This is a genomic window from Streptomyces sp. NPDC020731 (assembly GCF_044334705.1).
Classification (GTDB): domain Bacteria; phylum Actinomycetota; class Actinomycetes; order Streptomycetales; family Streptomycetaceae; genus Streptomyces.
This window is the reverse complement of the sequence record NZ_JBIRTN010000006.1, coordinates 319,213-362,117: the sequence shown is the minus strand read 5'-3', so window position 1 is coordinate 362,117 and position 42,905 is coordinate 319,213. Positions and strand designations below refer to the sequence as shown.

Genomic DNA, 42,905 nt, shown 5'->3' with positions numbered 1-42,905 from the left:
CACTACGCCCGCAAACTGGCCGATGCCGGCGTGCCGGTCCAGCACCTCCCGGTCGAGGGAGCCGTTCACGGCTTCCTCTCGTTCACCGGCTCGGTACAACTCTCGCGGGACATACTGAACCAGCTCTCGGACGCCGTGGCCACGGCCTTCAACTGACCCGGCCTGTGCGGCACCGCCAGTCGCCAAACCTCTGCCCCGACGCAGCCGGGCGACGTCGATCCGGCCCTGGTTGAGTCCGCCGTACAGAGCCCCGTGACCACGACGATGCTCGGGCGCGAGCGCGAGATCGACCAGCGTCCGCACCGGCCCGTCAGTGCACAGCAGCGCGTCGCATAACTCGAACAACGCGTCGCCCCGCGCAGTCAGACATGCGTACAGCTCCGACCGGAAGTGTGGCACTTCCGCGAACGGGGCGACTTCCACCGGCCCCATCGAGGCGACTCCAACCGGACAGCGGGCCGGACGGGGAAGCACCGCGTTCCGGCGGGTTACTTCCGGGTGACGTCGGTGCAGTAGACGTCCTTGTCCGGCAGGTGGCCGGTGGTCAGGAAGCCGGCGGTGGCCTTGTCGGCGCAGGCGGAGCCTTCGCCGTAGACGTAGTGCCCGCCGTTGTCGACGCCGACGAAGGCAGAACCGTCGCCGAGGGACTTGTGCAGCCCGACGCCGCTTTCCCACGAGGTGGCATTGTCCCGGCGGTTCTGCAGGATCAGGGTGTTGCGCGGGCCGCCCTTCACGACCTTGACGGTCGCCTCAGCCGGCTTGTCCCAGTAGGCGCATGCCCAGATGTTGGCGGGCATGCCCGCGGTGAGCGGCCACTTTTTTCGGTCGGCGGCGGTGCGGGCGGCGTAGCCGTCGACGTCGTGCGGCCATTCGGCGTCGCCGCAGGTGAGAGCCATGAACATGGTGGCCTGGTTGTCCGCGGGGATGCCCGGGGACGTCGGTGTTCCGGCGAACACCTCCTTGAGAACCGCGGTGTCAGCGGCCGTGGTGCTGCCGTGGGTCAGGTTGTCGGCGGCCTTCCAGAACTTGGCGAGCACGGGAAGGGTGTCGTTGCGCAGAAGCAGGGCGTAGGTCATGTTCCGCAGCAGCGCCCCGTCCAGCGACACCGATGCGCCGGGAATCGCTGCGGGCGTGCGGTCGAGCCGGTCGGCGAGGGTGAGGTAGGTGCGGGTCACCTGCGCGACGTTCGTGCCCAGCTCGAGGGTGCCGGCCTGCGCCGCGGCGATGCGGGCGGCATCGGGGAACCGGTCGGCCATGCCCTTGCCCCAGGTGTCCGCCACCTGGTCGGCCCATACCTTGGTGGGGTCGACGTTGCCTTCCAGGATCATCCGGTCGGTGTGGCCCTGGAAGAGGGAGCGGTAGACGGCGCCGAGGTAGGTGCCGTAGGACTGGCCCCAGTAGGAGATCTTCTTCTCACCGAGCGCCCGGCGGATGCGGTCCATGTCGCGGGCGGTGTTGGCGGTGTTGTAGTACCGCAGGTTCTTGCCCACCGTGTCGGCGCACTGCTTGGCGTCGGCTTTGGCGAGGGCCACGTTCTTGGTGATCGAGCCGTCCGCGGCGGGATAGGGGAAGAGCCCGGACACGCTGGGGTCCCGCAGACCGCAACTCTGTGGGGTGCTGTGTTCGACGCCGCGCGGGTCGAAACCGATCAGGTCGTAGCGGTCCAGCACGGACTTCGGCAGTGTGGACGCCAGGGTTTCGGGCATGCCGAGACCGCCCAGGGCCGGCCCGCCGGGGTTCAGCAGCAGAACGCCATGTCGCTTCCCGGGCTGTGCGGTGGACAGCCGGGAGACCGCCACGTCGATCTTCATGCCGCCCGGGTTCCGGTAGTCGAGTGGCACCTTCAACGTTCCACAGGCCAGGTGGGGGTCACGGGTTCGTCCCTCGGCCAGGGCCGGGCACCTGCCCCAGGTGATCTTGGCGTCGCCCGCGGTCTCGCCGACGCTCTTGCCGGAGACCTCGGCCGGTTGCGAGCCCTTGGCGTCGGCACCACACGCGACCAGCGCGGTTCCTGCCAGCGTGGAAACCAGCAGAGCTGTGGTGATTCGGCGGCCTCTGGGGAAACCGTGCTGCGCGGAACTGCGTGTCGTGGCCATGGTGTTGTCCTTAGCTGCTGGGCTGGTCGGCCTTGTCCGGCCGTTGTGTTGACGATTCGAGTCAACAAGAGACCACCGGTGGCGCGCGTCACCCCGGAGAGAACACAACAGGTAGCTCGCTCGGGGGATCCTGGGCCGATCCTGGGCACTGTCACGTTGACTGACCGGGTGGGATGATCTTCTGGCTGGTCATGCCGGGAGGGATCGTCCGTGGACGGCGCGCCGTCGTCGTACAAGGGGCACTGGTACCCGGTGGAGGTCATCGCGCACTGCGTGTGGCTGTACTTCCGCTTCCCGCTCGGCTTTCGCGAGGTCGAGGAACTGATGCCGGGGCGCGGCGTGCTCGTCTCCCCTGAGACGGCACGCCGCCGGTGCGCCAGGTTCGGGCAGGCCTACGCCGGCGCGCCGCGCCGCCGGCAGCCCCGCCCCGGGGACGAATGGCACCTGGACGAGGTCTTCATGAAGATCGACGGAGAGCAGAAGTACCTGTGGCGGGCCGTCGACGCCGACGTGCTCGACATCCTCATACAGAACCGGCGGGACAAGACTGCTGCCCGCCGCTTCTTGGGTGAGCTGCTCAGGAAGACGCGCACGGCGCCCCGGGTGATCGTCACCGACAAGCTCCGCTCCTACCGAGCGGCCCACCGCGAGGTCATGCCCCCCGTCGAGCACCGGCAGTCGTCGCAGGCCGACTGTTCCGCCTGAGCGACGCCCCGCGCCGCCGTCCGGCTTCCGTGCGCGTCGACGGGGGCCGGGGCCGCGGTCACGGCAGGTCGTAGCGGACGAGTGCGTTGGCGAAGGGCTCGCCCGTGCGGCGGGCGTACGTCATGCGCTCGCGGATCTCCCTCAGGGTGCGCGGACGGTATCCGGGCCCGCCACAGCAGCTCTTGTGGAAGTGGACGCCCGCGTGCAGGAGCACGGACAGCGCTCGCCAGGCCGCGGTGTCCCGGCGCGGGGGCGCCGCGAAGGCCGATCCCACGTGGATCAGCGGTTCCGCACAACGGGGGCAGACCCGGTGCGGCCTGTCCCTGTCGTAGGGCTGCTTGTAGGAGGCCCGACAGGGCAGGCAGATGTAGGAGGTCTTCGCGTGGCCCATGCCGTCAGGGTAGGCGGCGGTCGTGCGGAACTCGACGGAATTACGGAAGTGCGGAGGGGGCACGACGTGCCGCACACTCTCCGGGTGATCGTGCTGCAGCCCGTCCTCGAAGTCTCCGATCCCGCCGGCTTCACGCTCTGGCCGGTCGCCGGCATCGAGCCGTACGGCTTCCTGCCGCTCAGTGGCGCGCTCGCTCCCGCCGAAGTCGGCACGGCGGTCATGAGCATCGCCGCCCACAACGACGTCGTACCGGCGGCCGACGACCGCCCGCCGCGGCCCGCGGACCCGCTCGGCTCCTTCCTGCACGGGCTGCTCACCATGGACGACCTCTTCGCGTCCGGTGGCCTGCGGGTCACGGACACCGCCTCCGGCGTCACCTTGCTGCCGGGCTGCTGCAACGGCCTCGAGGAACGCCGCGACTGGTTCGACGTCCTCGACAGGGACGGCCGGGCCTCCTTCGGCCACGACCCGTCCCCGCTCGCCGAACGCCACGGCGACGCCATCCGCCTGACCGTGGACGCCGACCGCGACGACAGCCCCGTGATCGGGCTCGCCGTCGGCGACCTGCGGCGTCTGCTCACCGGAGCGGAGCGCGACCTGGCCGGGTTCCTGGCCCTGGCGGCCGCGTGGGCCGCCCGACGACTGCCGGGCCATGCCGCCCCGGTGACGTCAGCCCTCGCCCGCGCTCTGGTCCTCCCCGCGCAGGGCCCGCCGTCCGCGTCGCCCCGGCGGCCGGAGGCCGTCGGCTGACGCGCACCCCCGCCTCACCGCCCGGTCCCGTCCTCCGGCACCGAGGCCCGCGGGACGAGGCGGGGAGGCAGTGGACGGGGCGGGCGGGCGTGAGCGGCGTGGGCGCGTTCCTGCTCCCGCCGCCAGATCGCCAGCAGGGCTTCCTCCGTCCGCGGCACGGCGAGTCCTGCGGCCCCGAGGACGTCCCGGAAGAAGACCACCGGGCCGCCGCAGGCGTCCACGACCAGCGCGGAGAGCAAAGGGGTGCCGTCGGCCCCCGCTCGCCGGTCCAGCGTCACCAGCCAGTGCCGGGGGCCCAGGCCGGACTCGCCGGTGTCCAGGTCGCCGATCGCGACGGTGCCGCCCTGCGCGGCGACTCCGGTGAGCCGGCTTCTGAGTCGGTCCACCGGGTCCTCGGCGGGCGTGGAGCGCCTGGAGGGTTCCCTTGACCGCGCGAGCCTGGCCTTGCTCTGGGCCGCCTCCATCCTCGCCAGCCGTTTCGCCTCCTTGTCGGTACGCCGATTCGCCGCTTTCAGACCGTCGTTCACGGCCTTCAGTTCGTCCTCGACGAGACGGACGTAGTAGCCGGAGCTCCTGTCGGCCACCTTGGCCCGTCGGGCTGCAGGCAGGAGTGCGCCGTCGTGGTGCGCGAGCCACGTCTGCGCCTCACTGATGACCTTTCGCGCCCGTTTCCGCGTCGTCTTGTCGGCAAAGCCCAGGAGGCCGGCGAGCTCTTGGACCAGGGAGCGCAGACGCTTCACCATGGAGGTGTCGGCGACCGTCCTGCCCATCGGTCTCGCCGTGTTCACCTGACGGTCGACGGGGCGCCGCACCTTGACCTCAGGGGTCAGGCCCCCGCTTTTCCTCACGAACCCCCGCACCAGCGGCTGTTCGGGCTTCAGGGAGAAGCGCGGCGGCATCGTGCGCGGGGGTGTCCCGTACGCCGCGAACGCCCGCTCGGTCTCCACCGCCACCCAGCGTTTGATCCTGGACGACGTGCCGGCGTAGGCCACGCCGAGCTGCGAGAGGATGTTGGACAGGTACGGGAGCGGTGCGTCCCCCTCCCGGATGAGCGCCGACAGGACCGGCGCGTGGTCGCGCAGCGGACTGTCCACCTCGACGAGCAGGTACCGCCGGTCGGTGTGGGAGTACCTCGCCAGTTCGGGGTTCACCGTGCGGGCGAGGGTCTCCCACGTGGTCGTGGTGTGCAGGCGGGCGTGATGTGACAAGGCGTCGCGCAGGGCCGTCACCAGCTCGGCGCGGGTCATCGGCGCGGTTGCCACTGGCGTGCCGCTCACCGGCGGTGGCTCGGTCACCGCGGTGCGTGTCGCCGTCACGGCCGGTGTCGTCGGTGGTGGGGACGCCTGCGCCGCCCGGCGTACGGGCTCAGGGACGAACAGGGGTTCCGAAGTGGCGGGCGGTACCCACAGACCGGTGCGCTGGGCTTCGTGCGCGTTGAGGCGTACATAGCGGTTCGCCTCGACCGCCCAGCCCGCGGTGCCCTCGGCGATCAGCAAGCGGGCGCCGTCGGCGACGCGGTAGACGTGCTCGGCCGGCGGCACCTCGGTGTCTCCCGGGAGGGACACCAGCGCTCGGACGATCGGGCTGTCCACGGGCTTCACGTCGGCCACGAGCAGGTGCCGGTCCTTCGCCGCGAACGGGGAGTCGGCCGGCACGTCGCCCTCGGGGGCGAGTGCGAAGACGAGGCCGCCCTGGAGCGGGAACGCGGTCGGCCGGGGCCTGGGGCGGGTGAGGCGGATCCGCTCGGTGTCCGGCGTGATGATGCCGGACGGCGTCACCGCGCACTCCTCCAGCGGGGTCCAGGACACCGTGCGGTCCCGCGCCTCGGCCCCGATGTGGACGCGGCGCTCGCCGCCCACCGTCTCGCAGCGGACCCGGAGGCAGTAGCCGTGGCGGCCGACGAACTGCTGGGTGACCGGTCCTTCCGACGAGAAGATCCAGTCGATGCCGGCGGCGTCCGCGGCGAGTTCGTCGTCGGCCCGGCGCCAGGACCGGTAGTCGACGGCGTTGAGCTGGAAGCGCAGTCGGCGGCGGCTGGCGGGCAGGTACACGTCCACCGCGTCGCCAGGACCGGTGCCGAGGTCTCGCGTCTCGACCCGACCCTCCACCTTCCGCTCGCCGAGCAGCCTCCGCACTCCCCGCTTGATGAAGAGGTGGTCGGCGCTGGACTCGCCGTTGTTCTTCCGGTGGCAGACCGGAGCCGTCGGGTGGTGGGCGAAGTGGCACACCTTGGTGGTGTAACGGCGGTCGCTCAGCTCCCCGCCACAGCCGCCGAGTTGCAGTCCGCACCAGTAGCTGTAGCCGGGGTGCGCCCCGCGCCAGCGGTCCAGTTCCCACGCGTCCATCGGCAGGATGACCGGATGGTCGGAGTCCTTGTGACCGATCACGGCTGTCTGCACGAGACGGTGGTCGAGCATGGGACCTCGCAGGGGGACCTCGGAGGAATGTCCACCCGGCCGGCGCGGGTGACACGATCCACTCCAGTATGCTTTTCATGCACTGAGTTCACAAGGAATCTGCGAGATTGCGCGTACACCCTTGTTCTCTTGACGCGGGTGCCGCACACTCACGACGCATCCACACCAGCGGCGAGGACGGGAACCCCGGCCGTGGACGGCCGTGCCGACGCGCGAACCGAGCGCGCCGGCCGACGTACGCGCCCTGCCGTTTGGTCCGAAACTGCCCCATACTGCACATCAGGAGGGGTCGGCTCCGTGTCACGTCCCGGGGCCCGAGGTCTGGGGGGACCATGGCTGACGCACACCTGCAGTGGTTACAGGACGCCGTTTCGGCGTTCGGCGCGGAGTGCAAACGCAGCTTGGCGGGGCCGGGTGATCGGGAGGCGGCGATCCGGGGCCCGTTGGAGCAGTTGTTCCGCACCCTGGGGAAGCACCACGCCCTGCGCGAGATCGGCTGGCATCCGGAGACCCGCATACCGCACCTCGGCGTCCGGCCCGACTACGCCGTACGCGTCGACGCGCAGATCACCGGCTACATCGAGGTGAAGCGGCCCGGCAAGAGCATCGACCCCGACACCTTCACCGGTCACGACAGACGGCAGTGGCAGCGCCTGCGCGACCTGCCGAACCTGCTCTACACCAACGGCACCCACTGGCGCGTCTTCCAGTACGGCACGCAGGTCGGCGAGGAGGTCGTGCTGTCCGGGGCGCTGAAGAGCGCCGGGGCGAAACTCGCCGCCTCCGATCCGGCCGCCTTCGACGCGCTCGCACGCACGGTGCTCTTCTGGGAGCCGCGAGAGGTCCGGCGGGTCTCGGTGCTCGTCCAGCACATCGCCCCGCTGTGCCGCCTCCTGCGCGAGGCCGTGCGGGAACAACTGCGCGCGGAGAGCGGGACGGACGCCGACGACCCCACCGTCGAGCGCCCCTTCACCGGTCTGCGGAGCGACTGGCGCCGCCTGCTCTTCCCCACCGCCGACGACGCGACCTTCGCCGACGGCTACGCCCAGACCGTCACCTTCGCCCTGCTCCTCGCCCGCACGGAGCGCATCCCGGTCACCGGCACGAGCTTCCACGAGATCGGCCGACGGCTCCACTCCGGTCACGCTCTGATGGGCAAGGCCCTCCAACTCCTCACCGACAACGTCAACGAGCGCTTCGAGGTGACCCTGGACCTCCTCGCCCGCACCGTCGAATCCGTCGGCTGGGAGACCATCCGGCAGGGCAACCGGGACGCCTACCTCCACCTCTACGAGTCGTTCCTCTCCGTCTACGACGACGACCTGCGCCGGCGCAGCGGCTCCTACTACACCCCGCACCAGGTGGTCGAGGAGATGGTGCGCCTCACCGAGGAGGTCCTGCGCACCCGCCTGGGCAAGGCCCACGGCTACGGCGACGACGGCGTCCACATCGTCGACCCCGCGATGGGCACCGGAACCTACCTGCACACGATCATCGAGCGGGTGGCGCGGCAGGCCGCCGCACGCTCCGGCGAGGCCATGGCGCGCGACGCGATCGGCCGTCTCGCCGGGCGCCTGTACGGGTTCGAACTGCAGATGGGTCCGTTCGCGGTCGCCGAACTCCGCACCGCCGACCTGCTCAAGAAGCACGGCGCCGAGCTCCCGCCGGGCGGACTCAACCTCCACGTCACGGACACGCTCGACGACCCGTACGTCCAGGAGGAGCAGCTCGCCTCCACCTACGCGGCCCTCTCGGTCTCCCGTGCCCGCGCCAACCACGTCAAAGCCAACGTCCCCGTCACCGTGGTCCTCTCCAACCCGCCCTACGACGACAAGGCCGAGAACCGCGGCGGCTGGATCGAGAAACGCGTCAAGGGCCAGGGCCGCCCGCCCCTGGACGACTTCCGCCACCCCGGGAACGGCCGCTACGAGCACGCGCTGAAGAACCTGTACGTCTACTTCTGGCGCTGGGCCACCTGGAAGGTCTTCGACGCCCACGCGGACGACCGGCACGGCGTCGTCTGCTTCATCACCCCGTCCGCGTTCGCCACCGGTCCTGCCGGGCGGGGTATGCGCGACTACCTGCGCAGGACGTGCGACGAGGGGTGGGTCATCAATCTGTCGCCCGAGGGGCAGCGTTCGGACGTGGCCACCCGCGTCTTCCCGCACGTCGCCCAGCCGCTGTCCGTCTGCTTCTTCGTCCGGCGCGCGGACCACGACGCCACCCGCCCCGCGCGCATCCACTACCGGGCCCTGCACGGCAAGCGCGCCGAGAAGTTCGCCCGGCTCCAGGCGGTGGGCCTGGACGACGACGGCTGGCGGGACGCACACACGCAAGGGGTACGGCCCTTCACTCCCGCCGCGTTGTCCGGCTGGGAGGAGTACCCGGCATTGGACGCGCTGTTCCCCTGGGGCAGTCCGGGCTGCAAGACCAACCGTTCCTGGGTCACGTCACCTCACCCGTCGGTCCTCCAGCGCCGCTGGGCTCGTCTCGGCGGCGAGGAGGACCCGGAGGCCAAGGCCCTCCTCTTCAAAGAGACAGGGGACCGTCGGCTCGACGCACGGGTCACGTGCCTGCCCGGTTTTCCGCATCCCGACCGGACCATCGGCGGAGAAGCCGGCACTCGCCCCCCGCTCCTGCGTGTCGCCCTGCGTAGTTTCGACCGCCAATGGCTCATTGCCGACAACCGAGTACTCGACCGCCCCAGGCCCGACCTGTGGGAGTCGCTCCAGCCCGGGCAGGTGTTCCTCAACCAGCAGAGCAGCCACGAGATCGACGGCGGTCCCGCGCTGGTGGCGACGGCGTTGCTCCCGGACACGCACCATTTCAACGGCCGTGGCGGAAGGGTGCACCCTGTCCTCCACCCGGACGGCAGTGCCAACGTGCCCACCGGCCTGCTCCGGCGCCTGTCCGGTGTCCTCGGCCTGGACGGGGTAACCGTGCACGACCTCGCCGCCTACGCCGTGGCCGTCGCCGGGCACAGCGCCTTCACCGAACACTTCGCCGAGGAACTGCTCACCCCCGGCGTCCGGTTACCCCTCACCCGCGACCCGGAGCTGTGGGGCGAGGCGGTCCGTGTCGGCCGGGCGTTCCTGTGGGCGGCCACCTACGGCGAGCGGGGCGATCCGCTCAACGCACCGGCGTCCGGCCAGGAAGGGGTCGGCTTCCCTCCGGGAGACCCGCGCCAGGTGCGGTACGTGACACCGATCGGCTCCACCGTGCCCGACACGATGGCGTACGACGAGGAGAGCGGCACCCTCCACGTGGGGCCGGGCACCTTCACGGGGGTCCCGCCCGAGGTCTGGAACTACGAGGTCGGCGGCATGCGCGTCGTGAAGAAGTGGTTCGGCTACCGGAAGGCATCCCCCACCAGCCGGAAGACCAGCCCACTGGACGACCTCCACGTCACGACGTGGCCGAGCGAGTGGTCCGCGGAGCTGATCGACCTGCTGTCTGCCCTGCGCCGCCTGGTCGACCTCGCTCCGGCACAACAAGCCCTCACCACGAGAATCGTGAACTCCCCGGTCGTCACCGTCACCGACCTCACGTCTGCGGGCGTCCTCCCGCCTCAGCCCAGAGCCGACCGCGCCCGTCGACGCGTCGTGCTGGACTTCGACCGACCGGCGGACGAACCGTGACCGCGGCTACGCACCCTCGCCGGCCGCGACGTGGGCCTCGGCCTGCTCCAGGGTCCACGTCCCCTCCGCGAGCAGTCTCAGGGCGTGTCCGGCGGAGCGGGGCGCCGTACCGCGCGCCACGGTGTCGGCGAAGGCCGACACCGCGCTCAACCGCGCCGCCAACTCGTCGCACTCCGCCGTGCGCAGAGCCGCCGCTCCGGTGGCGGTGAGGCGGAGCGTGCCCCGGCCCCCGTCCCGCTGCTCGACCAGCCCTGCCCACAGCAGCGTGGGCAGGGCGTCCCGGACCGCGTCCGTGTCGAGGTTCCGCACCACGTAGGACTCCGGCCCCGCTTCGGGTGCCGGGAGGTCGCAGAGGTCCAGTTCCCGCAACAGGTGGTGCTGGAGCGGCGACAGCTGTCCGATGGGATCGAGCATGGCCCCAGTATGGCCCGCACCGTGCGGGGTGCCGGCTCGCCTCACGCACCCACGCCACGGTGTCTACGGGGGCTCGGTCCGACTGCCTGCGCGGCAGGGAATCAGGTGGGTCGTCCGACCTCCGCCCAGACCGTTTTCGTGTACGCGTCCCGCGCCTCGCAGCCCCATCGTTCGGCGTACGCCGCCACGAGCAGCAGTCCACGTCCCGACGGGGCGTCGGGCACCGCCGATTCGGTCGCCGGGTCGCGAGGGCGGCGCCCCGGGCGGGTGTCGGTCACCTCGACGCGGACGACGCCGTGCTCGGGCAGGAGGAGCAGCGTCAGGCGGAAGTCCCGTCCGGGGGTACGGCCGTGCGTGACGGCGTTGGCCGCCAGCTCGGCCGTGACGAGGGCGACGGCCTGTGAGGTCTCGGAGTCGTACGGGATTCCCCAGGCCGCGAGCTGCTGTCCGGCGAGACGGCGGGCGAGACGGGCTCCGCGTGCGGTGCTGCTGAGGCGGACGGTGAGGTGGGGGGCACTGGTGGACGGTTCCACCCTGATGTTGGTCGACTTCACGGAGTCACCGTCCCGTCACGCGGGCGGCCTCGCGAGGTCGGGCCTCCGTACCCGGTCACGCGGTACGGCCGCCGTACGGGTCCGTACGGCAGGTGTACGAGTCCGTGCCCGTGGCCGGAACGCAGGGCCGGTCGTTACCGGTCACGACGGAACGCTGCGCGGGACGAGGGGGCGCGATGGGCAGGACCACCCAGCGGGAATGCGGGACCACCGGCCGGCGCGGACCGGACAAGGAACGCCCGGCGGCCTGGAGCGCCTACGGCAAGCTGGTCCGCCTCTTCCGTGAACGCGCCGGCCTCACCCAGCAGGCCCTCGCCGAGGCGATCGACTACTCGCTGGAGCAGGTCGCCTCCGTCGAACAGGGACGGAGACCGGCGAAGGCGGCCTTCACGGAGGCCGCGGAGCGGGTGCTGGAGGCGGGCGGGGCGCTGCGGGTGCTCCAGGAGGACGTGGATCGGGCGAAGTTGCCCTTGTTCTTCCAGGATTTCGCCTCGCTGGAGGCCGAGGCGGTCAGTCGCTTCTCGTACGACCCGATGCTGGTGCCGGGGCTGTTGCAGACGGAGGCGTACGCCCGTGCTCTTCTCGAAGCGCACTTCCCGCCCATCGAAGAGGAGGCCATCGAGCAGCACCTCACCGCCCGGCTCGCCCGGCAGTCCCTGTTGACGCGCAAGAACCCGTGTGTCGTGTTCTCGTTCATCCTCGAAGAGGGCGCTCTCCACCGGACGGTGGGCGGCCGAGCGGTCCTGGAGGAACAACTCGCGCACCTGCGGGACCGCACCCGCATGCGGAACGTGGAGATCCAGGTGATGCCGACCCAACGGGCCGCGCACAGCGGGGTCAACGGCCAGTTCGTCCTGCTGGAGACCGTCGAACGGCGGCAGTTCGTCTCCATCGAGGCTCAGGGGGTCGTGAACATCCGCTCGGACCGGAACGAGGTCAGTGAGTTCTGTCTCCAGTATGGAATGCTGCGCTCACAGGCCCTCAACACCGAGGAGTCTGCCAGGTTCATCGAGCGCTTGGCAGGAGAGCTATGAGCATCGACCAGCACATTGAGCAGCCCGGCGCCCTCGCGTGGTTCAAGAGCAGCTACAGCGGAACCAACGGCGGGGACTGCGTCGAGGTGGCCGCCGGCGCGGGTGCCGTGTACGTGCGGGACTCCAAGGCCGCGGCCGACGGTCCCGTGCTGCGGGTCGGCCGGGACGGGTGGGCCGCGTTCGTGGCACTCATGGGCCTGTAAACGCCCTCGGAACTCCTGAGCACGGCGACGGGCTCGACCGCCTCAGCCGAGGTGACGCGGACGAGCCCGCTGCCGATCGACAGGGCGCGATCTTGCGGTTCGGTCAGCGCGGCTCCGTCGGGCGGGCGCCTCGCAGGAACTGTGTCACCGCGGTGTCCACGAGTCCTTCGAGCCGTCCCGGCTCGATCATGCCGCTGTTGAGCATGGACGTGATCCCCAGGACGGTGGCGTAGATGACGAGTCCGATGTCCTCCGGGTCGCCCTCCTCCAACTCGCCGCGCGCCTGGCCTTCTTCGATCAGGTCGCTGATCTGCCCGAACGCGGCTGCGGCGGCCTCGGCGACCGCGGTCGCCCCTGGGCGGTGCTTGCTGGAGTTCATCAGCCCGGTCAGGGCGGCATTCTCGGTCGCGAACCGGACGTAGGCCGACGCGAACGCGTGCAGGCGAGCGGGCAGGTCGTCCTCGTCGTCGATCTCGTCCACCGCGGCCCGCAGCTTCGCGCCCAGGCGGACGAAGCCCGACTCGGCGAGGGCGTCCAGCAGCGCGCGGCGGTCCGCGAAGTGCCGGCGGGGCGCCGCGTGACTCACGCCGATGTCCCGGGCCAAGTCCCGCAGGGAGAGTTGCTCGACCCCGTGCGCCCTCAGGCTGCGCTCCGCCGCGTCGAGCAACTCCGTGCGGAGATTCCCGTGGTGGTAGGGCCGCTGCTCGGTGGTGTCAGGCATGGGGCCAGCCTACTCGGCGCAATGTTTGCATTGACAACAATGTTGCCAATGACTACTCTCGCGGCATGTCCAGATTCCCTCCCGCCGACCTGGAAGCCCTCCCTCGGTTTCCGCGTCGAGAGGTTCCTCATCAGGCTCGTCGCCCACAGCGCCGAGGAGGGCGTCCCGCCTGCGCTGTACGCCGCCACCGCGGACCTTCCCGGCGACAGCCGTGTCGGCCCCCACCGACTGTGGGGCATGCGCGGTGCGCCGACGCTGGTCGGACGGGCCGCCCGAGCGCGTGACGGCCCGGCGGCACGGCGGCTGTGAAAGGTGCCGGAGGAACCGACCGGCACGCGCTTCCCCCTTGGCGCACCCGCGCCCCCTGCCTCGTGAAAGGACCCGCAGCTGTGATTCGTCCACGGAAAGATCCGCGGAAGAACCCTCGTGAGTCGGACGAACTCGTCGTCGTCTCCGGCGCCTCGTCGGGCATCGGGGCCGCGACGGCGCAGGCCCTCGCCGCAATGGGCTACCACGTCCTCGCCGGGGTACGCACCGAAAGCGAGGCCGACGCCGTCCGGGCCGACGGCATCGAACCGGTCACCTTGGACATCACCGTCCCGGAACACATCGAGGCTCTGGCCCGGCGGATCGCCGACGACCCTGAGCGGCGCCTCCTGCGTGTCCTGGTCAACAACGCGGGGATCGAGATCAACGCCCCCGTCGAGGTGCTCCCTCTCACCTTGTGGCGCGAGCAGTTCGAGGTGAACCTCTTCGGGCACATCGCCGTCATCCAGGGACTCCTGCCCTTCCTGCGGCGGAGCCGGGGCAGAATCGTCAACATCAGCTCCGTGGGCGGAGTGGCCGCGCTGCCCGTCTTCGGGGCGTACGCGGGAACCAAGTTCGCCCTCGAAGCGGCCAGCGACTCCCTGCGCCGCGAGGTCTCGGCGCACGGCGTGCAGGTGGTCGTCGTCCAGCCCGGCGGCGTCCGGACCGAGATGGCCGCCCGCAGCGGTGACATCTCCCTCGAACTCGCCGCCGGGATGAGCGCCGAGCACCAGCGTCTCTACAGCGGCCTCATCAACGCGACGGTGTCGTCGAACACAGCCTTCCTCGAACGCGCCCTACCGGCGGAGAAGGCGGGGGCCAGGATCGCCAGGGTGGCGACCACACCCCGCCCGCGCGCCCGGTACACCCTCGGCACGGACGCCGCCTTCGTCATCCCCCTCGCCCGTTTCCTGCCGGCCCGGCTGATGGACACCATCCTCGCGATGAGCCACCGGTCCCGAAAGCCGAAAACCGCGCCCACGCCCGCACCCGAGTCCACAGGGAGTCCTTCATGACCACGCTTGCCGACCGCATCGAACTGATCGAGCTGATGGGCCGCTACGCCGACATCGCCGACCTCAAGGACTTCACCCGCCTCCCCTCCCTCGTCTACAGCGACTCGGTGACCCTCGACTTCTCCTCGGTCATCGGCCTGCCGCCCATGACCGTGCCGCTCGACGAGTACGTCCACGTGCTGGGCCAAGCCTTCGCCCCCTTCTCCGCCACCCACCACACCGTCACAGGTCACGTCGTCGAGATCGACGGCGACCGCGCGACCCTCCATGCGCACGTCCGCGCCGAACACTGGGTGCCGAAGGAGCGGGCAGGCGGCGGGCCGGACCGATGGCTGGTCGTCGGCTTCTACGACAACGAGGCCGTCCGGACACCGCACGGCTGGCGTCTCAGCAGCGTCAGGCTCACCGCCACGCACCAGGAGAACGCCCACCTGTCAGGGCCTGCCCCAGTCACATGAGCGCGCCGGCCGGCTCCTGGCAGCACTTACACGGCTATTGATCAGAAACTCAAACGAAACGCGATGCAGGTGAGGACAGGAGCGCCACCTTGCCCCACACGTTCTTGATGCGGGGCAACCGCTCGCGTGGTTCAAGAGCAGCCACAGCGGAACCAACGGCGGGGACTGCGTCGAGGTGGCCGCCGGCGCGGGTGCCGTGTACGTACGGGACTCCAAGGCCGCGGCCGACGGTCCCGTGCTGCGGGTCGGCCGGGACCAGTGGGCCGCGTTCGTGGCGCTCGCGGCCGTGCAGTCCCGCGCGGTGCTGTCCTTCGGCGGAAGGGCAGCACCCGTTGGTTTCACCCGCCGCGGGAGCCGGTCGGTCACTCCGCGGCCAGTTCTTCCGCCCTGGCCAGCGCTCCTTGCACCAGCGCGCGGAACTCCCGGGAGCTGCGGATCGCGGACAAAGCTGGGGTAACTGATCGTTTCAAGATGAGAGTTTCCCGACCGGGCAGTCTCGTTCTGGAACGATCAGTCATGCCCCAGGCCGCACCCGACTCGCCCCCGTGTCGTACCTATGGCCCGTCATACCTGGTGGGACGGGGCGGTGCGGCTCCCTCCGGGTCGGCGGTCCGGTCGTTCCGAGCAGCCTCATGCTGTGGCGAACATGGCTCGCGAGACGCACTCTGCGCTGAAGCGGCGTGGCGGATCCCCCTTCGCGCGCCGGCCGCCCAGGACAGGAGGAAGCCCATACCGAGATTTCGGATGCCGTTGAGCCACAGGGGTGCCGGCTCCGCGGTGTCGGACACCGCCTCCCACAGGAGCATCGGCACTATCGCGATGGAGATGCCCGAGGCCAGCGCGATCCGCCTGGCTGTCGCCAACCGCCTCCGTCCCTGGGGCGTGCTGGGCGAGGGGGAGCGGCCGCACAGCCAGCCCGCGGCCACCGCCGCGACGAAAAGCGGAACGACGATGGACAGGTACGGCCGCTCACCGGCCTCCGATATCAGCGAGGCGAGAATCATGACGGTGGACAGAAGGCCGAAGCATCCCCACCCGCCGCAGGCCGCACTTGCCTCCGTGGGCTTGGTCGATGCGGTCGTCGAAGCCTTCGGTGAGGGGGATCGCGTAGTGTTCGACGCCGATCGCGTCGGGATGTGTCGCGCCGATCCCGTGGAGCGTTCCGGCCTGCGCACGGCGAGTGGGGGCTTCCGCCCGGTCCAGTAGGTTCGGGTGTGCCGACGTACGTACGTCGTTCCCCCGTTGGGCAGGCGGCGCTTGTGGCCGCGTACCGACACGGGGGTCCTGCGTTTTCTCGCCACTCAGTTCTCCGCGGGCCGGACCATGGTCACGGCTCCCGGTGGAGCCGTTCTCCCAAGAGGTACTTTATATTGCAACGACTTTGGGGGGATTCGCAGGTCATGCCCTGTCCAGCACGGCCGTGAGGCCGTCCGAGCCGCGGGGAGGGCCAGAGGTCGAGGAGCGTTGTCCACCGAGGCCGACCCCGGGCTCGGGGTGTTACCCGTAGGTGACGCCGGTGGGCGAGCATGACCGCGAGTTCCCCGGCCGACACGGCGCTCCACCACAGGGATCGGCGCCCTCGGAGGGCATCGGTGGCGGGCAGGCTCTACGCCTCGTGCACCGCGATGCCGGAGTGATCACTCATCCGCTGACGTCCCATCAGGAAGCGTCATCTCTGGGACTCCGGGGGTCTACGCCGCCCGAAGATCCACACTCTACCGGCCCCGGATCCCGGCCTCTCTGTAGTCACGTCCGCTGGTGATTGGAGCGTTCGTCCAGTCCGAAGGGCGCTGAAGGCGCGGTGAGCGGGCTGACCGGTTGGAGACTCGCTCCCATCCTTCTGTCCGGCGTGGCGCGACCGGGCAACGAGCGGCGACCGGCCGAGGCCTCGTCCTACCCGAGTGCGTGCCGACCGCCTGCACGTCTACCCTGCGTCTGGGCGGTTGAGCCGGAACAGGGGAATCGACGATGAGCATGTACTTCGAGCTGGGTGACGAGACGCTGTGGAACCCATCGAACGGTGCCGGCCGCCTCTTCATGCGGCAGGTGGAAGTCTTCGAGGCGGAGCTCGGGCTACCCTCGGGAATCGGCCAGGGGAAGTATTGGGGTGACCCGGACACACTCGCAGTCGATCCGGTCGCGTACGCGGAGTTCGTGCGCGGCCTCGTCGCCTGGCACTGCGGGACGAGCCACTCCGTGATCCTCGCGCTCTCCGAGGGGTTCGCGGCGACAGCGGTCGCGCTCGCTCGGCGGGCGGGGATCGAGGTGGAGACGCCCGCGTCGGAGGCCGACCAGGCGTGGGGTGGCGTGCGACGCGACGTGCAGGTTCCCGGCAATGCCCGGGTCTCGTCGGCCGCCGTCGTCGATGCCCTGGACACGCGGGCGCGGGAGGTGGACCGCTGGATGGCCCGCTGAGCCGGTTCGCCTGAAACCGTCGTTCGCCGCTCCTTGTTCGTCGCCCGTGACCGTACGGGATTCTGTACGGCTGTTGTACGGGGCCGGGGCCGTGCCCACGACGTCGCGGCTCGCGTTGAACAAGGTCCCGGCGGCGAGCTGGCGTCGCTGCGGTGCGGGTGAGCGGGGTGCGGTGCGGGACGGAAGGGCGTGAAGGCATGAGCACGGTGCGGGAGACGCGGGGCGGTCGGGCGGCGAAGGCGAAGGAGGAGGGCGGGGGTGACCTGCCGGGGGCGTGGGCGGCGTACGGGAGGCTGCTCCAGCATTTGCGGAAGCGGGCCGGGCTGAACCAGCAGCAGCTCGGGGAGGCCATCGACTACTCGCTGGAGCAGGTCGCCTCGGTCGAGCAGGGGCGGCGGCCGGCGAAGGCGGCGTTCACGCGTGCGGCGGATCGGGTGCTGGAGGCGGGTGGAGTTCTGGAGGTGCTCCAGGACGAGGTGGACCGGGCGAAACTGCCGCGCTTCTTCCGTAACTTCGCGGTCATCGAGGCGGAGGTGGTGAGCCGTTTCTCGTACGATCCGCTGCTGGTGCCGGGGCTGTTGCAGACGGAAGGGTACGCGCGGGCGGTGTTCGCCGGGCACTGCCCGCCGTTGAGCGAGGAGATCATCGACCAGCACACGGAGGCGCGGCTGAGTCGGCAGAAGCTGCTGACTCGGGTGCCGCTGGCGGAGCTGTCGTTCATTGTGAGTGAAGAGGCGTTGCGGAACCCGGTGGGCGATGCGGAGGTCATGCGCGGGCAGTGGCAACGGCTGCTGGAGGTCGGCGCGTTGCGCAACGTCGAGGTCCAGGTCATGCCTCCCGCTCCGGGGTTCCATTCCGGACTGAACGGGCCGTTCGTGGTGCTGGAAACCAGCGAGCACCATCACCTCGGGTACATCGAATCCCAAGAGGTCGGGTGCGTCGTCCGTGATCCGGCAGAGGTCAGCGCCTTCGGGTTGCGGTATGGCAAGCTGCGATCGCAGGCCCTGAACGGCGTGGAGTCTGCGCGGCTCATCGAACGGCTGGTGGGAGAGACGTGAGCATGGAGCAGATGACCGAGGACATGGACGGGCTGCACTGGTTCAAGAGCAGCTACAGCGGATCGGGCGGCGGCGACTGCGTGGAGGTGGCCGCCGGTCTCGACGCCGTGTACGTGCGGGACTCCAAGACTGCGGGCGGCGGGCCGACGCTGCGGGTCGGCCGGGGCGAGTGGGCGGCGTTCGTCGCGCTCACGGCGGGATAGCTCCGACCAGGACCTCTGAGCGGAACAACGGGCTGGTTCGCGCCACTTGAGGCGACGCGAGCCAGCCCGTTGTCATGCCGTCGGCTCAGAAGAGGGCGCCCTCGGCGCCCTCACCGAAATCCGACCCACCTCGCGCGGCCAGCTGCTCCTTGCGTTTCCGAACGGCTTCAGGGGAGGGCGAGGGCAGGTCGGGGTGCTTCTCCCTGGCCTTCTTCTCCGTCACTCCCTTGTGCAGACCGAGGTGCACCTCGTCGGCGTACGCCTGATGGTTCAGCTGGCGCAGGCGATCGATGATCTCGGTCCGGGCGAGCAGACCAATGGTGTAGCGAGTGCCCTGGTCGGTCTCGTGGAAGCCGTGGTCGAGGGGAAACGTCTCATGTGTCAGGTCGGCCAGTGGGGTTCGCCCCGGTCCGTCCAGGAGATCATGCCAACCATAAGCCTCGACGGTGGCCTGGTCGATCTCCTCGTGGATCCAGCGGAGTTTGACGATTTCCTCGTCCTGGCAATCAGGATCGTGGACCAAGTTGTAGGTATCGGTGAGTCCCATAGTACGGGCGAGCATCAACGTTCGGCGGTGGCTGTCCAGAAGAGCCCCTGCCTTCCGCAATCGCTCAGTGAGCGTTGGACGAACCAGCGTCTCCACCACGTCCGAGAGACTGTAGTTGATACGAGTCTCCAGCGTGGATGTCCGGTCCAGTGTCCACCAGAAGTGGGGCGCGCTACTCAACAATGCGAGCAGAGCAGTATCGTCCGACGCAAAGACTCCGAGCCTGTGGGAAAGGACTTGCCTGGTTGGCACCATGACAGGCATAACAGCCTTCCCGACCAGCGAGATGACAATGCAGCGGCTGAGCTGCTTGATGGCCGCTCGCATTCCTGGAGCCAATTTCTCATACTGCCACCACCTTTCCCGCACGGATTTCTTGTCGTCGCCCAGCAAATCCCGCTGGGGCTTCACATGCCTGCGAATGTGCTCGAATGCCGCCGGGAAGCGCTGGGCTTCACTCTGACTCATACCGCCGAAATCAATGATCTGTCGACTCGGGGCACACTCAGGGTCGTTGCTTACGTCTTGGCCCGTTAGATAACCAAAGACTACTTCGTTTGACCGGGCATCGGCAGCTATGAGCGCTTCCGCCTGTTCGGTCTGCAAGACGAACCCGATACCATTGACATTATTGCCCATGTAGGCAAGACGCGCGCTCTGTTGCAGCTTCTCGGCCCACGACCTCGTGCGCGTGACGGGATTGAGTGACGTCGTGATGCCGCTGGGCGTGGCCTGCCCGTCGAGAATGGCAGGAGCACCTTTCGAAGCAGTCTCCTTAGTCATCCAGACGGCGCAGTACTCCAAGACGGCAGACTTCGAGGGCCACGGAGCACTCTTGATCCCCCGCCTGATTTCCACACCCGCACCAATCAATTGATCGAGGCCTACCTCGCGGGTGTCACCTTGCGCCAGGGTGTTGGTCGCAATAATGCCTGTCTGACCCGATGCGTTCAACAGTTCGTGAACCCTGAGCGCGAAATAAGCAACTAGGTCCGAATTGCCTCGCACTTCGTTGGCGAGAAAATCGACCATATATTCGCGGTACGCCTGCCCAAGAGGTGCAGTGAGCTTTTTGCCGCCGAGGAACGGAGGATTTCCCACGAGGACGTCGAACCCATCTCTTAGCGAAAAAACCTCCGGAAACACAAGCGGCCAATGCACCGGCCGCCGTTCCAACGCCCCCTCCGGCAGCTCCGCCGCCAGCCACTCCTCCGCCGTAGCCCGCGCCCCGCGAACCACATCCGAGTCGTCCTCGACACCGTCCGCGACGATCTGCTGAACAATCCACGCAGCGCGCGGGAACAGGTCCTTAATCCGCTCACCTCCCTCCTCCTCGTACCAAGGCACCCGCCCCGAAGCACAAGTAGCCAGCGCCGCCCCCGCGATCAAGTCACCCACCAGCCGCAGCCGCCGCGAGTGCCGGTTGACCTCCTCCAGCCGCTCCCGCTTCTTCTGGAGTGCCGGCAGGTCGACGCCCTTGATGGCGGTGATCGCCAGGCGCTCGCGCGTCAGCTGGTCGACCAAGTCCCGCGCCTGCTCGGCCAGGACGTCGGTCTGCCCCTGCGGCTTCATGTGGACGGACTGAAGCTGTTCCATGGTGTGCACGCCCAACAGCGAGTCCCCGCACACCAACCTGTCGTCCAGGAACGTGAAGGGGCGCTCCGGGTCCATGGAGACCAGCCACAGCGACAGCTTGGCCATCTCCACGGCCATCGGGTTGATGTCCACGCCATACAGGCAGTGCTCGATGATCTGACGGCGGGCCTCAACCACCACCGGGTCCTGTTCGGCGTCGGCCGCCGTCACGGCGTCCACGGCGCGGCCGGCCCGGTATGCCATCGCGTCCAGGTCGCCCTTGTTCTCCTTGGCCTCAATGAGTCGGTCGGCCAGGTAACGGCACGCCGCCACCAGGAACGCCGCCGAGCCCATCGCGATGTCCGCGACCTTCAGGTCGAGGATCTGCTCGGGCGACTTCAGCCGCCACTCCCCCGTGTCCGCCGTCTGGAGCGGGCCCGGCTCGTACACCAGGGGCTCCAGCGCGTGCAGGACGACTTCCTCCGCGAGGAAGCGGGGCGTGTAGTGCGTGCCCGTGTTCTTCCGGAGGGAGGACTCCGTCACGTACAGCGCGCCGTTCGGGATGACCGTCGGCAGGCCGCGCAGGTCGTCGCGGAGGATGCCGACGAACGGGAGCAGCCGCTCCGTCAGCGCCGCGTCCTTCGTCACCGCGTTCAGGCGGCGACGGGCCTCCGCCGACTCCTCCGTGCCCAGCGGGGCGAGCTTCTTCTCCAACTGGCCGGCCGTTGCCGGGGGCTTGGGGTCCTTCCACTTCTCGTGGATGGACTTGGCCAGCACGGACAGCGAGCCGCCCGCCTTCGCCGCCAGAGACTCCAGTTCCCGCAGCGGAACCTCGTGCTCCAAGCCCTCCGGGCCGATCAGGCCCACCATGTGCTCGGTCGCCCGGCGCCCGTCGAAGGACAGCAGGCCCTCGTACACGTAGCCGATCTGCTCGACGTCCAGCGCGCGGAAGCTGAGCGTGCGGACCTCGCGGTCCTTGCCCTTGCCGACGCGGACCTCCTGCACTGCCTGGAGCATGTGCAGGACCGTACGGTCGTCGATGGGGAGGAGCGGGGTGGTGCGCTCCAGCCACGGGTACTTGTCGGGGTCGAAGATCGAGCCGTCGTACGCGGGCAGGCGGAAACCGGAGCCCGGGTGGTCCACTCCCCCGTGCACGGCGTGGAAGAGGGCGATCAGGCGGTGCCAGGCCGACGTCGTGTGTTCGAGGGACGTCTCGCCCTCCTCGTCCGCCCGTGCCTTCAGTTCGTCGCGCAGGAAGCGGGCGGAGTAGGAGCGGGCGTACACCTCGTTGTCGGCGGGGAGCAGGCCGCGTTCCTCGGCGAAGAGGAGGAAGACGACGCGCATCATGACCGCGACCGCGCCGCGGTAGATCTCGCCCGCCGACACCCCCGACGCGTGCAGCCCTGCCGCACCGTTCTCGACCGCGCGCACGTCCGCCCGCCCGATCGCGTCGACGAGGAGTTCCACCGCCTGCCGGACCTGGACGCCCAGCGCCTCGGTGACGTCCTCACCCGCCGCCAGGCTGGCCTTGAGGAGGCCGACCAGGGTCTCGGCATCGTCGTACTCGAAGAAGCGGCGGCGGCTCAGCAGCGACGCGAACGCGCGGACGACGTTGCGCTCCGCCGCCTCGTTCCAGCCGATGGAGTCGAAGACGGCGGTGGTCGTCACGCCGCCGAGCGGGGCCCAGACCAGGCACCACCAGCGGCCGTCGGTGACCAGGCCCAGCGGGACGCCGTGGTGGCGCAGCAGGCGGGCGAGGCGGTCGGCGGGGGCCGCCGCCCAGTCGCCGCCACCGCCCGCCCGCGCGGTGGGCGCGGTACCGGCCGGGACGGTGACGCCCAGCAGCCGTACGCGCTTGGCGGCGGAGTCCACGTCCGGCTCGGCGGCGAGGTCGGCGCCCGGTTCCACCAGCGCGAAGTCGGGGCGGACCTCGGTGTTGTGCTCGGCCACCCGCAGGGTGAGGCGGTCCAGGCCGTGGTGCTCGGACTCGCCCTCGCGGAAGGTCAGCGCGTCGTCCCAGCCGAGCAGACGGCGCAGGACGTACGCCACCCACGCGTCGCGCCCGGCGACGGTGTCGGTCTGCCAGTCGGCGTGGTGGGCGCGCAGGCGGGCGCGTTCGTCCTTCTCCAGGGCGTCGAGCTGGGGCCAGGCGCGCAGCAGGACGGGCATCGTGAGGAAGGGTCCGGAGACCTCGGTGAGGTCCAGCCACTCCTGGTGCTGCCGGCGGCCGTCGGCGGCCTGGGCCTTGGCGGCGGCTACTCCACGGCTCATGGGGCGGCGGGGGCTCATCGGCGGGCTTCCTTTGCGGGGACGACGAAGACGACGGCGGCGGGGAAGAGGTGCGAGCGGGGCTCGCGGTAGCGGGCGGCGATGGCGGCCAGCTCGCGCTCGCGCTCGGCGGGGAGGCCTTCGAGGCGGTGCTGCCAGCGCTGGCGGTCCTCCTCGAACTGGCGGCGTTCGTGGCCGGTCAGTTCGTGGGTGGTGAGCAGGGCGAGCTGTTCGCCCTCGCCGTCGCCCTCCTCCTTGAGCTTCGTGCGCAGGGTGTTCTCGAAGCGGTCGAGGGTGGCCGTGATGCGGCGCTCCTCTTCCGCCCGGCGGTCGGCGAGGCGGCTCTCCAGCTGGCGGCCGAGTTCGGCGGCGCGGGCCTCCAGGGAGCGGTAGAGCGGGTCGCGGAGCCTGGGCCAGGCCTCCGTCAGTTCCTTGCGCAGGTGCGGGGCGGCCTCGGTGCCCTGGGTGAGGGCCTGGGACAGGACCCGGCCCTGCTCCCCCACCGACTCCCAGCGGCGGAAGCGGCCCGTGTCGCCGAACCAGCCACCCGCGTACAGGACTTCCTCGTGCAGGCGGGTGCCGTCGGTGCCGACGAGGACGTAACGGGCGTACGCGGAGACGAGGGTCGTGGTGACGGCCGGGTCGTCGGTGACGACGGCGGTGACGCGGTTCAGGCCGACCGAGTCGGCGTTCCAGACGGCCGCCGTGAGCAGGCGCGTGGAGAGGGCGACGAGGGGGTGCTTGAGGTGGGCGAGGACCACGTCGTCCCTGCCCTGCGCGGCCACCGTCGGGGAGAAGGTGAGCGGGCGCTGCTCGCCCTCGCGGAGCTTGTGCGCGAGGCCGCGGGTCGCCCGCTCCCAACTGCCGGACAGGGGCTGTACGTCGAAGAGGTCGCCCGGTTCGAAGTCCTCGGCGCGGACCGTGGACGGCAGGAGCGGCGGCTGGTGGTCGAGGGCCAGGGCCGTGTCGACGACGCGCTTGACGTTGACCGGCGTCAGGCCCAGCGTGCCGACCGTCTCCTCGTACTGGTCGGCGAGCCGCTTCGTCTGGGCCGTGACGTTCTGCTCGGGGGCGACGTCGCCGCCCGTGCGGCGGCCCTTGATGGGCTTCGGCTTGGCGTTCTCGATGTCGACGGGGGCGGTGTCGCCGGTCATGCGGCGCTGTACGGCGTCGGCGAGGACGGCGTTGACGGAGCCGAGGTCCTGCTCCATGCGCGCGACCTTCTTGGCGACGCGGGAGAGGAACTCCAGGTCGGCCTCGTAGGAGCCGGCCTGCGCCTGCTGCCAGCCGGAGCCGATGAAGTGGGCGATCTCCGGGTCCTTCTTCTGGCCCCAGCGGTCGATGCGGCCGATGCGCTGTTCGAGCTTGTTGGGGTTGAAGGGGATGTCGTAGTTGACCAGGCGGTGGCAGTGGTTCTGGAGGTCGATGCCCTCGCCGGCGGCGTCGGTGGCGAGGAGGATGCGGACCTTGCCCTCGGGGCGGGAGGGCTCGGTCTGGAAGCCGAGGCGGATGCGCTCGCGCTCCTCGGCGGACAGGCCGCCGTGCAGGCGCTCGACGCGGCCGCCGTCGGTGAGTTCCTCCGCCTGGAGGAGGTCGTGGAGCCATTCCTGGGTGTCGCGGTACTCGGTGAAGACCACGACCCGCTCGTTGGTCCACTTCTTGCCGTCGGGGCGGCAGATGGCCTTGATCTCGCGGATCAGCGCCTCCGCCTTGGAGTCGGGGGCGGCCTCGTGGGTGAGGGCCCAGCGCTCCATCTCCTGGAGCAGGTCGAGTTCCTGGCCGTCCTCGGCCGGGGTGAGGGAGGTGGAGCGGGTCAGGGCGTCGTCCTCGGCGTCGACCAGGCCCGTGTCGTCGAGGTCGGCGACCAGGTCGGCGAACTCCTCCAGCCACTCGGGGACTTCGGCGGCGGCGACGCGTCCGCGCGCGGGGCCGCCGGTGTCGTCCAGGTGGGAGAGGTAGACCTGGACGGTGTGGAGGAAGGCGGCCGGGGAGGAGAACAGGCGCTTCTTCAGCAGCAGGGTCACCAGGTCGGCGGCGCGGCGTCCGCCCCGGGCCTTGGGGGTGAGCTTCTTGCGGCGCAGTTCCGCGAACGAGCCGAGCAACTCGTGGATCGCGCGCTCCTGCCGCGTGTAGTCGACGGAGAGCTCGCGGGTGACGCGGGTACGGAAGCGGGGCGTGCCGTCGGCGTTGGTGACCGTCGACTTCAGGCGGCGTACGACGGTGTCCTTCAGCGCCTCCTTGTCGGGGTCGACGCCGCGGGCGAAACGCTGGTCGTCGATGAGTTCGAGGAGGGCGGTGTACGACTCGGGGTAGCCGTTGTGCGGGGTGGCGGAGAGGAAGAGACGGTGCTCGAAGTGCGGGACGAGGCGCCGGATCAGCTTGGTCTGCTGGGAGTCGACCGCGTACACCTGCTTGGGCGCGGCGGGGGCGACGTGGTGGGCCTCGTCGAGGACGAGGAGGTCGAAGAAGCGCTTGTGCTCGCCGTCGGGGCTCTCCTCGGGGGCGCCGATGACCTCGTCGAGGAGGCGCTGGGCCTTCTGGCCGCGCAGCCAGGGCAGGGAGACGATGGTGAGCGGGTGGACGCGGAACGGGTTCGCCGCCGTGCCGTGGGTGCGGCGCAGGCGGGCGCAGTGCTCGGAGTCGACGATGGTGAACTCCAGGCCGAACTTCTCGGCCATCTCGTCGCGCCACTTCAGGGTGAGGCCGGCCGGGCAGACGACCATGGTGCGGCGGGCCCGGCCGCGCAGCAGCAGCTCCTGGACGACGAGTCCGGCCTCGATGGTCTTGCCGAGGCCGACGTCGTCGGCGAGGAGGAGGTTGACGCGGGGCGCGCCGACGGCGCGGGAGACCGGCTCCAGCTGGTACGGCTCGACGGCGACGCCGGAGCGGAACGGGGCCTGGAGGGTCTTGGCGTCGGCGGAGGCGACGGCGGACCAGCGGACGGCGTCGAGGAACGCGGCGAGGCGGTTCGGGGAGTCGTAGGCGCCGGTGGAGGCGTCGGGGAGGGAGCCGGCGGGCAGGACGCGGCGGCCGGGCTCGACCTCCCAGATGACGGAGAGGGTGTCGCCGAAGCGGCCGTCGGCGACGGACTGGAGGTGGACGAGGGTGGCGGGCCTGCGCACCTCGCCGCCGCCGGAAGCGCCGGAGGCGTCGGGGGCCGGGGACGGCTCGACGCGGGCGACCACCCAGGACTGGCCGCGCACCTCGACGAGGTTGCCCTCCTCGGGGAGCTGTTCGGCCCCCGTCCGCTCGGTCTCGCGCTGAGCTGCTGGCGTCATGGGCGCTGTTCCCCTCGGGTGTCTCCTGCGGCCGTCCGTAGACAGTGTCCTGTCTCCCCTCCGGGCGGCGCGGTCGCAGCGTAACACGCAGTATTTACTGTGAACATAGATTACGAAAAGGTGGGTGCGTGGGCGGTCACGCGATGCGGCCGAGCCGGTCCAGCAGGGTGCGGGCGCGTCCGTGCCGGGGGTCGGGGGCGGGGAGGATGCGGTCCTCGTCGTCGGCCAGTCGCTTCAGCAGTTCCCGCGCCGCGTGACGCTCGCCCGTGCGGGCCAGCAGCACTGCGATCTCGTACCGCGTGTCCAGGACACCGGGGTCGTCGGGCCCGAGGAGGCTGCGCTGCTCGGCTAGGACCGACTTCAGTTCGTCCAGTGCTTCACGGGTGCGGCCGAGGCCGCCCACGCACAGGGCGTGTCCGGCGCGGGCGGCGAGGACGTCGGCCCGGCCGAGGCTGGGGGCGGCCAGGAGGTCGCCGTACTCCTCCAGGGCGCGGGCGGGCCGGCCCGACCGGCGGACGCCGTCGATCTCGGCCAGCCGGGGGTGCGGGATCACCGGCCTCGGCGAGCGTGCCGGGGCGGGCGCCCAGGCGGCTGCCCGTGCGGCCACCTCGGTCGCGGAGGCGGGCCGGTCCTGTGGCTTCTTCTCCAGCAGCGCCTCCACCAGTTCCCGCAGTCCGGCCGGGACGCCGGGGCGGCGTTCGTCGAGCGGTGGCACGGGGTCGTGCGCGTGCCGGTGGTAGAGCAGGAACTGGCTGCCGGCGGCGAAGGGCGGGGCTCCGGTGAGCAGTTCGTAGAGGACGCAGCCCAGTGAGTAGAGGTCGCTGGCGGGCACCGTCTCCCCCACGGCCTGCTCGGGGGCCATGTACATCACCGTGCCGGGTGTGGCGTTCGCCGCGGTGAAGCGGGTCTCGCCGGGCTGCGGGTCGAGGGCGGCGGCGACGCCGAAGTCGAGGACCTTGAGGTCGCCGTCGGGGGTGAGCATCAGGTTCGACGGCTTGAGGTCGCGGTGCACGACGTTCTGGGCGTGGGCGTGGGCGAGCACCTCGGCCGTGCGCCGGGTGACGTCCGCGGCGTGCTCGACGGGCAGCGGGCCCTCGCTCTCGAGGACGGCGTCGAGCGCCCGGCCGGGGACGAGGTCCATGACGAGGTAGAGCCGGCCCTCGTGGCTGCCGTGGTCGTGGACGGCGGGGATGCCCGGGTGGCGCAGTCGGGCGGTGAGACTCGCCTCGCGGAGGAAGCGGCGCTCCAGGGAGGTGAAGTCCGAGGCGCCCGGGCGGGGCGCGAGGAGCTTCACGGCGACCTCGCCGCCGCGCTGCGGGTCGTGTGCCGCCCACACGACTCCCATGCCGCCCCGGCCCAGCTCGCGGGTGAGCTCGTACCGTCCCAGGCTTCGCCGCATCGCGCTCGTCCCCAGTCCCAGTCCCGGCGCCCGTGGCGCCCTTCACTCCCCTGTGCCCGGGGGCGGACTCGCGCACCCGGTCGGCGGGGTCATTTTCGCACCCTTCACACGGGGCTCGGCCCCTGCGGGACCAGGAAGGGACGACGGGGGTCCTCCGGTGGGGCGGGGCGGGTGGCCAGCTCGGGGCCGGGGGCCGGCAGGTAGGGGGCGAGGGCCGCGTACACCTCGGCCGCGGAGGAGGGGCGGTCGTCCGGACGCTTGGCGAGCAGGGCGGTGACCAGTTCCCGCAGGCCGCGCGGTACGTCGACGCCCGAGTCCGTGATCGCGGGCGGCGGTGAGGTCAGGTGGTGGGTCGCCAGCAGCGCCGGCTGGTCGGTGGCGAAGAGCGTCTCGCCGGTGAGCATGTGGTGCAGCAGGCAGCCCACGGCGTAGAGGTCGCTGCGGCCGTCGAGCCGGTCCTGCCCGGAGAGCAGTTCGGGTGAGGCGCACACGATGTTGCCGATGCTGTCCCCGGTCATGGTCAGGCGCGGGTCGGTGTCGCTCAGGACCTTCACCAGTCCGAAGTCCAGGATCTTGACGACACCGTCCCGGCGGACCATGACGTTCTGGGTCTTGAGGTCGCGGTGGACGAGACCGGCCGCGTGGGCGGCCGACAGGCCGGCGCACAGCTGGGCCGCGACGGCGGCGGCCGTGGACACGTCGAACCGGCCGTCGTCCTGCTGGTCGAAGAGGAATTCGAGGGTGGTGCCCTCGATCAGTTCCATGACCAGGCAGCAGGTTCCGTCCGTGATCGACGCGTCGAAGACGGTGGTCGCGTTGGGGTGGTGGAGGCGCGCCGCGGCCTTCGCCTCCCGCTGGAAGCGCCGCAACGCCTCTTCTCGGCTCCGGGGGACGGCGAGCAGGTCCGCCGCGACCGTTTTGACGGCCACGGGTCGCTCCAGGCGCAGGTCACGCCCCTGCCAGACACGGCCCATCGCACCGCGGCCGAGGACCGATGTGAGCTGGTAACGGTCCAGGAGCACCGTTCCCGGCGTGAATTCCTGCATTTCTCCCGTCCTCCACACTTCCCGCACAGCGACTCCGGATATTTGTACTGTGAACAGAGTTAATGAGCGTAGTAGCCTCTCATGTACAGCCACACAGAGCCCCGTCCACCGCCGGCCCGTACGCAAGCGCCCCAGCACTTCGGAGACTGTCGATGAGTACAACCGATTCCGTACCCGTCAGCCTCGCCGAGATCGCCCGGATCGCCGGCGTGGGACGTGCCGCGGTGAGCAACTGGCGGCGGCGCCATGACTCCTTCCCCACGCGCATCGGCGGCACGGACGTCAGTCCTCAGTTCTCCCTGGCCGAGGTCGAGCAGTGGCTGAGGGACAACGGCAAACTCGACTCCATCGGGGGGCGCGAGCTTCTGTGGCCCCGGTTCGAGGCGCTGGGCAGCAGGGACGAGTCGGGCCTGGCCATCGCCGAGGCGGCCCGCCGCATGCGCTCCCCCCGGGCACGCGGCTCGCACACGGAACTCACGGCGGAGGCCGAGGAGTTGGCGGTCGAGGCGGCGAAGCTGGGGCGGAAGGAGGGGGCGCGAGAGACGTTCGAGTTCCTGCTGCAGCGGTGGCTCGAGACGCATGTACGTCAGCTGAGTACGACACCTCCACCGCTCGCCGCGCTGATGGCACGGATCGCGCTCGGCGTCCGCGTCGGCGGGAGCGGCGAAGAAGCCGACGAGAAGCTCACCGTTCTCGACCCGGCTTGCGGAACGGGGCACTTGGCGGCCGCGGCCGTACAGGAGGGCGCGGGCTCGGGTCTGTCGGTGCTGGCGTGCGAGCGGGATCCCGCCCTCGCCGCGCTGGCGTCCGCACGGCTGGCGTTCCTCACGGACGACCACGACGTCCGTACGGAGATCGCCACGGCGGACGCCCTGCGCGAGGATCCGTTCGTCGGCGCGCGGGTGGACATCGCGCTCTGCAACCCGCCGTTCAACGAACGGGACTGGGGCTACGCGGAACTCGCCACCGACCAGCGCTGGACGCACGGTCTCCCGCCGCGGACCGAGCCGGAACTGGCCTGGGTTCAGCACCTGTTCGCCCACCTCAAGCCGGGCGGGGCGGCCGTCGTCGTCCTGCCTCCGGCGGTCGCCTCACGCAAGGCGGGCCGGCGTATCCGGGGCTCCCTGCTGCGGACCGGCGCCCTCCGCGCCGTGGTGGCCCTCCCGCCCGGCAGTGCCCAGCCGCACAGCGTCTCGCTCCAGCTGTGGATCCTCAGAGCGGCACCGGACGGCACGGCCGCGGTGCCGCCCGGGCAGGACGTGCTCCTGGTCGACGCGACACGCTTCGCCAGGACCGGCACGCGTGAATCCGGCCCCGACTGGGAGTCGCTGCGGGCCTTTTCCCTCTCCGCGCTGGAGGCCCTCGACCGCCCGGACTCCGATCTGCCGGACGGTGCCGTCCGCGTTCCCCTCATCGAACTCCTGGACGACGAGGTGGACGTCACCCCCGGGCGTTACGCGTCGGTGACCGCCGAGCCCTCCGGCCTCGAACTCGCGGCGGCCTGGCGGGAAGCGGGAACGGCGCTGACCGACCTGGCCCGCCGAGCCGAACGGCTGTCGGAACTGAGGTTCTCGGCAGACCGGCCGCAGACCACGACCAGCGTGGGCGACCTCGTCAAGGCCGGTGCTCTGTCGTTGCGTTCCGGACAACAGACGCTGGACGGCACGGCGGCACCCGGCAGGAACTCCGTGCCTCTCCTCACGGTTGCCGACCTGCTGACGGACGGCGCTCCCAGCGGGCTCGTCGCCGCCGGATCGGCGCCCGTGATCGTCGAGGAGGGCGACGTCGTGGTCGCCGGTGTCGTGCGCGCGTACCGGGCATGGGTGCACGAAGGGCCCCCGATGGCCCTGGGGCCGCAGCTGCACGCCCTGCGGGTGGACTCGGCCAAACTGAACGCGCACTTCCTCGCCGGCTGTCTGCGCGCGCCCTCCAACGGACGTCAGGCGGGCACCCACGCCTCCAGTTCGTCACGGGTCGACATACGGCGCCTGCAGGTGCTCCAACTCCCCTTGGCGGAACAGGCCGCGTACGCCGAGGTCTTCCAGAGCCTCAGGGACTTCGAGGCGCACCTCGGCAGCGTCGACGACCTGGGCAGAGGACTGGTGAGCGATGTGTCCGACCTGCTCGCGGCGGGCGGGCTCGGCGTCTGACCTCACCCGAGGTCCTTCAGGAGCAGGTCCAGCGTCGCCTCCTCGTGCAGGGCGATGCCCAATGCCTCCATGGCAGGAGCCAGTTCCGGGTCCCACGCGGCCTCCACCGGTGGGCCGGTGAGAGGAAGAGGCGGGGTGCCGTGCAGTCGGGTGCGGGTCGCCAGGTGCTCGTAGTCGGGGGCGCGCATGCGCCACGGTTCGGCGGCGTAGCGCTGGGTGATGCGGTTGGCGAGTGCGATGCCGGGCCAGTCGAAGTCGCCGTGGTAGGCGAAGACGCAGCCGGCCGCCGCCAGGGCGTCGAGGAGGGTGAGGACGACCGTCGTCGCGCTGCCCGAGGTGCAGACCAGGGGGGCCGTGCGGGCGGTGTCGGCGGCGGCCTCGACCACGCGGGGGTTCTCGCAGACGTGGACCCGGGTGCCGGGTGGTAGCCGCAGGGTCAGGGTGCGCAGTTCGCGCAGGGTCAGGTGGGTTTCCATGTGGTGGCCGGCGCGCTCGCGCAGGGCCGCCTCCTGCCAGGTGCCGCCGGTGGGGCGCAGGCCGTGGGTGAGGACCGTGCTGGAGACCTCGTCCGGGATGACCGAGGCCGTGCGCCACAGGGCCCGGCGGGTGGGGGCGTCGGTGGGGAACCCGGTGTCGTGCGCCAGGGCGATGCCGCGCAGGACCAGCCGGGACAGCAGTGTGCCGTCGTCCAGGCCGTGGGCGGAGCCGGTGGCTCGGGTGGCCAGTTCGCCGCGGCCCCAGGAGGCCGGGGCGGAGTGCGCGTCGCCGTCCGGGAAGAGGGTCGCCAGGGTGCGGATCGCCTGGGTGACGACCGTGGTCGCGGTGTGCGGGTCCTGGCGGGCGAGGGTGCCGCCGCGGCGCAGGTCCTCCAGCCACTGTGCCGTCCAGGGCCGGGACGACAGGGAGGTGGATTCCAGCTCCGCTCGGGCCGTCGACCACACGTGGGCCCGCTCCGCCGCCGCCTCGTCGCGGAGCGCCCTGCGGTCCGTCAGGGGCGGGCCCAGTTCCTCCAGGGTCGCGGCCAGGCCCCGGCCGGCCGCGCTGGCGCGCAGGCGGGCGTCCAGGTCGGGGAGGCTGATCGTGGCGGTGGGGCCGGTGACCGGTCTGGCCAGGAGGAGGGAGAGTGCCTCGCGTTCCGGTGCGTCCAGGTGCTGGAGCCTCATGGTTCCGGTCGGCTGGAGGCCCTGGCGCTCGAGGCGGGCGCGGGCCGCCGTCCAGAGGCGGGTGAGGCCCGGCCGGGTGAGGAAGGCGAGGGTCCCGGCGTCCAGGGAACCCGCGTCGGCGCGTCCGGGTCGGCTCATACCGGCATCAGTCTCCGCTGCCGTCCGTTCCACGTGTAGTGGAGCGTCGCCACGCCCCGTACGTGCGGGTCGCGCAGGCACTCGTAGATGTGCAGGGACGGCACGTCGGGCCAGTTGCCGATCAGGCGTTCGCTGGTGAGGACGAAGTCGAGGTCCAGGTCGACCAGGATGCGGCCGAGGCGGGCGTGCGTGGGCTCGTCGACCTTGGCGAACGCGTCGTCGAGGAGGATCAGGCGGGGTGTGTGCGGGGCGGTGTCGGCGAGGCCGGTGAAGTGCGCCGCCGCCGCGGCGAAGAGGACCAGGTAGGACAGGACCCGCTGTTCGCCCTGGCTCAGGCCGGTGCGGCCGGAGAGCTTGCGGCGGCTGTTCGGTGCCGCGTCGTCCACCACCCAGGGGGTGAACGCGAACCAGCCGCGGTAGTCCAGGGCGGTGCGCAGGTGGGCCGCGTAACCGGCGGCCGGGTCGGCGCGGCGGGCGTCCTCGATCCGGCGCTGGAGGACGTCGCGGAGCTGCTCGGACTGCTCGCGGGTGCGCAGGCCCGAAGGGCTGCGCAGGAGGTCGACGGCCGCCTTGACGTCCGCTTCCACCCCGTCGGCGAGCTTCCAGTCGAGGGTGACGCCGAGGCCGTGCGACGTGCGGACCGTGGCGAGGGTGGTGTTGAGGGCGGTGACCAGGGCGCCGGCCGCCAGCACCTGTGCGGACAGGTGGTCGCCCAGCTCTCCGGTCAGGAAGCGCTGGAAGACCTCGCGTTCGCGTTCCGTGAGGCGGTCGCGTGCTTCGGCGGCCTCGGTCGCGATGCGCCCGCCGACCCGGGCGATGTCGCTGGGGCCCTGGTCGTTGACGAGGCGGCACAGCTTGATGCCGTCGTGTTCCTCGATGGTCGCGTCGTAGCCGCCGGAGAGCTGGTCGCGCAGGTCGGTGTGGCGGTTGAGGAGGGTGGTGTCGGAGACGTCGAGGCGTTCGGCGTCCAGGCCCCGGCGCACCGCGTCGATCAGCCGGCCCAGTGCGGTGATGCGCTCCTTCGCGTCGTGGTGGAGGGGGTCCGGGGACTTGAGGGCTCCCTCGTCCGCGTCGGCGTCGAGACCCGCTCCCCCCAGGACGCCCGACAACGACAGGGCAGCACGCAGTCTGCTGCCGCAGGCCAGCACCTCGGCCTCCTGGGTGGTGAGTGCCTCGCGCCGGGTCCGCTCGTCCTCCTCCGCCCGTACGCGGTGGTCGTGCACCTCGTCCCGGTCCCGCCGCGCGGGCGGGAGCTGGCGTTCCACGGCGTCCAGGCGGCGCTTCGCCTCGGACTCGCGGTCGAGGATCTCCTGCTCCGTGGCGCCGAGGGCCTCTTCCAGGGCCCGGACGGTACGGCGGGCGGTCTCCAGGCGGCCGAGCGGGCCGGCGTAGTCCGTCTCGGCCTCCCGGCGGGCCGAGGCGGCGCGCTCGTGGTCCGTCCGGCCGGCGCGGTGGCCCTCGACCGTGGACAGGACCGCGCGGATCCGCAGCCGCAGTTGCTGCGTGCCCTGCCCGAGGCGGTCCAGGGCGAGGCGGACCGTTTCGAGCGCGGCCGGGTCCGCCGGGAGGTCCTGGGCGCTCGCCGTCGCTTCGGTCTCGCGTCGGGCGGTGACCGCGCGGGCGCGTGCCCGCTGTGCCTCGCGGGTGGCCGTGGACGCCTGCGAGGCGAGGGACTCGGCGGCGCGTTCGGCCTCGGTGGTACGGGCCCACGCTTCCGTCAGTCCCCGTGCCGAGGGCGGTCGGCGCAGGGTGTCGACGGCCTGGTCGCGGTGGTCGGTGAGGACGCGCAGCCGGTGCCGGTGCTCCTCCAGCTCGCTCTCCGTGTCACTCAGTCGGCGATCGATGTCCGCCAGCGTGCGGCGGCGGGTCTCCGCTCGTACCTCCGCGCCCACGTACTCGGCGGCCTGCTTGGTGTGGCGGCCGCGGGCGATGCCGAGCCGCCAGGAACCGTCGGTGCCGATCGCGGTGTGCGGCCGCCTCGATGTCTCGGCAGGTGTGCCGGCAGGTGTGCCGGCATCGCTGTCGAAAGCTCCGCCCTCGGTCAGCGCCACCGCCCTCAGCACGTGCTCGACCCGCTCCGCCGTCACTCCGCTGTCCGGTGCTGCGACCGGGCGCAGTACGCGGGTGAGTGACGGTCCCGCGACCGGGGCCGTCGGAACCAGGAGGGTGTCGCGCGTGGCCGGGTCGAGGACCGTACCGTCGGCGCGCACCCAGGCGTCGAGCAGACCGCTCGCCTCCAGCGCGGCTTCCAGCCCTGCCCGCGCCTCCGGCCCCAGGTCGGGGGCGAAGTCCACCAGGCGGTACAGGGGCGCGCCCGTGCCGGGTGCCCGGGGAGCCGTGCGGTGGGGCGGGGGCGGAGGCTCGGGGTCGGTGCGGCGTTCCCATTCGGCTCGTCGGCGCCTCAGGCCGTCCCGTTCGGTTTCCAGTCCGTGGACGGTCAGGGAGAGGGCGTCGCGCTTCTCGCCCAGGTCCGTCAGCCAGGGATCGACGGCGGTCCGGGCCGCGTCCGTCACCTCGTCGGGGGTCCGGGCGGGCAGCGGGCCGTCGGCCGGGTCGTGTGCGATCAGGGCGAGCACCGTGTCCAGGGGCAGCCCGGTGAGCTTGCGCAGTCGCTCGGTCCACGATCCGGCCGCGTCCGCGTAGACCGTTCCCTCGCGCACGGTTTCCCGCCGGCGCTGCTCCGCCCAGGTGCGTGCGTGTTCCGCCTGTTCTTCCAGGCGCTCTCGGGCGGCGTCGGCCTCGTCCGCCTCCCGCCGGGCCTCGTCCGACCGCTCGATGAGGGCGCCCAGTTCGGTGACGAACCGGGACCGGTTCCTGATCACCGGCTGTGCGGCGTCGAGCCGGGCGTCCCAGGCGTGCAGTGCGGTCGTGCAGTTCTCGGTGTCGACCGCCATCACTTCGCCGTGCCGGACCAGGTGGAAGTCGCCGTCCGGGGCGGTCAGCTGGACGGTGGTGGCCGTCGTGACCGGCGCGACGGGTGTCGCCACGGGCTCACCGATGTGCACGGGGTCCACCCCGGACCGTTCGGCCTCCCGCAGCAACGCGCCGTGCGCGGTGCTCAGTTCCACGAGTTCCTCGCCGAGCCGCCCGGCCTCGGCGGTGAGGCGCCGCCCGGCCTCCTCCTCGCCCAGGTGCGCCTGGCGGACGGCCTTGAAGGCGGTGCCTGCCGCGCTGTGCAGGGCGGTGACGGTGGCGCGCTTCTCACCGAGTTCCCGCAGGCCGCGGTATCCGGCACTGGCGTGCAGTGCGGCCAGGTCCGTCGCGGCCGCGTTCGACTCCCCTTCGAGGACTTCGATGCGGGCGTCGAGTTCCCGCTCGCGCCCGCGGAGTTCCTCCGCCGTGCGCGCCGCGTCGCCCGCGGACCTGCGGTGTTCCGTCAGCCGCTCCAGCTCACCGCTCGCCGCGTCCGTACGGCGGCGCAACGCCCCGTGCAGGTAGCCGCGGTAGCCGGTGAGGAAGGTGCGCAGTGCCCGGTCGGTGCGTTCGAGGCGGCCGAGGTAGGCCCGGACGGAGTCGAGGTCGTCCAGGCTGCGGGCCACCTTCTCCACGACCTCGTCGTCGAGGGCCGGCAGGGTCTCGGCGAGGACCTGTACGAGTCCGCCGGAGTCGATGCGGTCGCCGATGGTGGGGCGGCGCAGCCGGTGCATGAGGTGGAGCAGGTTGCGGTAGCGCGCCGGGTCGGTGAGGCCGAACAGGTCACGGGCGACCGTGGCCCGGTGCTCGACGGCACGGTCGGTGACGTTCTCCGGGCCGACCAGTGTCTTCAGTCGGTCGACGGGGAGGGGGTGGCCGGCGGGGGCGAGGTCGAGGTCCTCTCCGACCCGCAGCGGGGTGGTGAAGAAGAAGGGCTTCGCCGTCTTGGTCGACCGGGACGCCCGCACGGCCGCGCCGACGGTCAGATGGTGGTCGTTCCCCTGCTCGTCCGTCCGCGCGAACTCCAGCCACAGGTAGCCCAGCCGGTTGGTCTGCGCGAAGCCGTCGAGCATCAGCCAGGCCAGGGTGGTGCGTCCGGTTCCCGTGGCGTCCAGCGCGCGGGCGTCGCCGTCGAGGAGGTAGGGCAGCAGCATCTCCAGCGCCTTGGACTTGCCGGCGCCGTTCTTGCCGCGCAGCAGGAGGCGGCCCTCGCCGAAGGTGAACTCCTGGTGGTCGTACTGCCACACGTTCCGGATGCCCGCGCGGTGCAGTCGGTAGCGGTGCGGGGACGGCGGGCGGTTCATCGGGGCGACTCCTCGGACACGGCGTCCGCTGGGGACCGGGTGGGGGTGGTACGGGACTTGACCGCCACCGTGGTGGCGTACCGGGCTGCCGCGGCGAGCAGGATCCAGCCGCCGTCTGCGGGGCCTCGGCCGCGCGCACGCGAGACGTCGGTGACGGAGCGGCCGTCGGCAACCGTCTCCTCGTAGCCCTCGGGCAGGCCGTGGCCGTCCGCGCGGACGGGGCCGGCGGGTGCGATCAGGCGCATCCTGACGAGGAGGTCGAGTACGGCGTCGAGGAATCCGTCCCGGTCCTCCAGGTGGCCGCGCTGCCAGTTGCCGCGCTTTCCGTACTCCTCGACGAGTTCGTCGAGCAGGCCGGGCAGCAGTCCGTCGGGGACGGGTACGCCGATGACGAGCCGACCGCCGACCGCCGGATGGCCGGGGTCGTCGGGTCGCAGCCGGGCGACCAGCCGTTCCACGAGGAGCAGCGCGGCCTGGGCGACCGTGCCGGTGCCCGGGAGACGCAGGTCGGTGAGTTCGTCGTCCGTGTCGATCAGGGCGATGCCCTCGGCGCGGATCTCGGCCTCCAGGCCGAGCAGTTCGGAGAATGCCTGTGCCTCGCGCCGCTGCCGGGTGCGCAGCCATTCGCGCTCGGCGTCGGTGAGGTCGTCGAGGTGGACGACGGGGGTTTCGACGAGACGGCGCCGGACGTACGTACGGGGCCCTCCGAAGCCGGGGTCGGCGGCCCGGCGCACGAGGTCGGCGCCGTCGCGGCTCTGGGCGAGCGGGCCGGCGACGACGGCTCGCGCGATGTCGCGGTCCACGGTGAGCAGCGCCTCCCCGGCCCGCTCCTCGGCGACGGCCGCCACCTGGCCCTCGGTCTCCACCAGGACGCCCCAGTCGACGAGCTGCCGCAGGGCGGCCGCGAGGGTCCGCCGTTCGGCCTGCCGTCCGGTGTCGGTGACGTCGATGCCGGCGTCGACGGCCGCGGCGCGCAGGTCGGCGACGAGCTGGGACAGCAGGAGCTGTTCCGGGGCGGTGACGAGGACGGACAGGGCGAGGGCCAGGTAGGCGTACGTCCGTGGGGTGAACGGCGTACCGGTCGACGGCCGCTGAAGGCGGTGGCCCGAGTCCGGGCCGAGGCCCGCCTTGAACAGCCGGGCGTAGGAGGACTCGACCAGCAGGCGGTAGCCGAACACCTGCTGGAAGCGCTGGGCGAGCCAGTCGGCGTGGCGGCGGATCAGGGGGAACGTGTCGCTGTGCGGTCCGGTGCTGGTGACCAGCGGGTGGGCCAGCAGGAGCCGGGCGGCGGTGCGGCGCTCGGCCGCGAGGGCGACGTCATGGGCGGAGGGCAGGGGCATCAGGCGCTCGCCTCCCGCGCCGCGGATGCGGAGGTGCTCTCGACGGTCACGGTGAGGTCGTCCGCGGTCAGGTCGCCGTCCACGGACCGCAGGACGGTGGACCGGCCGGGTGTGCGCCACGCGGTGAGCCGGATGGCGAGGTCCGCGTCGTCGGCCTGCGCGCCGTCGAGCAGGAAGTCGTCCGCGTCCTGGTGCAGCCGGGCGTTGCCGAGGGCGGTGGTGAGCAGTTCCAGCAGCAGCCGCATGGCCGGGGCGCCGAGTCGTACCTGGTCGAAACGACCGGAGGCGCTGCGCAGTTCGTCGGCCGCCGCCTGCCGGGCCTCGGCCTGCTGCCGCGCCTCGTCCATGAGGCGGCGCTTCTGCTCGGAGTGGTCCTCGGCCGCCGCCGCGCGTCCGCGCGGCGACCTGCTGCCACGCTCGCGCAGCGCCACCGGAACGTCCACCACGGGTCCGGTCCACCAGCTCACATGGGCCGGTACGGACCGGTCGGGGTCGGGCGCGACTCCCAGGTGCCGCGCGCCGTAGAGCCCGAAGGCGGCGACCGCCAGGTCGTGGGCCTCCTCCGGTTCCGCGGCGTCGAACCAGGCCGCGAGCCGCAGCAGGTCCTTGCGGCGGGACATCTCGCCGGAGGCCGAGCGCAGCATCCGCTTGGCGTTGGCGAGGAGGGACTGCAGGGCGCGCAGGGTCGCGTCCCGCAGCTGGTCCACCTGGCTGGAGTGCGCTCCGGTGGCGGTGAACCACTCCCGCATGCCCTCCCAGTCCGCCAGGTCCCGGCCGCGGCTGCGCTGCACCCGGGTCTCGGGCAGTCCGTCGGCGAGTGCTCCGATGCCCGCCGTGTGCGCGTCGATCCGGGCGAGCAGCGCGGGCAGGTGGGGCCGGACGGCGTCCAGGTGGGCCGCGATGCGCGGGGCCCTGAAGGAGACGTCCTCGGTGATGGCCTGCACGTAGTCGAGCAGGAGTTCCTTGAACCCCTGGTACTCGGCCGAGTCGAGGTCGTAGCGCGCCAGCACCTGGCCCAGGTAGGCGTAGAAGTCGCGGACGGACTCGGCGAAGTCGGCGAACTGGACGAAGAGGGTGCTGATCCGCTCCAGCGCCCGCTGCGGATCCGCGCCGCCCGGCGCCGCGGCCATGGCGGCGATCTCGCGCAGACCGCGGTCGACCAGGGCCAGCAGCTCGCTGCTCACCTCGCGGGCCGCGTCCGCCCCGGACAGCACCTCGTCCGCGTCGCGCTGCACCCGCTCCCCCAGCTTGGAGAGCTGGTAGCGGGAGCGGGAGCGCTGGTACTCGGAGATGCTCGTCGCCCTGACGGTGTGGGTGCTGCGCAGCAGGTTGCCCCAGCGCACGAGCTCCTCGAGCCTGCGGGTGAGCGTCTCCGCGTCCGGTCCCGCCCCCGGGCCGCCGCGCTCGGCCAGCCTGCCGAGCAGGTCGGGCACGGACAGGTCCGCCAGCAGCGTGCCGCAGAACACGCGCATCACCGCGATGTACTCCAGGCGCTCGGGCGCGCTGAGGTAGGCGTACGCGCTGAGCCGCTGCCAGTCCTCCGCGTCCGTTCCCTGCCCCTGCGGTGCGTTTCCTTCTTTCCCCTCCACACCGTCGAGACTACGGACCGCCACTGACAGCGCACAGCGGGGTGGGGGACGACCGGCCGATCAGATGCCCCACCTGATCACATACGGACATGATCGGTCGCTTTTACGCCGGGCCGGTCAGGAATCACGGGTTGCCCAGGTACGTGGTCGCCTCGACCTCGTTCAGGTGGATGAGGATGTCGTGGGCCTCGCCGAGGGCGATCCTGTATTCCATGGGGTCGGGCCAGCCGGCGCCGATGTTCCGGGTGGGGCGCGGCTCGGCCAGCCAGGTGCGCACGGAGCGGGGAGCGGTGCGCATGTCCAGGACGTAGTCGCGTTGGCGGGCCCGGTCCAGGGTGTGTTCGTTGGAACCCGGCCGCGCGGCGTCCACGCGGTAGGTGCGGATCACGTTGTCGTCGGTGCCGAACGCCTTGAAGGCGCCGCTGTGGAAGCTGAAGCCGATGCTGACGTAGTCCCCGCCCAGCGAGTCGCGCAGGAAGGCGCCCTGCGTCTTCGGGTAGCGCGGGTCGAAGGCGTCGTAGGAGACGTGGGTGTTGTGGGCCGACAGCAGGATCCGGTCGCCGGTGTGCTTGTGCCACCAGGCCACGTTCTCGGCCATCACCCGGTCGCGGTACTTCATCATCTCCGTGACCCGGGCCTCGTCGGTGATGTCGTAGGAATAGCCCTCGGCCATCTGGTGGATGGCCCTGGCGTGCTGGACCGCCCAGAGGTGCTCCTGCGCGCTCGTGCCGGGGGCCGGGGGCTGCTTCCGGAGCAGTTCGAGCACCTTCCGGGTGCGTTCGGCGCGCTTCTCGCGTTCGGGCAGGGGTAGTTGGAGGTAGCGCTCCAGGTAGGTGGCGGCGTCGGCGGTCGGAGCCAGGCCGTCGTAGAGGGCGGCGACGCGTGACCGCAGGTGCGGGTGGTCGCGGGCCACGTGGTCCGTCACCCGCCGGTACAGCTCCGGTCCGGCGTAGCCCATGTCGTTGCCCGCGAAGCGCACGGGGTCGGCGGGATGGTGGCGGTTGTGGGCGCGCATCCACTCGATGAGGTTCAGGTAGTCCGCGTTGTTCCAGATGCGGTAGGAGCCCTGGAACTCCTCGCGCGCGATGCGGTCGAGGTCGCCCTTGCCGTACAGCACGTACTCGTTGACGCGGACGCCGCTGCTCCAGGGCAGTTCCAGGGAGAAGGTCCTGAAGCCCTTCTCCTCGACCAGGTAGCGGAAGACCCGGTGCTTCATCCGGAAGAAGTCCCGGGATCCGTGGGTGGCCTCGCCCAGGCCCACCACCTCGGCGTCCCCCACCATGCGGCCCAGCGCGGTCAAGTCCCGCAGGCTGCCTGCGGGTTCGGTGCTCCTCAGCGTGTGGGCGCTGCGCTCGATCGCGTCGACCACGCTCGGCACGGTCCGGGCGGAAGGGTGCTTCGGTGTGTCCCCGGCGGCCGGCGCGGCAACCGCCACGGCACCCAGGGAGAGGAGGAGGGCCGAGGAGAGTACTGCCGCCTTGCGTGGTGTCATGCCAGTAGGTTTCCGCGCGCGCCACTGCCCGCGCCAACCCCCGTACTGCCCACTTCCCGGTACCGCAGGCACTACCGGACCGACCCCGCGAGGGAAAGGCGGGGCCGGTCCGGTGCGGCGGCGGGACGCGCGGAGCGTCAGCCGCGCCAGGTGTCGTTCAGGGTGATCTTCGTGGAGGTGACGGTCGCCGTGCGGTTGGCACCGCTCTCCCACAACTGCTGGATCGGCAACTGGGAGGGCGAGGACTCCCGTTCCTGCTGGCTGCACGAGGACCTCGCCGACTTCAACACCGAGAACGCGCAGGTGCAGAACCATCTGATCGGCGCGTACAACAAGTACATCGACATGGGCGTCGACGACTTCCGCGTCGACACGGCCGTCCACATCCCGCGCACCACCTGGAACCGCCGCTTCCTGCCCGCGATCCAGGAGCGCGTCACCCAGCAGCACGGCGCCGAGGCCGCGAAGAACTTCTTCGTCTTCGGCGAGGTCGCCGCCTTCGTCAACGACAAGTGGAACCGCGGCTCGGTCAACCACTCCGCCCAGTTCTTCACGTGGAAGGAGCGCGAGGAGTACAGCGCCGACGACGCGAAGGCGGCCCTGGAGATGTACGACTACGAGCAGCAGCAGGACACGGGGAACCAGCCCACCTCCACCAACGCCTTCCTCCAAGGCAACGCCTACCACGCCCCCGACCACAGCCGCTTCTCCGGCATGAACGTCATCGACATGCGCATGCACATGAACTTCGGTGACGCGAGCAACGCCTTCCACAACGGCAAGGACTCCGACGACAGTTACCACGACGCCACGTACAACGTCGTCTACGTCGACAGCCACGACTACGGGCCCAACAAGAGCAGCGAACGCTACACGGGCGGCACCGACGCCTGGGCCGAGAACATGTCCCTGATGTGGACGTTCCGCGGCATCCCCACCCTCTACTACGGCTCGGAGACCGAGTTCCAGAAGGGCAAGAAGATCGACTGCGGCCCGAGTTGCCCGCTGGCCACGACCGGCCGCGCCTATTACGGCGATCATGTCGCCGGCGAGGTGAAGTCCTCCGACTTCTCCGAGGTCGACTCCGCCACCGGTGCCGTCGCCACCACGCTGCAACAGCCCCTGGTCAAGCACGTACAGCGCCTGAACCGGATCCGCCGGGCCGTCCCCGCCCTCCAGATGGGCCAGTACTCCACGGACGGCATCACCGGCGACATGGCCTTCAAGCGCCGCTACACCAGTGGGGGCACGGACAGCTTCGCCCTCGTCACCGTCTCGGGCGGGGCGACCTACACCGGCGTTCCCGACGGCACCTACCGGGACGCGGTCACCGGCGACACCCGGACCGTCACCGACGGCAGGCTCACGGTGGCCGCGCCCGGGAAGGGGAACCTGCGGGTGTACGTGCTGAACGGCAACGGGAAGATCGGGACTGACGGTCCCTATCTCAAGTAGAGGCGGGTCAAGCGGTGTTCGCAGTCCCTACACTCACGATCATGACCACTGAGACCCCCTCCTCCGAACCGGCTCTCTTCGCGACCATGTCCACCATGCGGGCCATGCGGCGCCTGAAGCCCGACCCGGTGCCCGACGAACTCCTGGACCGGCTGATACAGGCGGCCGTCTGGGGTCCCAGCGGCGGCAACATGCAGCGCTACGAGTACGTCGTCGTCACCGACCCCGCGGTCATGGCCGGGCTCGCGCCGCTGTGGAAGCGGTGCGTGGACGCGTACCTGGCCACGACCGGCAAGTACGCCCCCGCCGGAATGGACGAGGCCGCGTACGCGCGCATGGTCGCCGCCATCGAGTACCAGCGCGACCACTTCGCCGAGACCCCGGCGCTGATCATCCCCTGCTACCGGTTCCCGGAGCCGAGGATCGAGCAGGAGGGCCTGCGTCTCTACGCCGAAGCGCTCGGCGCCGAGGCGACGGAGCGCATGGGGCGGATCCAGGAGCGCTTCTCCGCCCTCGCGGAGGGCTCCTGTGTCTACCCGGGCGTGCAGAACCTGCTGCTCGCCGCGCGGGCCCTGGGCCTGGCCGCCAACATCACCATCTGGCACCTGTTCCTGGAGAACGAGTGGAAGGCGGCGCTGGGCATCCCCGAGGACATGAACACCTTCGCGGCCATCCCGGTGGGATGGCCGAGTGGCAGGTTCGGTCCGGTGAGCCGCCGCCCGGTCGAGGAGGTCGTGCACCGCGACCGCTGGTAGGCCGCACGGTGCCCCCGAACCCGGACGGGCCCGGCCCCCCCCCCCGGGCGGGGCGGCCCGGGGGGGGGGGGGGGGGGGGGGCCCCCCGCGGGGGCGGCGCCAGGGGGTGGGGCC

28 protein-coding genes and 4 pseudogenes are annotated in these 42,905 nt (G+C 71.3%); 16 read left to right on the top strand and 16 right to left on the bottom strand.

The features are described 5' to 3' along the window. Nucleotides 1-198: 198 nt before the first annotated feature. Nucleotides 199-432: pseudogene (locus ACH4VX_RS12360) on the bottom strand (transposase); the annotation flags it as partial. Between the two features lie 56 nt (nt 433-488). Then, a complete protein-coding gene (locus tag ACH4VX_RS12355; protein WP_398367324.1) occupies nt 489-2,096 on the bottom strand; it encodes an alpha/beta hydrolase in 1,608 nt (535 codons plus the stop codon). Between the two features lie 210 nt (nt 2,097-2,306). Here ACH4VX_RS12355 and ACH4VX_RS12350 point away from each other — a divergent pair. After that, nucleotides 2,307-2,771 (top strand): annotated as a pseudogene (locus tag ACH4VX_RS12350) (IS6 family transposase); the annotation flags it as partial. 88 nt (nt 2,772-2,859) lie between these two features. Here ACH4VX_RS12350 and ACH4VX_RS12345 read toward each other — a convergent pair. Beyond that, nucleotides 2,860-3,192: a deoxyxylulose-5-phosphate synthase gene (locus tag ACH4VX_RS12345; RefSeq protein ID WP_398367323.1), complete on the bottom strand. Its 333-nt coding sequence runs from the start codon at nt 3,190-3,192 to the stop codon at nt 2,860-2,862. A 66-nt stretch (nt 3,193-3,258) separates the two neighbouring features. On the opposite strand from ACH4VX_RS12345, the gene ACH4VX_RS12340 reads away from it, so the two are divergent. After that, nucleotides 3,259-3,942, top strand: coding sequence for a hypothetical protein (locus ACH4VX_RS12340; RefSeq protein WP_398367322.1), 684 nt, complete (start codon nt 3,259-3,261; stop codon nt 3,940-3,942). Nucleotides 3,943-3,956: 14 nt separating this feature from the next. Here the strand turns inward: ACH4VX_RS12340 and ACH4VX_RS12335 are convergent, their stop codons facing one another. Further along, complete coding sequence (locus tag ACH4VX_RS12335) at nt 3,957-6,359, bottom strand: hypothetical protein (RefSeq protein WP_398367321.1); 2,403 nt, start codon at nt 6,357-6,359, stop codon at nt 3,957-3,959. A 332-nt stretch (nt 6,360-6,691) separates the two neighbouring features. Here ACH4VX_RS12335 and ACH4VX_RS12330 point away from each other — a divergent pair, with 332 nt between their 5' ends. Further along, nucleotides 6,692-9,997, top strand: a complete 3,306-nt coding sequence (locus ACH4VX_RS12330; protein ID WP_398367320.1) for a type ISP restriction/modification enzyme — start codon at nt 6,692-6,694, stop codon at nt 9,995-9,997. A 6-nt stretch (nt 9,998-10,003) separates the two neighbouring features. Here ACH4VX_RS12330 and ACH4VX_RS12325 read toward each other — a convergent pair whose 3' ends face one another. Next, complete coding sequence (locus tag ACH4VX_RS12325; RefSeq protein WP_398367319.1) at nt 10,004-10,411, bottom strand: hypothetical protein; 408 nt, start codon at nt 10,409-10,411, stop codon at nt 10,004-10,006. 101 nt (nt 10,412-10,512) lie between these two features. Further along, nucleotides 10,513-10,965, bottom strand: coding sequence for an ATP-binding protein (locus ACH4VX_RS12320; RefSeq protein WP_398367318.1), 453 nt, complete (start codon nt 10,963-10,965; stop codon nt 10,513-10,515). A gap of 176 nt (nt 10,966-11,141) precedes the next feature. On the opposite strand from ACH4VX_RS12320, the gene ACH4VX_RS12315 reads away from it, so the two are divergent. After that, the gene (locus ACH4VX_RS12315; protein ID WP_398367317.1) at nt 11,142-11,999 is read left to right on the top strand and encodes a Scr1 family TA system antitoxin-like transcriptional regulator; all 858 of its coding nucleotides are present in this window, start codon (nt 11,142-11,144) and stop codon (nt 11,997-11,999) included. Continuing rightward, complete coding sequence (locus ACH4VX_RS12310; protein WP_398367316.1) at nt 11,996-12,202, top strand: DUF397 domain-containing protein; 207 nt, start codon at nt 11,996-11,998, stop codon at nt 12,200-12,202. The genes ACH4VX_RS12315 and ACH4VX_RS12310 overlap by 4 nt, the downstream gene beginning before the upstream one ends. Before the next feature lie 103 nt (nt 12,203-12,305). Here the strand turns inward: ACH4VX_RS12310 and ACH4VX_RS12305 are convergent, their stop codons facing one another. After that, nucleotides 12,306-12,923, bottom strand: coding sequence for a TetR/AcrR family transcriptional regulator (locus ACH4VX_RS12305; protein WP_398367315.1), 618 nt, complete (start codon nt 12,921-12,923; stop codon nt 12,306-12,308). A gap of 48 nt (nt 12,924-12,971) precedes the next feature. On the opposite strand from ACH4VX_RS12305, the gene ACH4VX_RS12300 reads away from it, so the two are divergent. From ACH4VX_RS12300 to ACH4VX_RS12265, 8 genes and pseudogenes are all read left to right on the top strand, one after another. Continuing rightward, entirely contained in the window at nt 12,972-13,232 is a 261-nt protein-coding gene (locus ACH4VX_RS12300) for a hypothetical protein (RefSeq protein WP_398367314.1), read from the top strand. A gap of 80 nt (nt 13,233-13,312) precedes the next feature. Continuing rightward, nucleotides 13,313-14,245 (top strand): SDR family NAD(P)-dependent oxidoreductase, encoded by a 933-nt coding sequence (locus tag ACH4VX_RS12295; protein WP_398367313.1) that lies wholly within the window; start codon nt 13,313-13,315, stop codon nt 14,243-14,245. Beyond that, nucleotides 14,242-14,703 (top strand): nuclear transport factor 2 family protein, encoded by a 462-nt coding sequence (locus ACH4VX_RS12290; protein ID WP_398367311.1) that lies wholly within the window; start codon nt 14,242-14,244, stop codon nt 14,701-14,703. The genes ACH4VX_RS12295 and ACH4VX_RS12290 overlap by 4 nt, the downstream gene beginning before the upstream one ends. Nucleotides 14,704-14,824: 121 nt before the next feature. After that, a pseudogene (locus ACH4VX_RS12285) lies at nt 14,825-14,989 on the top strand (DUF397 domain-containing protein); the annotation flags it as partial. A gap of 533 nt (nt 14,990-15,522) precedes the next feature. Then, nucleotides 15,523-15,909 (top strand): hypothetical protein, encoded by a 387-nt coding sequence (locus ACH4VX_RS12280; RefSeq protein ID WP_398367310.1) that lies wholly within the window; start codon nt 15,523-15,525, stop codon nt 15,907-15,909. Between the two features lie 762 nt (nt 15,910-16,671). Then, complete coding sequence (locus ACH4VX_RS12275) at nt 16,672-17,118, top strand: DUF6086 family protein (protein WP_398367307.1); 447 nt, start codon at nt 16,672-16,674, stop codon at nt 17,116-17,118. 197 nt (nt 17,119-17,315) lie between these two features. Beyond that, complete coding sequence (locus ACH4VX_RS12270) at nt 17,316-18,176, top strand: helix-turn-helix domain-containing protein (RefSeq protein WP_398367306.1); 861 nt, start codon at nt 17,316-17,318, stop codon at nt 18,174-18,176. Between the two features lie 2 nt (nt 18,177-18,178). Beyond that, complete coding sequence (locus ACH4VX_RS12265; protein WP_398367305.1) at nt 18,179-18,379, top strand: DUF397 domain-containing protein; 201 nt, start codon at nt 18,179-18,181, stop codon at nt 18,377-18,379. Nucleotides 18,380-18,464: 85 nt separating this feature from the next. On the opposite strand, the gene ACH4VX_RS12260 is transcribed toward ACH4VX_RS12265, so the two are convergent. From ACH4VX_RS12260 to ACH4VX_RS12245, 4 genes are all read right to left on the bottom strand, one after another. Beyond that, nucleotides 18,465-22,790, bottom strand: coding sequence for an Eco57I restriction-modification methylase domain-containing protein (locus ACH4VX_RS12260; RefSeq protein ID WP_398367304.1), 4,326 nt, complete (start codon nt 22,788-22,790; stop codon nt 18,465-18,467). Next, nucleotides 22,787-26,047: a DISARM system SNF2-like helicase DrmD gene (drmD, locus tag ACH4VX_RS12255; RefSeq protein WP_398367303.1), complete on the bottom strand. Its 3,261-nt coding sequence runs from the start codon at nt 26,045-26,047 to the stop codon at nt 22,787-22,789. The genes ACH4VX_RS12260 and drmD overlap by 4 nt, the downstream gene beginning before the upstream one ends. A 136-nt stretch (nt 26,048-26,183) precedes the next feature. Beyond that, the gene (locus tag ACH4VX_RS12250; protein WP_398367302.1) at nt 26,184-27,446 is read right to left on the bottom strand and encodes a serine/threonine-protein kinase; all 1,263 of its coding nucleotides are present in this window, start codon (nt 27,444-27,446) and stop codon (nt 26,184-26,186) included. 104 nt (nt 27,447-27,550) lie between these two features. Beyond that, complete coding sequence (locus tag ACH4VX_RS12245) at nt 27,551-28,492, bottom strand: serine/threonine-protein kinase (protein ID WP_398367301.1); 942 nt, start codon at nt 28,490-28,492, stop codon at nt 27,551-27,553. Nucleotides 28,493-28,644: 152 nt separating this feature from the next. On the opposite strand from ACH4VX_RS12245, the gene ACH4VX_RS12240 reads away from it, so the two are divergent. Beyond that, nucleotides 28,645-30,642 (top strand): N-6 DNA methylase, encoded by a 1,998-nt coding sequence (locus tag ACH4VX_RS12240; protein ID WP_398367300.1) that lies wholly within the window; start codon nt 28,645-28,647, stop codon nt 30,640-30,642. A gap of 2 nt (nt 30,643-30,644) precedes the next feature. On the opposite strand, the gene ACH4VX_RS12235 is transcribed toward ACH4VX_RS12240, so the two are convergent. The 5 genes from ACH4VX_RS12235 to ACH4VX_RS12215 form a co-directional block, all read right to left on the bottom strand. Beyond that, a complete protein-coding gene (locus ACH4VX_RS12235; RefSeq protein WP_398367299.1) occupies nt 30,645-31,943 on the bottom strand; it encodes a TIGR02679 family protein in 1,299 nt (432 codons plus the stop codon). After that, nucleotides 31,940-36,160, bottom strand: coding sequence for a TIGR02680 family protein (locus ACH4VX_RS12230; RefSeq protein WP_398367298.1), 4,221 nt, complete (start codon nt 36,158-36,160; stop codon nt 31,940-31,942). The genes ACH4VX_RS12235 and ACH4VX_RS12230 overlap by 4 nt, the downstream gene beginning before the upstream one ends. Beyond that, nucleotides 36,157-37,500, bottom strand: coding sequence for a TIGR02678 family protein (locus tag ACH4VX_RS12225; protein ID WP_398367296.1), 1,344 nt, complete (start codon nt 37,498-37,500; stop codon nt 36,157-36,159). Before ACH4VX_RS12225 ends, ACH4VX_RS12230 begins: the two co-directional genes overlap by 4 nt. Next, on the bottom strand, nt 37,500-39,089 hold the full coding sequence (locus tag ACH4VX_RS12220; RefSeq protein WP_398367295.1) for a TIGR02677 family protein: 1,590 nt from the start codon (nt 39,087-39,089) through the stop codon (nt 37,500-37,502). The genes ACH4VX_RS12225 and ACH4VX_RS12220 overlap by 1 nt, the downstream gene beginning before the upstream one ends. Before the next feature lie 124 nt (nt 39,090-39,213). Further along, nucleotides 39,214-40,581 (bottom strand): erythromycin esterase family protein, encoded by a 1,368-nt coding sequence (locus ACH4VX_RS12215; RefSeq protein ID WP_398367294.1) that lies wholly within the window; start codon nt 40,579-40,581, stop codon nt 39,214-39,216. Between the two features lie 204 nt (nt 40,582-40,785). On the opposite strand from ACH4VX_RS12215, the pseudogene ACH4VX_RS12210 reads away from it, so the two are divergent. Next, nucleotides 40,786-42,036 (top strand): annotated as a pseudogene (locus ACH4VX_RS12210) (alpha-amylase family glycosyl hydrolase); the annotation flags it as partial. 41 nt (nt 42,037-42,077) lie between these two features. Continuing rightward, nucleotides 42,078-42,791 (top strand): nitroreductase family protein, encoded by a 714-nt coding sequence (locus ACH4VX_RS12205; RefSeq protein WP_398367293.1) that lies wholly within the window; start codon nt 42,078-42,080, stop codon nt 42,789-42,791. Nucleotides 42,792-42,905 lie beyond the last annotated feature (114 nt).

What these genes read in the sequence shown, in the direction of transcription:
- ACH4VX_RS12355 (WP_398367324.1), bottom strand. Translation starts at nt 2,096, where the DNA reads ATGGCCACGACACGCAGTTCCGCGCAGCACGGTTTCCCCAGAGGCCGC.
- ACH4VX_RS12345 (WP_398367323.1), bottom strand. Translation starts at nt 3,192, where the DNA reads ATGGGCCACGCGAAGACCTCCTACATCTGCCTGCCCTGTCGGGCCTCC.
- ACH4VX_RS12335 (WP_398367321.1), bottom strand. Translation starts at nt 6,359, where the DNA reads ATGCTCGACCACCGTCTCGTGCAGACAGCCGTGATCGGTCACAAGGAC.
- ACH4VX_RS12330 (WP_398367320.1), top strand. Translation starts at nt 6,692, where the DNA reads ATGGCTGACGCACACCTGCAGTGGTTACAGGACGCCGTTTCGGCGTTC.
- ACH4VX_RS12325 (WP_398367319.1), bottom strand. Translation starts at nt 10,411, where the DNA reads ATGCTCGATCCCATCGGACAGCTGTCGCCGCTCCAGCACCACCTGTTG.
- ACH4VX_RS12315 (WP_398367317.1), top strand. Translation starts at nt 11,142, where the DNA reads ATGGGCAGGACCACCCAGCGGGAATGCGGGACCACCGGCCGGCGCGGA.
- ACH4VX_RS12310 (WP_398367316.1), top strand. Translation starts at nt 11,996, where the DNA reads ATGAGCATCGACCAGCACATTGAGCAGCCCGGCGCCCTCGCGTGGTTC.
- ACH4VX_RS12305 (WP_398367315.1), bottom strand. Translation starts at nt 12,923, where the DNA reads ATGCCTGACACCACCGAGCAGCGGCCCTACCACCACGGGAATCTCCGC.
- ACH4VX_RS12300 (WP_398367314.1), top strand. Translation starts at nt 12,972, where the DNA reads ATGACTACTCTCGCGGCATGTCCAGATTCCCTCCCGCCGACCTGGAAG.
- ACH4VX_RS12290 (WP_398367311.1), top strand. Translation starts at nt 14,242, where the DNA reads ATGACCACGCTTGCCGACCGCATCGAACTGATCGAGCTGATGGGCCGC.
- ACH4VX_RS12280 (WP_398367310.1), top strand. Translation starts at nt 15,523, where the DNA reads ATGGAGATGCCCGAGGCCAGCGCGATCCGCCTGGCTGTCGCCAACCGC.
- ACH4VX_RS12275 (WP_398367307.1), top strand. Translation starts at nt 16,672, where the DNA reads ATGAGCATGTACTTCGAGCTGGGTGACGAGACGCTGTGGAACCCATCG.
- ACH4VX_RS12270 (WP_398367306.1), top strand. Translation starts at nt 17,316, where the DNA reads ATGAGCACGGTGCGGGAGACGCGGGGCGGTCGGGCGGCGAAGGCGAAG.
- ACH4VX_RS12265 (WP_398367305.1), top strand. Translation starts at nt 18,179, where the DNA reads ATGGAGCAGATGACCGAGGACATGGACGGGCTGCACTGGTTCAAGAGC.
- ACH4VX_RS12260 (WP_398367304.1), bottom strand. Translation starts at nt 22,790, where the DNA reads ATGAGCCCCCGCCGCCCCATGAGCCGTGGAGTAGCCGCCGCCAAGGCC.
- drmD (WP_398367303.1), bottom strand. Translation starts at nt 26,047, where the DNA reads ATGACGCCAGCAGCTCAGCGCGAGACCGAGCGGACGGGGGCCGAACAG.
- ACH4VX_RS12250 (WP_398367302.1), bottom strand. Translation starts at nt 27,446, where the DNA reads ATGCGGCGAAGCCTGGGACGGTACGAGCTCACCCGCGAGCTGGGCCGG.
- ACH4VX_RS12245 (WP_398367301.1), bottom strand. Translation starts at nt 28,492, where the DNA reads ATGCAGGAATTCACGCCGGGAACGGTGCTCCTGGACCGTTACCAGCTC.
- ACH4VX_RS12240 (WP_398367300.1), top strand. Translation starts at nt 28,645, where the DNA reads ATGAGTACAACCGATTCCGTACCCGTCAGCCTCGCCGAGATCGCCCGG.
- ACH4VX_RS12235 (WP_398367299.1), bottom strand. Translation starts at nt 31,943, where the DNA reads ATGAGCCGACCCGGACGCGCCGACGCGGGTTCCCTGGACGCCGGGACC.
- ACH4VX_RS12230 (WP_398367298.1), bottom strand. Translation starts at nt 36,160, where the DNA reads ATGAACCGCCCGCCGTCCCCGCACCGCTACCGACTGCACCGCGCGGGC.
- ACH4VX_RS12225 (WP_398367296.1), bottom strand. Translation starts at nt 37,500, where the DNA reads ATGCCCCTGCCCTCCGCCCATGACGTCGCCCTCGCGGCCGAGCGCCGC.
- ACH4VX_RS12215 (WP_398367294.1), bottom strand. Translation starts at nt 40,581, where the DNA reads ATGACACCACGCAAGGCGGCAGTACTCTCCTCGGCCCTCCTCCTCTCC.
- ACH4VX_RS12205 (WP_398367293.1), top strand. Translation starts at nt 42,078, where the DNA reads ATGACCACTGAGACCCCCTCCTCCGAACCGGCTCTCTTCGCGACCATG.